48 protein-coding genes, 6 tRNA genes and 2 rRNA genes (2 of these 56 only partly in view) are annotated in these 57,671 nt (G+C 47.9%); 17 read left to right on the top strand and 39 right to left on the bottom strand.

Going from position 1 to position 57,671, the window contains the following annotated elements; translation table 11 throughout:
- The 25 genes from rplD to murB all read right to left on the bottom strand — a co-directional run.
- Positions 1–577 carry the 5' portion of a 50S ribosomal protein L4 gene (gene rplD, locus EK374_RS01500; RefSeq protein WP_008899119.1) on the bottom strand. The gene continues 29 nt to the left of window position 1, outside the view, so 577 of the gene's 606 nt are visible here — the first part of the coding sequence; it begins with the start codon at positions 575–577; the stop codon falls past the left edge of the window.
- Positions 578–596: 19 nt separating this feature from the next.
- Positions 597–1,235: a 50S ribosomal protein L3 gene (gene rplC, locus EK374_RS01495; RefSeq protein WP_053426059.1), complete on the bottom strand. Its 639-nt coding sequence runs from the start codon at positions 1,233–1,235 to the stop codon at positions 597–599.
- A gap of 29 nt (positions 1,236–1,264) precedes the next feature.
- A complete protein-coding gene (gene rpsJ / locus EK374_RS01490) occupies positions 1,265–1,576 on the bottom strand; it encodes a 30S ribosomal protein S10 (protein ID WP_008899121.1) in 312 nt (103 codons plus the stop codon).
- Between the two features lie 257 nt (positions 1,577–1,833).
- Positions 1,834–3,573, bottom strand: a complete 1,740-nt coding sequence (locus tag EK374_RS01485; protein ID WP_127019505.1) for an acyl-CoA dehydrogenase family protein — start codon at positions 3,571–3,573, stop codon at positions 1,834–1,836.
- Positions 3,574–3,744: 171 nt separating this feature from the next.
- On the bottom strand, positions 3,745–4,929 hold the full coding sequence (gene tuf / locus EK374_RS01480; RefSeq protein ID WP_127019503.1) for an elongation factor Tu: 1,185 nt from the start codon (positions 4,927–4,929) through the stop codon (positions 3,745–3,747).
- A 53-nt stretch (positions 4,930–4,982) separates the two neighbouring features.
- Positions 4,983–7,097 carry an elongation factor G gene (gene fusA, locus EK374_RS01475; RefSeq protein WP_127019501.1) on the bottom strand — a complete coding sequence of 705 codons (2,115 nt, stop codon included), beginning with the start codon at positions 7,095–7,097 and terminating at the stop codon, positions 4,983–4,985.
- 27 nt (positions 7,098–7,124) lie between these two features.
- Complete coding sequence (gene rpsG, locus EK374_RS01470; protein WP_046520306.1) at positions 7,125–7,595, bottom strand: 30S ribosomal protein S7; 471 nt, start codon at positions 7,593–7,595, stop codon at positions 7,125–7,127.
- Positions 7,596–7,677: 82 nt separating this feature from the next.
- The gene (rpsL, locus tag EK374_RS01465) at positions 7,678–8,055 is read right to left on the bottom strand and encodes a 30S ribosomal protein S12 (protein ID WP_053426129.1); all 378 of its coding nucleotides are present in this window, start codon (positions 8,053–8,055) and stop codon (positions 7,678–7,680) included.
- Between the two features lie 149 nt (positions 8,056–8,204).
- Positions 8,205–12,386, bottom strand: coding sequence for a DNA-directed RNA polymerase subunit beta' (gene rpoC / locus EK374_RS01460; protein WP_127019499.1), 4,182 nt, complete (start codon positions 12,384–12,386; stop codon positions 8,205–8,207).
- 79 nt (positions 12,387–12,465) lie between these two features.
- Positions 12,466–16,491: a DNA-directed RNA polymerase subunit beta gene (gene rpoB / locus EK374_RS01455; protein WP_127019497.1), complete on the bottom strand. Its 4,026-nt coding sequence runs from the start codon at positions 16,489–16,491 to the stop codon at positions 12,466–12,468.
- Positions 16,492–16,667: 176 nt separating this feature from the next.
- The gene (rplL, locus tag EK374_RS01450) at positions 16,668–17,033 is read right to left on the bottom strand and encodes a 50S ribosomal protein L7/L12 (protein ID WP_127019495.1); all 366 of its coding nucleotides are present in this window, start codon (positions 17,031–17,033) and stop codon (positions 16,668–16,670) included.
- A 75-nt stretch (positions 17,034–17,108) separates the two neighbouring features.
- On the bottom strand, positions 17,109–17,594 hold the full coding sequence (rplJ, locus tag EK374_RS01445; protein WP_127019493.1) for a 50S ribosomal protein L10: 486 nt from the start codon (positions 17,592–17,594) through the stop codon (positions 17,109–17,111).
- 309 nt (positions 17,595–17,903) lie between these two features.
- A complete protein-coding gene (gene rplA, locus EK374_RS01440; RefSeq protein ID WP_127019491.1) occupies positions 17,904–18,605 on the bottom strand; it encodes a 50S ribosomal protein L1 in 702 nt (233 codons plus the stop codon).
- A 3-nt stretch (positions 18,606–18,608) separates the two neighbouring features.
- Positions 18,609–19,037 (bottom strand): 50S ribosomal protein L11, encoded by a 429-nt coding sequence (gene rplK / locus EK374_RS01435; RefSeq protein WP_046520300.1) that lies wholly within the window; start codon positions 19,035–19,037, stop codon positions 18,609–18,611.
- Positions 19,038–19,160: 123 nt separating this feature from the next.
- Positions 19,161–19,688 (bottom strand): transcription termination/antitermination protein NusG, encoded by a 528-nt coding sequence (gene nusG, locus EK374_RS01430; protein ID WP_086003576.1) that lies wholly within the window; start codon positions 19,686–19,688, stop codon positions 19,161–19,163.
- Positions 19,689–19,703: 15 nt separating this feature from the next.
- Positions 19,704–20,078, bottom strand: coding sequence for a preprotein translocase subunit SecE (gene secE, locus EK374_RS01425; RefSeq protein ID WP_127019488.1), 375 nt, complete (start codon positions 20,076–20,078; stop codon positions 19,704–19,706).
- A gap of 81 nt (positions 20,079–20,159) precedes the next feature.
- Positions 20,160–20,236, bottom strand: a tRNA-Trp gene (locus EK374_RS01420).
- Between the two features lie 214 nt (positions 20,237–20,450).
- Positions 20,451–21,635 carry an elongation factor Tu gene (gene tuf / locus EK374_RS01415; protein ID WP_127019486.1) on the bottom strand — a complete coding sequence of 395 codons (1,185 nt, stop codon included), beginning with the start codon at positions 21,633–21,635 and terminating at the stop codon, positions 20,451–20,453.
- Positions 21,636–21,712: 77 nt separating this feature from the next.
- A tRNA-Thr gene (locus tag EK374_RS01410) sits at positions 21,713–21,788 on the bottom strand.
- A 13-nt stretch (positions 21,789–21,801) separates the two neighbouring features.
- Positions 21,802–21,876: transfer RNA gene (locus tag EK374_RS01405), tRNA-Gly, on the bottom strand.
- A 28-nt stretch (positions 21,877–21,904) separates the two neighbouring features.
- Positions 21,905–21,989 (bottom strand) — tRNA-Tyr (locus tag EK374_RS01400).
- Positions 21,990–21,999: 10 nt separating this feature from the next.
- Positions 22,000–22,075, bottom strand: a tRNA-Thr gene (locus EK374_RS01395).
- Positions 22,076–22,183: 108 nt separating this feature from the next.
- The gene (locus EK374_RS01390) at positions 22,184–22,879 is read right to left on the bottom strand and encodes a type III pantothenate kinase (RefSeq protein ID WP_127019484.1); all 696 of its coding nucleotides are present in this window, start codon (positions 22,877–22,879) and stop codon (positions 22,184–22,186) included.
- Positions 22,879–23,883, bottom strand: a complete 1,005-nt coding sequence (gene birA / locus EK374_RS01385) for a bifunctional biotin--[acetyl-CoA-carboxylase] ligase/biotin operon repressor BirA (RefSeq protein WP_127019482.1) — start codon at positions 23,881–23,883, stop codon at positions 22,879–22,881. The genes EK374_RS01390 and birA overlap by 1 nt, the downstream gene beginning before the upstream one ends.
- Positions 23,873–24,865, bottom strand: a complete 993-nt coding sequence (gene murB / locus EK374_RS01380; protein WP_127019480.1) for a UDP-N-acetylmuramate dehydrogenase — start codon at positions 24,863–24,865, stop codon at positions 23,873–23,875. Before murB ends, birA begins: the two co-directional genes overlap by 11 nt.
- A 148-nt stretch (positions 24,866–25,013) precedes the next feature.
- Between murB and EK374_RS01375 the strand changes: the two genes are divergently transcribed.
- From EK374_RS01375 to EK374_RS01365, 3 genes are all read left to right on the top strand, one after another.
- A complete protein-coding gene (locus EK374_RS01375; RefSeq protein ID WP_127019478.1) occupies positions 25,014–25,436 on the top strand; it encodes an acyl-CoA thioesterase in 423 nt (140 codons plus the stop codon).
- A gap of 3 nt (positions 25,437–25,439) precedes the next feature.
- The gene (locus tag EK374_RS01370; RefSeq protein ID WP_127019476.1) at positions 25,440–25,778 is read left to right on the top strand and encodes a tRNA-binding protein; all 339 of its coding nucleotides are present in this window, start codon (positions 25,440–25,442) and stop codon (positions 25,776–25,778) included.
- 71 nt (positions 25,779–25,849) lie between these two features.
- Complete coding sequence (locus EK374_RS01365; RefSeq protein WP_127019474.1) at positions 25,850–27,211, top strand: TonB family protein; 1,362 nt, start codon at positions 25,850–25,852, stop codon at positions 27,209–27,211.
- Here the strand turns inward: EK374_RS01365 and EK374_RS01360 are convergent.
- The 8 genes from EK374_RS01360 to cyaY all read right to left on the bottom strand — a co-directional run bounded on the left by EK374_RS01360 (position 27,200) and on the right by cyaY (position 33,754).
- Entirely contained in the window at positions 27,200–27,709 is a 510-nt protein-coding gene (locus EK374_RS01360; protein ID WP_127019472.1) for a DNA-deoxyinosine glycosylase, read from the bottom strand. The genes EK374_RS01365 and EK374_RS01360 overlap by 12 nt on opposite strands.
- Before the next feature lie 3 nt (positions 27,710–27,712).
- Complete coding sequence (locus tag EK374_RS01355) at positions 27,713–28,795, bottom strand: heme biosynthesis HemY N-terminal domain-containing protein (RefSeq protein ID WP_127019470.1); 1,083 nt, start codon at positions 28,793–28,795, stop codon at positions 27,713–27,715.
- Positions 28,792–29,925 carry a uroporphyrinogen-III C-methyltransferase gene (locus EK374_RS01350; RefSeq protein WP_127019469.1) on the bottom strand — a complete coding sequence of 378 codons (1,134 nt, stop codon included), beginning with the start codon at positions 29,923–29,925 and terminating at the stop codon, positions 28,792–28,794. Before EK374_RS01350 ends, EK374_RS01355 begins: the two co-directional genes overlap by 4 nt.
- Positions 29,918–30,688: a uroporphyrinogen-III synthase gene (locus EK374_RS01345; RefSeq protein ID WP_127019467.1), complete on the bottom strand. Its 771-nt coding sequence runs from the start codon at positions 30,686–30,688 to the stop codon at positions 29,918–29,920. Before EK374_RS01345 ends, EK374_RS01350 begins: the two co-directional genes overlap by 8 nt.
- Positions 30,689–30,693: 5 nt before the next feature.
- Positions 30,694–31,620 (bottom strand): hydroxymethylbilane synthase, encoded by a 927-nt coding sequence (gene hemC, locus EK374_RS01340; RefSeq protein WP_127019465.1) that lies wholly within the window; start codon positions 31,618–31,620, stop codon positions 30,694–30,696.
- Between the two features lie 313 nt (positions 31,621–31,933).
- Positions 31,934–32,704: a DUF2914 domain-containing protein gene (locus EK374_RS01335; RefSeq protein WP_127019463.1), complete on the bottom strand. Its 771-nt coding sequence runs from the start codon at positions 32,702–32,704 to the stop codon at positions 31,934–31,936.
- A gap of 16 nt (positions 32,705–32,720) precedes the next feature.
- A complete protein-coding gene (locus EK374_RS01330) occupies positions 32,721–33,392 on the bottom strand; it encodes an alpha/beta hydrolase (protein ID WP_127019461.1) in 672 nt (223 codons plus the stop codon).
- Between the two features lie 38 nt (positions 33,393–33,430).
- Complete coding sequence (gene cyaY / locus EK374_RS01325) at positions 33,431–33,754, bottom strand: iron donor protein CyaY (protein ID WP_127019459.1); 324 nt, start codon at positions 33,752–33,754, stop codon at positions 33,431–33,433.
- A 72-nt stretch (positions 33,755–33,826) separates the two neighbouring features.
- Between cyaY and lptM the strand changes: the two genes are divergently transcribed.
- From lptM to xerC, 5 genes are read left to right on the top strand one after another with little or no spacing between them, the layout of a single operon-like run.
- The gene (gene lptM, locus EK374_RS21115) at positions 33,827–33,994 is read left to right on the top strand and encodes an LPS translocon maturation chaperone LptM (RefSeq protein ID WP_145987571.1); all 168 of its coding nucleotides are present in this window, start codon (positions 33,827–33,829) and stop codon (positions 33,992–33,994) included.
- A complete protein-coding gene (lysA, locus tag EK374_RS01320) occupies positions 33,994–35,244 on the top strand; it encodes a diaminopimelate decarboxylase (protein ID WP_127019457.1) in 1,251 nt (416 codons plus the stop codon). The genes lptM and lysA overlap by 1 nt, the downstream gene beginning before the upstream one ends.
- Positions 35,245–36,114, top strand: coding sequence for a diaminopimelate epimerase (gene dapF, locus EK374_RS01315; protein ID WP_127019455.1), 870 nt, complete (start codon positions 35,245–35,247; stop codon positions 36,112–36,114).
- Entirely contained in the window at positions 36,111–36,776 is a 666-nt protein-coding gene (locus EK374_RS01310) for a DUF484 family protein (protein ID WP_127019453.1), read from the top strand. The genes dapF and EK374_RS01310 overlap by 4 nt, the downstream gene beginning before the upstream one ends.
- On the top strand, positions 36,777–37,691 hold the full coding sequence (xerC, locus tag EK374_RS01305; RefSeq protein ID WP_127019451.1) for a tyrosine recombinase XerC: 915 nt from the start codon (positions 36,777–36,779) through the stop codon (positions 37,689–37,691).
- Between the two features lie 22 nt (positions 37,692–37,713).
- Here xerC and EK374_RS01300 read toward each other — a convergent pair whose 3' ends face one another.
- A complete protein-coding gene (locus tag EK374_RS01300; protein ID WP_127019449.1) occupies positions 37,714–38,211 on the bottom strand; it encodes a DUF2059 domain-containing protein in 498 nt (165 codons plus the stop codon).
- Positions 38,212–38,687: 476 nt separating this feature from the next.
- On the opposite strand from EK374_RS01300, the gene EK374_RS01295 reads away from it, so the two are divergent.
- The 3 genes from EK374_RS01295 to EK374_RS01285 all read left to right on the top strand — a co-directional run bounded on the left by EK374_RS01295 (position 38,688) and on the right by EK374_RS01285 (position 40,858).
- A complete protein-coding gene (locus EK374_RS01295) occupies positions 38,688–39,107 on the top strand; it encodes an organic hydroperoxide resistance protein (protein ID WP_127019447.1) in 420 nt (139 codons plus the stop codon).
- A gap of 120 nt (positions 39,108–39,227) precedes the next feature.
- Positions 39,228–40,253: an alpha/beta hydrolase gene (locus EK374_RS01290; RefSeq protein WP_127019445.1), complete on the top strand. Its 1,026-nt coding sequence runs from the start codon at positions 39,228–39,230 to the stop codon at positions 40,251–40,253.
- 125 nt (positions 40,254–40,378) lie between these two features.
- Positions 40,379–40,858, top strand: coding sequence for a MarR family winged helix-turn-helix transcriptional regulator (locus EK374_RS01285; protein ID WP_127019443.1), 480 nt, complete (start codon positions 40,379–40,381; stop codon positions 40,856–40,858).
- A gap of 24 nt (positions 40,859–40,882) precedes the next feature.
- Here the strand turns inward: EK374_RS01285 and EK374_RS01280 are convergent, their stop codons facing one another.
- A complete protein-coding gene (locus EK374_RS01280) occupies positions 40,883–44,251 on the bottom strand; it encodes a M1 family aminopeptidase (RefSeq protein WP_127019441.1) in 3,369 nt (1,122 codons plus the stop codon).
- Positions 44,245–45,159: an ABC transporter ATP-binding protein gene (locus EK374_RS01275; RefSeq protein WP_127019439.1), complete on the bottom strand. Its 915-nt coding sequence runs from the start codon at positions 45,157–45,159 to the stop codon at positions 44,245–44,247. Before EK374_RS01275 ends, EK374_RS01280 begins: the two co-directional genes overlap by 7 nt.
- 409 nt (positions 45,160–45,568) lie before the next feature.
- Between EK374_RS01275 and EK374_RS01270 the strand changes: the two genes are divergently transcribed.
- The 6 genes from EK374_RS01270 (at position 45,569) to EK374_RS01245 (ending at position 53,945) form a co-directional block, all read left to right on the top strand.
- Positions 45,569–47,008 (top strand): sensor histidine kinase, encoded by a 1,440-nt coding sequence (locus tag EK374_RS01270; protein ID WP_164731792.1) that lies wholly within the window; start codon positions 45,569–45,571, stop codon positions 47,006–47,008.
- On the top strand, positions 47,002–47,676 hold the full coding sequence (locus tag EK374_RS01265; RefSeq protein WP_127019435.1) for a LytR/AlgR family response regulator transcription factor: 675 nt from the start codon (positions 47,002–47,004) through the stop codon (positions 47,674–47,676). Before EK374_RS01270 ends, EK374_RS01265 begins: the two co-directional genes overlap by 7 nt.
- Before the next feature lie 83 nt (positions 47,677–47,759).
- Positions 47,760–48,461: an HAD-IA family hydrolase gene (locus EK374_RS01260; RefSeq protein WP_127019433.1), complete on the top strand. Its 702-nt coding sequence runs from the start codon at positions 47,760–47,762 to the stop codon at positions 48,459–48,461.
- Positions 48,462–48,544: 83 nt separating this feature from the next.
- Positions 48,545–50,713, top strand: coding sequence for a DNA helicase II (uvrD, locus tag EK374_RS01255; RefSeq protein ID WP_127019431.1), 2,169 nt, complete (start codon positions 48,545–48,547; stop codon positions 50,711–50,713).
- Between the two features lie 3 nt (positions 50,714–50,716).
- The gene (locus tag EK374_RS01250) at positions 50,717–52,756 is read left to right on the top strand and encodes a GNAT family N-acetyltransferase (RefSeq protein ID WP_127019429.1); all 2,040 of its coding nucleotides are present in this window, start codon (positions 50,717–50,719) and stop codon (positions 52,754–52,756) included.
- 70 nt (positions 52,757–52,826) lie between these two features.
- On the top strand, positions 52,827–53,945 hold the full coding sequence (locus EK374_RS01245) for an ABC transporter substrate-binding protein (protein WP_127019427.1): 1,119 nt from the start codon (positions 52,827–52,829) through the stop codon (positions 53,943–53,945).
- A 422-nt stretch (positions 53,946–54,367) separates the two neighbouring features.
- Here EK374_RS01245 and rrf read toward each other — a convergent pair.
- The 3 genes from rrf to EK374_RS01230 all read right to left on the bottom strand — a co-directional run.
- Positions 54,368–54,482: ribosomal RNA gene (gene rrf, locus EK374_RS01240) — 5S ribosomal RNA — on the bottom strand.
- 76 nt (positions 54,483–54,558) lie between these two features.
- Positions 54,559–57,440: ribosomal RNA gene (locus EK374_RS01235) — 23S ribosomal RNA — on the bottom strand.
- A 195-nt stretch (positions 57,441–57,635) separates the two neighbouring features.
- Positions 57,636–57,671 (bottom strand) — tRNA-Ala (locus tag EK374_RS01230); it runs 40 nt beyond the window's last position.

Here is a 57,671-nt window from a genome sequence, read left to right as displayed (position 1 = left end):
CTGCAGCAGCAGTCATGACAACTTTGTCGAAGGCGATTAAGCTGACTGGGTCGATACCGTGAACATCACGTACGTCAACCTTGTACAGGTTGCGTGCTGATAAGAACAGGTTTTCGTCAACTTCGTCAGTCACGATTAAAACGTCTTTCAGTTCCATCGCTTTTAACTTAGCTGTTAGTTCTTTCGTTTTCGGAGTTTCAACAACAAAGTTTTCAACCACGATTAAACGTTCTTGACGAACTAATTCAGACAAAATGCTCATGATCGCGCCACGATACATCTTTCTGTTTACTTTCTGGCTGTGATCTTGTGGCTTAGCCGCAAACGTCACACCACCGCCACGCCATATTGGGCTACGGATTGTACCAGCACGGGCACGACCTGTACCCTTCTGGCGCCATGGCTTCTTACCGCCACCGCGTACTTCTGAACGTGTCAGTTGAGCACGTGTACCTTGACGAGCACCAGCTGCATAAGCAACTACTACCTGGTGTACCAATGCTTCGTTGAACTCACGTCCAAAGGTAGCTTCGGAAACTTCAAGAACGCCTTTAGCGTCTCTTAATGCTAATTCCATCACTCATCTCCTCCAGACGTTAGCCTTTGACCGCAGGTTTAACAATCACATCACCACCGATAGCACCAGGGACAGCGCCCTTCACTAACAGGATGTTGCGTGCTGCGTCTACACGTACAACTTCCAGAGACTGGACTGTTACACGCTCGGCACCCATGTGTCCGGCCATTTTTTTACCTTTGAATACTTTACCTGGTGATTGGTTTTGACCAATAGAACCTGGTACACGGTGAGATAAAGAGTTACCGTGCGTAGCATCCTGAGTACGGAAATTCCAGCGCTTAACAGTACCGGCAAAACCTTTACCTTTTGATGTGCCAACGACATCAACTTTTTTCGTCTCTGCGAAAACTTCAACAGTAATCTCGCTACCAACAGCGATGTCAGCACCTTCGTTGTCCTGCAGGCGGAATTCCCACAGACCACGACCAGCTTCGACACCAGCTTTTGCAAACTGACCAGCTTCTGGCTTGTTCAGGCGAGAAGCCTTAACAGTGCCAGCAGTCACTTGCAGTGCGCTATAGCCATGAACGTCTTGCGTTTTAATGGCAGTAACGCGGTTTGGTGTTGCTTCGATTACGGTTACTGGAATTGATACGCCATCTTCAGTGAAGATGCGGGTCATTCCCACTTTACGACCGATTAGACCGATAGCCATATCCTAAACCTCTCTAAAAACCTGTCTGATTAGCCCAGGCTGATTTGAACGTCAACGCCAGCAGGCAGATCTAAACGCATCAGAGCATCAACAGTCTTTTCTGTTGGTTCAACGATGTCGATTAAACGCTTGTGGGTACGGATTTCGTACTGGTCACGTGCATCTTTATTCACGTGAGGAGAAATCAATACAGTGAAACGTTCCTGGCGAGTCGGAAGTGGGATAGGACCACGAACCTGCGCGCCCGTACGCTTAGCTGTGTCAACGATTTCCATAGTTGACTGATCGATCAAACGGTGATCGAACGCTTTCAGACGGATGCGAATCCTTTGATTACTCATAAACCAAAGCCTCAAAGAGCAAAAAGAGCAAAATAAAACAGAAGCTTTCTGACCCATCGCTAGATGGAAGAATGCCCCTGCACCAATGTAACGTTTGCTCCCCAATCGGGAGCACTGTTGTCGTTAACCAATTCAATTGCTGGTTAACCGCCTGCCAAAGTTATGGCTGGCCGCGCATTATACTCAACTGATGGAGAAAGACAACCCCTGCTGATTAATTAAACAGCAGGGGTTTGTTTTATGATCAAAAGCTCGAGTCAAAACAGTCGTGGCTCTGCTGATGACAACTCAGCTGGGAACTGTTCGATAAGACTGAATAGACTCTCAACACGAGGTAACACTCTGGAGTAATAAAACTTAGCTTTTAATTGTTTCGACCGGATAAAGTCTTCGCCATGTTTACCGCTATCTAATGACGCTTCCATTTTGTCCCACATCAGGGCGTAAAGCAGATAACCTGTCAAATCCAGATAATCATTTGCCACCCAGGACAGGAGGTCGGCTTGCTGCTTAGATCGCTCTAACAGAACTGTAGTCGTGGACTTAAAACGCTCTGCGACTGGGACGATTTGGGCTGCCGCCGAGCCTGACAGCCCCTTGGTTAAGTCATCAATCAAATCGAATAATACTGCAGCTTGATCCGAAGCGACTTTACGCAACATAAAGTCTGCAGCTTGTATACCGTTGGTGCCTTCATATATCTGCGCAATACGTACGTCCCGGACTAACTGCTCCATGCCCCACTCACGGATATAACCATGGCCGCCAAATACTTGTTGCGCTGTGATACAGGCATCCAGCCCCCTATCCGTCATAAAGGCTTTAGTCACTGGCGTCAGCAAATTAGCTCGCGCCTGAGCCTTGGCATCCGCACCAAACTTGGCTTGATCCAATAAATGCCCAACATAAACACTGAAGGCCCTGCCCGCTTCATTAATACTGCTGATATTCATCAACATACGTTTAACATCAGGATGGCCAATAATAGGATCGGCCTTATTACCGTCTTTAGTTGTTGTTCGGCCTTGGAGGCGATCATTGGCGTAGGCGAGTGCATTCTGGTAGGCCCGCTCTGCCGCACCTAAACCCTGACTACCCATGGCCAGACGTTCGTAGTTCATCATGGTGAACATACAAGCCAGACCTTTATGTGGCTCACCAATCAGATAACCCTCGGCACCATCAAAGTTCATCACACAAGTGGCAGAACCGTGGATACCCATTTTGTGCTCAACTGAACTGCAGATCAGGCTATTGCGTTCTCCCAACTTACCATCTGCATCCACTTTGAACTTAGGCACTAAAAATAACGATATACCGCGGCTGCCCGCTGGCGCGTCTGGTAACTTAGCCAGTACCAAATGAATGATGTTGTCCGTCAAGTCATGCTCACCCGCCGTGATAAAGATTTTTTCACCACTGATACGGTAACTACCATCGCTAGTAGTTTCGGCTTTGCTACGCATAATACCTAAGTCAGAGCCAGCATGAGATTCTGTCAGGCACATGGTTCCGGACCATTCGCCGCTGTATAACTTTGGCAGATACAAAGCTTTGGTTGCTTCATCGGCATGTTGCAATAAGGCCACGCATGCACCCGATGTCAAACCTGGGTATAAAGAAAAGGCAATATCAGCACTACACATCATTTCGTCATACAAACCAGACAAACTTTTTGGCATACCCATGCCACCGTATTCAGGATCTCCTGACAAACCAGTCCAGCCGCCTTCACACAACAACTGATAGCATTCTTTATAATGAGATGGAGTCATTACTTCACCTGCAACACAAGATACGCCTTGCTCGTCTGCATCAGCGGCCAAAGGTGCGATTTTTTCCGCGGTGATTTTTGCAGCCTCTTCCAGAATGGCAGCTGCAGTATCGGCATCAATCAGTTCAGCTAACTCAGTTTGTTGTTGCCAGAACTGGTGAACTTTCCAGACATCAAATAGTTGAAAGGACATATCGGCCAGCGGCGCCTGGTAGTGACTCACAATAACTCTCCTTGAAAACCCCTAATGGTCAGATGAGTTAGTTCTAGCATGTTCAATCTGCAAATTCAAACAAACGTTTGAATTTATTGTTATAAAGCAAAGCAGTGGTTAAAGTAATTTTATTAAGGCAATAAAAAAGGCCCCGAAGGGCCTTTTTTCAAGTTCTGATGATTAAACCAGTACTTTAGATACTACACCAGCACCTACTGTGCGACCACCTTCACGGATCGCGAAGCGTAAACCTTCGTCCATCGCGATTGGGTTGATCAGTTCAACAACAAACTTCAGGTTGTCGCCTGGCATTACCATCTCTACGCCTTCTGGCAGTTCTACTGAACCAGTTACGTCTGTTGTACGGAAGTAGAACTGTGGACGGTAACCTTTGAAGAATGGAGTATGACGACCACCTTCTTCTTTTGATAATACGTACACTTCACCTTCGAACTTCGTGTGTGGCTTGATTGAACCTGGCTTCGCTAATACTTGACCACGTTCTACGTCTTCACGCTTAGTACCACGTAACAGTGCGCCGATGTTCTCGCCTGCACGACCTTCGTCTAACAGTTTACGGAACATTTCTACACCAGTACAAGTTGTTGTCACAGTGTCTTTCAGACCTACGATTTCTACTGCTTCACCAACTTTGATGATACCTTGCTCTACACGACCAGTTACTACTGTTCCGCGACCTGCAATTGAGAATACGTCTTCGATTGGCATGATGAATGGTTTGTCAATCGCACGTTGTGGTTCTGGGATGTAAGAATCTAAAGCTGCTGCCAGCTCAAGGATTTTTGGCTCCCACGTTGCATCGCCTTCCAGACCTTTTAAAGCTGAACCACGGATTACCGGCAGGTCATCACCTGGGAAATCGTAGTCTGACAGAAGTTCACGAACTTCCATCTCCACCAGCTCTAACAGCTCTTCGTCGTCTACCATGTCACATTTGTTCATGAATACTACGATGAAAGGTACGCCTACCTGACGAGATAACAGGATGTGCTCGCGTGTCTGTGGCATTGGGCCGTCAGTTGCAGCCACTACCAGGATTGCGCCGTCCATCTGTGCAGCACCAGTGATCATGTTTTTAACATAGTCAGCGTGGCCTGGGCAGTCTACGTGGGCGTAGTGGCGTGTTGGTGTATCGTATTCAACGTGAGAAGTGTTGATCGTGATACCACGAGCTTTCTCTTCTGGCGCTTTGTCGATTTGATCGAAAGCGAATGCCTGACCACCGTAGTGCTTAGCCAGTACGTTAGTGATAGCAGCAGTTAAAGTAGTTTTGCCGTGGTCAACGTGACCGATGGTGCCTACGTTAACGTGCGGTTTATTACGTTCGAATTTAGCCTTAGCCATTTTAATTACCTTCTGTTAAATAGATCCAACTTAAAGTGGACCAAATTAAGTGATTAATCGTTACTACCAGTACTGCTACGAGCTGCAATAATTGCTTCAGTCACGTTGTTTGGTGCTTCCATGTACTTCAATGGTTCCATTGAATAAGAAGCACGGCCCTGAGTCAATGAACGCATGCTGGTTGCATAACCAAACATCTCGGACAAAGGAACCTGAGCATCAACGATCTTGATACCACCAGGAGCATCTTCCATACCGTTGATGATACCGCGACGACGGTTTAAGTCACCTACGATGTCACCCATGAAGTCTTCCGGTGTTACCACTTCAACTTTCATGACGGGTTCAAGGATCACTGGCTTAGCTTGCAGTGCGCCTTTTCTGAAGCCCATAGAGGCGGCAATTTTGAACGCCATTTCGTTTGAGTCCACATCGTGGTATGAACCATCGAATACGGTAACCTTCACGTCAATGACCGGGTACCCAGCAAGGATACCGTTTTTCATCTGTTCGATAATGCCTTTGTCTATGGCAGGAATGTATTCTTTTGGAATCACACCGCCGACAACAGCGTTAACGAACTCATAGCCTTTGCCTTCTTCCTGAGGTTCGATTTTCAGCCAGCAATGACCGAATTGACCGCGACCACCAGATTGACGAACAAATTTACCTTCAACTTCAGTGCTGGCGCGAATAGTTTCGCGATAAGCGACCTGAGGTTTACCTACGTTTGCGTCCACTTTGAATTCGCGTTTCATACGATCCACGATAATTTCCAAGTGCAACTCACCCATACCAGAAATAATAGTCTGGCTGGTTTCTTCGTCGGTATGAACACGGAAAGATGGATCCTCTGCAGCAAGTTTGCTCAGAGCGATACCCATTTTCTCCTGGTCAGCTTTGGTTTTTGGTTCCACTGCAACAGAAATCACCGGCTCCGGGAATTCCATACGTTCCAGCGTAATGATGTGGTCAGGGTCACATAAAGTGTCACCTGTGGTCACATCTTTAAAACCTATACCGGCAGCAATATCACCAGCACGAACTTCTTTGATTTCCTGACGGTCATTGGCGTGCATCTGAACGATACGGCCAATACGCTCTTTCTTCTGCTTCACAGGGTTATACACACTGTCACCAGAGTTAATCACGCCAGAGTAACAACGGAAGAAAGTTAATGTGCCAACAAATGGGTCAGTTGCAATTTTAAACGCAAGTGCCGCAAATGGTGCATCATCATCAGCGTGGCGTACGCCTTCTGATTCATCTTCGTTAATACCTTTGATCGCTTTGACTTCTGTTGGTGATGGCAAGTATTCAATCACAGCGTCAAGCATAGCCTGAACACCTTTGTTTTTGAATGCAGAACCACAAAGCACAAGAACCACTTCGTTAGCAAGAGTACGTTGACGCAAGGCTGAACGAATTTCGTCTTCAGTCAGCTCTTCGCCTTCCAAATAACGCTCCATCAGCTCTTCATTGGCTTCAGCTGCTGCCTCTACCATGTTTGCACGCCACTCTTCACACTCAGCGAGCATATCCGCAGGAATGTCTTCGTACGTGAAGGTCATACCCTGGTCAGCTTCGTTCCAGTTGATTGCTTTCATTTTTAACAAGTCAACCACACCGCGAAAGTTCTCTTCAGAACCAATAGGTAACTGAATAGGCACTATGGTGTGATTCAGACGGTCACGGGCTTGTTTAACTACACGAATGAAGTTAGCGCCGGTACGGTCCATCTTGTTAACAAAGATCAGACGTGGAACTTCGTATTTATTTGCCTGACGCCATACTGTTTCGGTTTGAGGCTGCACGCCTGAAGAACCGCACAGTACAACAACAGCACCATCTAAGACACGCAGGGAACGTTCAACTTCAATAGTGAAGTCAACGTGCCCCGGTGTATCGATGATGTTTACACGATGCTGAGGGAACTGGCCCTGCATGCCACGCCAAAAGGTCGTGGTCGCAGCGGACGTGATAGTGATACCACGTTCCTGCTCCTGTTCCATCCAATCCATCGTGGCGGCGCCGTCATGAACTTCACCGATCTTGTGAGACAAGCCGGTATAGAACAAAACTCGTTCAGTTGTCGTGGTTTTACCCGCGTCAACGTGAGCACAAATACCGATATTTCGGTAAAGCTCAATTGGAGTTGTACGTGCCACAATCGAATCCTCTTAAAAAGGTCTGTCTTACCAGCGGAAATGCGCGAACGCTTTGTTCGCTTCAGCCATACGGTGAACGTCTTCACGTTTCTTAACAGCAGAACCTTTATTCTCAACGGCATCCAGCATTTCACCAGCTAAACGCTGTGCCATTGATTTCTCGCCACGTTTACGGGCAGCTTCAACCAACCAACGCATAGCTAAAGCGTTACGACGAACCTGACGAACTTCACATGGAACCTGGTAAGTAGAACCACCCACACGGCGTGATTTAACTTCTACAGTAGGACGAATGTTGTCTAATGCAACTTCGAACAGATCCAGTTCAGCTTTTTTAGATTTTGTCGCAGCGATGTCTAATGCGCCGTATACAATTGATTCAGCTGTAGATTTTTTACCGTCGATCATTACGACGTTTACGAACTTGGCAAGTAATTCACTTCCGAACTTAGGATCTGGAAGGATTTTACGTTGACCTATGACGCGTCTTCTTGGCATTCGAAACTCCGATTGCTTCAGGGGATTCCAAAACTTTTAATGAAAAAAGTTACTTAGTTTGGCCTTACTTAACGGAGTTAAGTTATTTATTCTTCGGCCGTTTAGCGCCGTATTTAGAACGGCCTTGCTTACGATCTTTAACGCCCGCACAGTCTAAAGTGCCGCGTACGGTGTGATAACGCACACCTGGAAGGTCTTTTACCCGGCCGCCACGGATCAGAACAACGCTGTGTTCCTGTAAGTTGTGGCCTTCACCGCCGATGTAAGAAGTAACTTCGAATCCGTTAGTTAAACGAACACGGCATACTTTACGTAATGCAGAGTTTGGCTTCTTAGGTGTGGTGGTGTATACGCGGGTACAAACACCACGCTTCTGTGGGCAAGCTTCAAGCGCCGGAACGGTGCTCTTAGCGACCACCAGGCTGCGCGGCTTACGCACTAGCTGGTTGATTGTTGCCATTAAATACTCCTGGTTAATAACTACCTATAAACGTGAAAATTCCGCACCCAAATTTGGGGCTGCGGAATTCTACTGGTCAACCTTTGACCTGTCAAGGAACAAAAAGGGGCGGTCATTTGCTGGCGACCACCCCAATCTGCGGCTTCGACTTAATCGTCGTTGCCAGACAAGTCCATATTCAGAGCGTCAGTCAGAGCCTGTTCAGCACTTTCTGCACTCATCGCCGGTTCAGCGACTTCGCCATTGGCGATACGTTGACGCTGACGGATACGGTTTTGGTGATACGCAAAACCAGTACCTGCCGGGATCAAACGACCGACAATAACGTTTTCTTTCAGGCCACGCAGCTCGTCGAACTTTCCGCCAACCGCAGCTTCTGTTAATACGCGCGTTGTTTCCTGGAACGACGCAGCAGAAATGAAAGAGTCCGTTGACAGTGATGCTTTGGTAATACCTAACAACGACCGTTCGTACTTCGCAGGGATCTTACCTGCAGCTTCCAGTTCAGCGTTTGCAATATTAACGCGTGACACTTCCGCCATTTCACCTTCTAAGAACTCACTGTCACCTGGGTGAATGATTAAACATTTACGCAGCATTTGACGAATGATGGTCTCGATGTGCTTGTCGTTAATTTTAACGCCTTGCAGACGGTATACATCCTGTACTTCGTTCACGATGTAACTGGCTACATGGTGGATACCACGTAAACGCAGGATATCGTGTGGTGACTCTGGACCTTCGGAGATCACTTCACCTTTTTCAATACGTTCACCTTCGAACACGTTCACCTGACGCCATTTCGGGATCATCTCTTCATGAGAATCACCTTGCTCTGGAGTGATGATCAAACGACGTTTGCCTTTGGTTTCTTTACCGAAGCTGATCACACCAGAGATTTCGGCCAGGATGGCTGGATCTTTTGGCTTACGGGCTTCGAACAAGTCAGCAACGCGTGGCAGACCACCCGTGATGTCGCGTGTTTTCGAGCTTTCTTGTGGAATACGGGCTAATACAGCACCTGCTTTTACATTCGAGCCATCAGCCACTTCAATAGTGGTGAAACTCGGTAAGCGGATTTCCTGTAAAGCACCATCGTCCATTTCTAAAATTAACTTAGGTTCTTTCGCATTGGCCTTGGACAGGTCTTTTACCACAGTACGGGTTAAACCAGTCAGGTCGTCCTGCTGAACTTCAGTGTTGGTATCATCTACATCGCTGTGAGATACCTTGGCACCACGTTCCACGATAATTGGGTGTGAGTGCGGATCCCAGCTTGCAACGATTTGGCCTGATGTGACCTTGGCGTTGTCATCTGTGGCTAACACAGAACCGTATGGCAGCTTGTAACGCTCTTTCTCACGACCTTGCTCGTCGAACACTGTGACTTCAGCTGAACGTGAAGTGATAACAATTTTGTTGTCACTGTTACGTACGAACTTGGCGTTGTGTAACTTCAGGATACCTGAGTTTTTCACTTGTACGCTGTTCTCAGCAGAAGACCGTGACGCAGCACCACCGATGTGGAATGTACGCATCGTTAACTGTGTACCTGGTTCACCGATGGACTGCGCAGCGATAACACCGACAGCTTCACCAGCGTTGATGATGTGGCCACGAGCCAAATCACGACCATAACACTTGGCACAAACACCAAAGTTAGTCTGACAGGTAATTACAGAACGAACATAAACTTCGTCTATTGAGTGTTTTTCAATCGCATCACACAGCTTCTCATCTAACATAGTGCCGTCTTCAACCAGCACTTCGCCAGTTGCAGGAACCACTACGTCACCGATCACTACACGACCTAATACGCGCTCACGCAGACCTTCTACAACGTCACCACCTTCGATCAATGGTTTCATCATGATGCCTTCTGTGGAACCACAGTCAGCTTCAGTCACCACTAAGTCTTGTGCAACGTCTACCAGACGACGAGTCAGGTAACCAGAGTTTGCTGTTTTTAACGCTGTATCCGCCAAACCTTTACGAGCACCGTGAGTAGAGATGAAGTACTGAAGTACGCTCAGACCTTCACGGAAGTTCGCAGTAATTGGCGTTTCGATGATTGAACCATCTGGTTTAGCCATCAGACCACGCATACCGGCTAACTGACGGATCTGAGCTGGAGAGCCCCGTGCGCCAGAGTCGGCCATCATATAAACAGAGTTAAATGACGGTTGAGTGACAGTATTGCCTTCGCGATCGACCACTGACTCTTTCGATAAGTTGTCCATCATCGCCTTAGATAAGGCTTCGTTGGCTGTTGACCAAATGTCGATGACTTTGTTGTACTTTTCACCGGCCGTTACTAAACCTTGTTGGAACTGGTCCTGGATCTCTGCCACTTCAGCTTCTGCAGCAGAAATGATATCAACCTTGGCTGCCGGGATGACCATATCGTCAATACCAACAGACACACCTGACAACATGGCGTAATGGAAACCTGTGTACATGATCTGATCCGCTAAAATAACGGTATTTTTCAGACCAATACGACGGTAAGAGCCGTTCAGTAAACGTGAAATCTGTTTCTTACCCATAGCCTGGTTGATTGAATCAAAGGCTAAGCCTTCCGGCATGATGGAGTAAAGAATGGCACGGCCTACTGTAGTGTCACGTACTGCAGTCACAGAAGTACGGCTGCCATCTTCGGCAATAGTTACTTCAGTGATACGTACTTTGACACGGGCGTGTAAGCTGGCAACACCGGCACGGAATGCTTTTTCGGCTTCCTTGGCATGTTTAAAGATCATGCCTTCGCCTTTGGCGTTGATCGCTTCACGCGTCATGTAATACAGACCCAATACAACGTCCTGAGAAGGAACTATGATTGGTTCACCGTTAGCTGGCGACAGAACGTTGTTCGTCGACATCATCAGCGCACGGGCTTCTAACTGAGCTTCAATGGTCAGAGGCACGTGAACAGCCATCTGGTCACCGTCGAAGTCGGCGTTATACGCAGCACACACCAATGGGTGTAACTGGATAGCCTTACCTTCGATCAGCACAGGTTCGAATGCCTGGATACCTAAACGGTGCAGTGTAGGTGCACGGTTTAACAGCACCGGATGTTCACGGATTACTTCGTCCAGAACGTCCCATACAGCACCTTCTTCACGTTCAACCATCTTTTTAGCCGCTTTAATAGTAGTGGCTAAACCGCGGGCTTCTAACTTACCGTAGATGAAAGGCTTGAATAACTCTAAAGCCATTTTCTTTGGTAAACCGCACTGATGCAGACGTAAAGTAGGACCTACTGTGATTACAGAACGGCCTGAGTAGTCAACACGCTTACCTAACAAGTTCTGACGGAAACGACCTTGTTTACCTTTGATCATGTCGGCCAGAGATTTCAGAGGACGCTTGTTCGAACCCGTGATAGCGCGACCGCGACGACCGTTGTCTAACAACGCATCCACAGCTTCCTGCAACATACGCTTTTCGTTACGTACGATGATATCAGGAGCTGACAGGTCCAGAAGACGCTTCAGACGGTTGTTACGGTTGATCACACGGCGGTATAAATCGTTCAGATCAGAGGTAGCAAAACGGCCACCGTCCAACGGAACTAAAGGACGCAGATCTGGCGGCAGTACTGGCAGTACTGTCATGATCATCCATTCTGGTTTGTTACCAGACGTGTGGAATGCTTCCATCAGTTTCAGACGTTTGCTGATTTTCTTACGCTTTGTCTCTGAGTTGATGGTTGGCAACTCTTCACGCATTTGCTTGATTTCTGTTGCCAGTTCAATGCCACGTAAAATGTCCAGAATTGCTTCTGCACCCATTTTGGCTTCGAACTCGTCACCGTGCTCTTCCAGCACGTCCAGGTATTCCTCTTCAGTCAGCATCTGACGACGCTCTAAAGAAGTCATGCCTGGTTCGGTCACAACATAAGATTCAAAATACAGTACACGTTCGATATCACGTAATGTCATATCTAACAGCAAACCGATACGGCTTGGCAGTGATTTCAGGAACCAGATGTGGGCTGTTGGGCTAGCCAGTTCAATGTGACCCATACGCTCACGACGTACTTTAGTCAGCGTGACTTCAACACCACATTTTTCACAGATCACACCACGGTGCTTTAAGCGTTTGTATTTACCACACAGACACTCGTAGTCTTTGACCGGGCCAAAAATCCGGGCACAAAACAAACCATCGCGCTCTGGCTTGAAGGTACGGTAGTTGATGGTTTCAGGCTTTTTCACTTCACCAAAAGACCATGAACGGATCATGTCTGGTGAAGAAAGGCCGATACGGATCACATCGAACTCTTCAGTTTTAGTTTGTTGTTTCAGAAACTTTAATAAGTCTTTCACCTTTGCTCTCCTGTAAGAGGTTAACCAGCAAGGGGCGGCGTACCGCCCCGGACAATTCGATTAGTTTTGCTAACCGGGGTTATTCCTCTTCCAATTCGATGTTGATACCGAGTGAACGGATCTCTTTCATCAATACGTTGAAAGATTCTGGCATGCCTGGTTCCATGCGGTGGTCGCCATCCACGATGTTTTTATACATCTTGGTACGGCCATTCACGTCATCAGACTTGACTGTTAACATCTCTTGCAGCGTGTATGCTGCGCCGTATGCTTCCAGAGCCCACACTTCCATCTCACCGAAACGCTGACCACCAAACTGAGCTTTACCGCCCAATGGTTGTTGAGTAACCAGACTGTACGAACCAGTAGAACGGGCGTGCATCTTGTCGTCTACCAAGTGGTTCAGTTTCAGCATGTACATGTAGCCCACAGTAACCTTACGTTCGAAGGTATTACCGGTACGACCATCGTACAATGTGATCTGACCGCTGGTCGGTAAGTCACCTAAAGTCAACAGCTCTTTGATTTCGCTTTCTTTAGCGCCATCAAACACCGGAGTAGCTACAGGTAGACCTTTACGCAGGTTTTCTGCTAAACGACGTACTTCATCATCTGTGAAGCTGGCGATATCGACGTCTTGACGTGACTCACCCAGTGCATAGACCTTTTTCAGGAATTCACGGATTTCCGCAACTTCTTTCTGGTCTTTGATCATGCCGTCAATCTTGTCACCTATACCACGAGCCGCTAAGCCCAAGTGAGTTTCAAGGATCTGACCTATGTTCATACGAGACGGTACACCCAGCGGGTTCAGTACGATATCAACCGGCTGACCTTTTTCGTCATACGGCATGTCTTCAACTGGAACAATGGTAGAAACCACACCCTTGTTACCGTGACGACCGGCCATCTTGTCACCAGGCTGGATACGACGTTTCACAGCTAAGTACACTTTAACGATCTTCAGAACGCCTGGAGCTAAATCATCACCCTGAACAATCTTGCGACGTTTGGCTTCGAATTTCTTATCGTATTCAACACGGATTTCTTCGTATTGAGCCGCTAATTGTTCCAGATCGTTTTGTTTATCTTCATCAGCCAGACTGTAGCCTAACAGAGCATCACCACGTAAGCCGTTCAGCTTAGCGCGGTCAACACCTGTGCTTTCAACCAGGTTGCGGGCACGTGAGAAGATACCTTCTTCAAGGATACGGAATTCTTCATTCAGGTCTTTCTTCGCCTGCTTGACTTCCATTTCTTCGATTTCACGAGCACGTTTGTCTTTTTCAACGCCATCACGAGTGAAGACCTGAACGTCGATCACTGTACCAGTGACAGAGTTAGGCACGCGTAATGAGCTGTCTTTTACGTCAGAAGCTTTTTCACCGAAGATAGCGCGTAACAGTTTTTCTTCCGGAGTCAGTTGGCTTTCACCTTTAGGCGTCACCTTACCTACCAGAATGTCGCCGCCTTTCACTTCAGCACCGATGTAAACGATACCGGCTTCGTCCAGCTTAGATAAAGCAGACTCACCTACGTTTGGAATATCGGCAGTGATTTCTTCAGGTCCTAACTTGGTATCACGAGCGATACAGCTCAGTTCCTGAATGTGAATAGTGGTTAAGCGATCTTCCTGCACTAAACGCTCGGATAACAAAATCGAGTCTTCGAAGTTGTAACCGTTCCACGGCATGAACGCCACGCGTAAGTTTTGACCTAAAGCCAGTTCACCTAAGTCCGTAGACGGACCATCGGCCAGTACATCACCACGTTCAATCGGCTCACCATGGTTTACACATGGACGCTGGTTGATACAGGTGTTCTGGTTCGAACGGGTGTATTTCGTCAGGTTGTAGATGTCGATACCGGCTTCACCGGCCACCATTTCTTCTTCGTGTACTTTAATTACGATACGGCTGGCGTCGACATAGTCAACAGTACCACCACGTTTCGCAACAACTGTTACACCAGAGTCTTTGGCAACAACACGTTCTACACCAGTACCTACTAACGGCTTATCAGCACGTAATGTAGGAACAGCCTGACGTTGCATGTTTGAACCCATTAATGCACGGTTGGCGTCATCGTGTTCCAGGAACGGGATCAGAGCAGCAGCAACAGATACGATCTGCTGTGGTGCAACGTCCATATACTGAACCTTGTCGGCCGGCATTAAGGTGAATTCGTTTTTGTAACGGCACGGTACTAAGTCTTCAACAAGACGGTTTTCTGCGCTTAACTCGGCGTTCGCCTGAGCGATAACAAAGTTACCTTCTTCAATCGCAGATAAGAAATCGACTTCATCAGTCACAATACCATCTTCAATACGACGGTAAGGTGTCTCAAGGAAACCGTATTCGTTAGTCTGGGCAAACATAGACAACGAGTTGATCAAACCGATGTTTGGACCTTCAGGCGTCTCGATTGGACATACACGACCGTAGTGCGTTGGGTGAACGTCACGTACTTCGAAACCAGCACGTTCACGGGTCAGACCGCCAGGGCCTAAGGCAGAGATACGACGTTTGTGCGTTACTTCTGACAATGGGTTGTTCTGGTCCATAAACTGAGACAGTTGGCTTGAACCGAAGAATTCTTTCACCGCAGCAGAAATAGGCTTGGCATTGATCAGATCCTGTGGCATCACAGCGTCCAGATCACCTAAAGACAGGCGCTCTTTCACTGCACGTTCCACACGGACTAAACCCACACGGAATTGGTTTTCAGCCATTTCACCGACAGAACGGATACGTCTGTTACCTAAGTGGTCGATATCGTCCACTTCGCCTTTACCGTTACGAATGTCGATTAAGACTTTCATCACGGCCAGAATGTCTTCTTTAGACAGCACGCCTACGCCAGTGCCTTCTTCGAAATCAACGCGACGGTTGAATTTCATACGGCCTACAGTGGACAGGTCATAACGGTCTTCAGAGAAGAACAGATTTTCAAATAATGTTTCAGCAGCTTCACGCGTTGGTGGCTCGCCTGGACGCATCATGCGGTAGATTTCTACCAATGCTTCCATACGGTTGCTGCTTGGATCGATCCGGATGGTTTCAGAAATATAAGAACCCTGGTCCAAATCGTTAATGTAAAGAGTTTCGAAAGTTTCGTAGCCCGCTTTTGCTAGTTTTGCTAACAGCTCCAGTGTGAGCTCTGCGTTCGCCTCGGCAATAATCTCTCCGGTTGAACGGTCAGCGTAATTTTTTGATAAAACGCGGCCTACTACATATTCATGAGGTACTTCCATCAGTGTCATGCCAGTTTTTTCTAACTGACGCACATGACGGGCAGTAATACGACGACCAGCTTCTACGATCACTTCGCCATCGTTGTCTTTGATATCAAAAGCAGCTGTTTCACCACGTAAGCGGTTTGCGACCACTTCCATCAACAGTTTGCCGTCTTTAATTTCAAAACGGGTGCTTTCGAAGAAAGTACTTAAAATATCTTCAGTACTTAAGTTCAGCGCACGTAACAAAATAGTGGCTGGCAATTTGCGGCGGCGATCGATACGCACGAACAGGTTATCTTTGGCATCAAACTCAAAGTCTAACCATGAACCACGGTAAGGGATCACGCGAGCATTATATAAAACCTTGCCTGAGGAGTGCGTCTTACCACGGTCGTGGTCAAAGAATACACCCGGGCTACGGTGCAGCTGAGAAACGATAACACGTTCAGTACCGTTGATCACAAAGGTACCGTTTTCAGTCATCAAAGGGATTTCGCCCATGTAGACTTCTTGTTCACGGATATCTTTGATTGTACCTGGTACTTCTTTATCAAATAAAACCATGCGCAGTTTGACACGCAGCGGAGCTGAGTAAGTCACACCACGAATTTGGCACTCTTTGACGTCAAAAACCGGCTCGCCAATGCGGTAGCTGACGTATTGCAGCTCTGCACTACCTGAGTAGCTTTTAATTGGGAACACAGAACGGAATGCAGCTTCTAAGCCGTATCCACCTTCTGGATCTGGTTCGATAAATTTGCTGAACGACTCAATTTGAATCGACAACAGATATGGCACATCCAACACTAATGGACGTTTGCCGAAGTCCTTACGGATACGTTTCTTTTCAGAATAAGAGTAAGTCATGGGGTTCCTCAGCTAGCTGATTTTTTACCCTACCTACCCTCTAGGGGCGGCTTGAATGTCGCCGACATGGCAACATTAGGGTGGGGAAAATCAATGTCCCACAGCGCAAAAAGGCCGGTGGTTATTTCACCACCAGCCTAGCCTGAAATCAGGCGTATAATCTAGAAAAATCTAGATTATTTAACTTCAACAGTAGCACCAGCTTCTTCTAACTCTTTCTTCAGAGCGTCAGCTTCGGCTTTAGAAACGCCTTCTTTAATTGCAGCTGGAGCAGCTTCAACTAAATCTTTAGCTTCTTTCAGACCTAAACCAGTCGCGCCGCGAACAGCTTTGATTACTGATACTTTGTTAGCGCCTGCAGCTGCCAGAATTACGTTGAATTCTGTTTGTTCTTCAACAACAGCAGCTGGACCAGCAGCAACTGCAACAGCAGCAGCAGCTGAAACGCCGAATTTTTCTTCCATAGCGCTAACTAATTCTACAACTTCCATTACAGACATTGCAGCGATAGCATCTAAGATTTGATCTTTAGTAACTGACATTGCTCAGATTCCTAAATTAAGGGGACGTATCCCGTATTAAACTTTAATTCCAAACAAAACGTAAAATTACGTTGTTTAGGCTTGTTTTTGGTCGCGAACTGCGGCGATGGTACGTACCAATTTGCCGGCTGCTGCTTCTTTCATAGTGCTCATTAAACGTGCGATAGCTTCGTTGTATGTTGGCAACGATGCTAAAACGTCAATGCTTACTGTGGCGCCATTGAAGGCTGCGCCTTTCAGCTCAAACTTAGCATTTTCTTTGGCGAAATCTTTGAAGATACGCGCTGCAGCACCTGGGTGCTCTTTAGAGAATGCGATCAGTGTTGGGCCAACGAACGCGTCGCTTAAACACTCGAATTCAGTGCCAGATACTGCACGGCGAACTAACGTGTTACGGACAACTTTCATCCATACGCCAGCATCACGAGCCTGCTTACGCAGTTCAGTGATTTTGCCTACAGTGACACCACGAGCGTCTGCAACTACCGCAGATAAAGCACCTATGGCAGCTTCCTGAACTTCAGCAACGATCGCTTTTTTGTCATCAAGCTTAATAGCCATTGGCTCTTAACTCCTGGTTCATCCAGACGGTATTGTCTGGTTGCCTACACAACGCTAATCAGTAAAATTTACTGGTTAACGCGCGATTTACGGTGAGAGCCAGATTGATAGGAATCTTTCTGGGGCTAACACCGTCTGCGTAGGTTGTTGATTTTAAGCCACGCTTTTTATAAAAAAGTTGTGGCACCTACGGTCTTGGACGGAAGCCGAATACTTTGTAAACAAAGTCCGGCTTCTACCCGAATTTTTGAGCGCGAGATTATAAAATAACCACGCACTCCTGTAAAGCAGCTATTTCAGAGGACTGAATTAGATCTTGGCGTCTAAAGAAGCCTGATCTAAAACGATACCTGCGCCGTGCGTAGTAGAAATGGTCACTTTCTTGATGAAAACGCCTTTTGCTACAGATGGCTTAGCACGCTTTAATGCAACTAACAGAGCCTCAACGTTCTCTTTCAGTTTGTCAGCGTCGAAGTTAACCTTACCAACTGTTGAATGGATGATACCATTCTTGTCGTTACGGTAACGAACCTGACCGGCTTTAGCGTTTTTCACTGCTTCAGCAACGTTTGGAGTTACTGTACCAGTTTTTGGGTTAGGCATTAAACCACGTGGGCCTAAGATCTGACCTAACATACCAACAACACGCATTGCGTCTGGAGAAGCGATAACAACGTCAAAGTTCATCTCGCCTTTTTTAACTTGTTCAGCTAAGTCTTCCATACCCACGATGTCAGCGCCTGCAGCTTTAGCAGCTTCAGCGTTTGCACCCTGAGTGAACACAGCAACACGTACAGTGCGGCCAGTACCGTGTGGTAACACAGTAGCACCACGAACGTTTTGATCTGACTTACGAGCGTCGATACCCAGGTTGATGGCAACATCAACTGATTCAACGAACTTGCCAGCTGTTAATTCTTTTAATAACGCAACTGCGTCATTGATCGCGTATTCACGAGTAGAATCTACTTTTGAACGGATTAATTTAGCGCGTTTTGATAATTTAGCCATTGATTAACCCTCTACCACTAAGCCCATAGAACGAGCAGTACCAGCAATAGTGCTGATGGCCGCTTCGTCGCTACCTGCAGTCAAATCAGCACGTTTGATCTTTACGATCTCTTCCAGCTGAGCCTGAGTCACTTTACCCACTTTCTGAGTATTAGGACGGCCTGAACCACCTTTTAAACCAGCAGCTTTCAATAATAAGAAAGAAGCAGGTGGAGTGCGGGTTTCAAATGTAAATGAGCGGTCGCTGTATACAGTGATCACTACTGGAATAGGCATGCCTTTTTCCAGTGACTCTGTACGGGCGTTGAAGCCTTTACAGAATTCCATGATGTTCACACCGTGTTGACCCAATGCTGGACCAACTGGTGGCGACGGGTTTGCCATACCAGCTTTAACTTGTAATTTTACAAGTGCCGTGACTTTCTTTGCCATGTTTCACCTCAATTTAGGGTCTCAGCCTCGTAAGTGCGAGGACACTTACTCAAACGGCTCCCCTGACGTTAAAAAAGGCCGCGATTATATTTTAATCAGCGGCCCGTTACAAACTATTTCTACTTAAGCTTTTTCTACCTGGCCAAATTCCAGTTCGACTGGAGTTGAACGACCGAAAATCAACACGGACACCTTCACGCGGCTTTTCTCGTAATCCACTTCTTCGACAACGCCGTTAAAGTCAGCAAATGGACCTTCAGTCACACGTACCACTTCACCCGCTTCGAACAGAGTCTTAGGTTTCGGCTTATCAGCGTTATCCTGCAGACGGTTCAGGATAGTATCAGCTTCTTTCTGGCTGATAGGTGCAGGGCGGTCTGAAGTACCACCGATAAAACCTAATACACGTGGCACGCTTTTGACTAAGTGCCATGCTTCTTCACACATTTCCATCTGCACTAATACGTAGCCAGGGAAAAATTTGCGTTCAGACTTACGTTTCTGGCCAGCGCGCATTTCAACAACTTCTTCAGTTGGAACCAGCACTTCGCCAAACTTGTCTTCCATTTGTTGGATCTTGATATGCTCACGCAATGAAGTCGCTACGCGCTGTTCAAAACCTGAAAAAGCCTGAACTACATACCAACGCATTTTTCCTGACATAACTTAGATCCTCAAACCTGTGGTAAATGATACAAGGCTTAATAATATTGAATCTAAGCCCCAAAGTGCTAATGCAACAATCAAGGTCGCAACCATTACAATGATAGTGGTTTGCATCGTTTCCTGACGGGTTGGCCATACGACTTTGCGAACTTCAGTTCTGGCTTCTTTAGCAAACTCAATAAATGCAGCGCCTTTGCTGGTCTTGGCTGCAATAAAAGCTGCCAGGCCGACTAAAACCACTATGCTTGCAGCTTTTTCAACTGCAGAAAACTCATATATATAGTTCGCTGCGACCATCAGGGTCAGCAGAACTAAGACGCCCAGCCATTTAACTAAATCTAAGCCGCCTTTTGGGGTTTCACTCGTTGCATTCATGCTTTAACTCACTTTCCCATGGCTTGTTGTTACAAGCTACTACTTCGACTAACGTGCAAAACACCTTAGCGCCTAAATAAGTGGCAGGGGCGGAGGGATTCGAACCCCCAACCATCGGTTTTGGAGACCGCTGTTCTACCAATTGGAACTACGCCCCTACAGAAAATTGTGCAGACCAACTAAGCAGTCCCACAAAAATAGCCGCTCATTATACTGTCTTAGACGACTAAAACAAGACAAGGATCCGACTTGAAACTATTAAATCAGGTTTAACTGTGTGGAACTCAAGCCTGTTGTTCTGAATTTTCCGGCTTAAGCGAACAAAGCTATATAAAAAAGGGCTCCTGTGGAGCCCTTTTCAAGTTCTGATGATTAAACCAGTACTTTAGATACTACACCAGCACCTACTGTGCGACCACCTTCACGGATCGCGAAGCGTAAACCTTCGTCCATCGCGATTGGGTTGATCAGTTCAACAACAAACTTCAGGTTGTCGCCTGGCATTACCATCTCTACGCCTTCTGGCAGTTCTACTGAACCAGTTACGTCTGTTGTACGGAAGTAGAACTGTGGACGGTAACCTTTGAAGAATGGAGTATGACGACCACCTTCTTCTTTTGATAATACGTACACTTCACCTTCGAACTTCGTGTGTGGCTTGATTGAACCTGGCTTCGCTAATACTTGACCACGTTCTACGTCTTCACGCTTAGTACCACGTAACAGTGCGCCGATGTTCTCGCCTGCACGACCTTCGTCTAACAGTTTACGGAACATTTCTACACCAGTACAAGTTGTTGCCACAGTGTCTTTCAGACCTACGATTTCTACTGCTTCACCAACTTTGATGATACCTTGCTCTACACGACCAGTTACTACTGTTCCGCGACCTGCAATTGAGAATACGTCTTCGATTGGCATGATGAATGGTTTGTCAATCGCACGTTGTGGTTCTGGGATGTAAGAATCTAAAGCTGCTGCCAGCTCAAGGATTTTTGGCTCCCACGTTGCATCGCCTTCCAGACCTTTTAAAGCTGAACCACGGATTACCGGCAGGTCATCACCTGGGAAATCGTAGTCTGACAGAAGTTCACGAACTTCCATCTCCACCAGCTCTAACAGCTCTTCGTCGTCTACCATGTCACATTTGTTCATGAATACTACGATGAAAGGTACGCCTACCTGACGAGATAACAGGATGTGCTCGCGTGTCTGTGGCATTGGGCCGTCAGTTGCAGCTACTACCAGGATTGCGCCGTCCATCTGTGCAGCACCAGTGATCATGTTTTTAACATAGTCAGCGTGGCCTGGGCAGTCTACGTGGGCGTAGTGGCGTGTTGGTGTATCGTATTCAACGTGAGAAGTGTTGATCGTGATACCACGAGCTTTCTCTTCTGGCGCTTTGTCGATTTGATCGAAAGCGAATGCCTGACCACCGTAGTGCTTAGCCAGTACGTTAGTGATAGCAGCAGTTAAAGTAGTTTTGCCGTGGTCAACGTGACCGATGGTGCCTACGTTAACGTGCGGTTTATTACGTTCGAATTTAGCCTTAGCCATAAATAGACCCTTTTTAGCAAACGGTGGTTGAATGAAATAAGTATTTTTTGATTGTAAAGCAAGAGAGGCTTTTAAGATGGTGCTGATACCCAGAATCGAACTGGGGACCTCATCCTTACCAAGGATGCGCTCTACCGCCTGAGCTATATCAGCAACTTGATCTGTTTGGAGCGGGCAGCGGGAATCGAACCCGCATCATCAGCTTGGAAGGCTGAGGTAATAGCCATTATACGATGCCCGCGGCCTACTCGTAGCTATTGTACTGAAAATGGTGGAGGGGGAAGGATTCGAACCTTCGAAGGCAGTGCCGGCAGATTTACAGTCTGATCCCTTTGGCCACTCGGGAACCCCTCCACTATACTAATGGTGCCGCTTATCCGAGTCGAACGGATGACCTACTGATTACAAGTCAGTTGCTCTACCAACTGAGCTAAAGCGGCACTACGTCAGTGGGTGCGAATTCTAGTGGAATGCCCCACCCCACGCAACAGGAAATAAAAAAAAACTTATAAATTCTGGCCTGAATGCTCAATAAGTACACAAAATGGTCAATTCGGCTGAATATAACGGGCTAATCCCTGAAAGATCAATTGAGGTTCGAGCCGAACAGGCAGATCGGTCAGGTATTTTTGCAGAAGCAGCGCATCACCACCCGTTAAAATAATCAGTTGGGTTGGCTTAATTGCCCATGCTTGACGAATAGCACCGACTAAAGCAGCAATAGCGCCTTGATATAAAGCTGTGGCGGTATCAGTTGCAGGTGATAACTGCTCTGTTTCCAGCTCTGCTGAAAATACTTTGGCTGTTTTGCTTAACACCGCTTCTTGCTGCAGTTTTTGCCCAGCCAAAATCCATCCGCCCTGATGCACACCCGCAGCGCTTAACCAATCAATGGTTAAGGCTGTACCTGCGTCAGCTATTAGCAGATCTGCATTCGTGCACAACTCTGCTGCCGCCACTAAAGCCAGCCAACGGTCGACGCCCAATAAATCTGGCTGCTGATAACTGTTGGTCACCCCAAATGCCTCAGCTTCACTGCGGATTTGGATAAAAGGAATTGCAGGCGGGATTTGATCACGTATTGCCAGTACCCGGCTGTCTGCTGCAACACTGGCGCAATACACAGCAGTGATTGACGACCACTGCTCTGCACTGATGTTTTCCAGCTGAATTTCCGTAAGCAAACCAACATCATGTAAACGGGCTTTGCTTCGGCTATTGCCTATATCCAGTAATAATTCCATCAAAGCGCCTTTCTTAAGCTAAGTTCACCGCCATAAAAGCTTTGCTTCTGGCCATTGATATCCAGCACCAGCCCCCCCTGTGCATCCACACCAACGCAAAAACCAGTGATGGTTTGACTGCCACTGGATAAAGTCACTTGCTCACCGGCAAATTGATCCAACAGATTAAATTCCTGCACATAGGGCGCAAAACCCTGCTGGCTAAACTGTTGTAATTCCAGCACCAACTGATGTTGCAACAAAGCCACCAATAAATTACGGTCTATCGGCTTCCCCAAAGCCGAAGTTAAATCAGCCCAGGGCTGGTCTACGGCTTTATCGGTGTGATCCGGCATCCGGATATTTAAGCCTAGCCCGATAACGACATCACACTGGGCATGAGTTTGCCCGGCCAGCTCCACTAAAATACCACCGAGTTTTTTATGCTCTATGTACAAGTCATTCGGCCACTTTAAGCGCACCGGCAGTTGCCACTGCTGTTGCAGCACTTTTGCGACGGCAAGGCCTACCACCAAACTTAAACCCATAGCGGCCTGAATACCTTGCTCCAGTTGCCAGTACATTGAAAAATACAAATTACAGCCAAAAGGCGAAAACCACTGTTTACCACGTCGGCCACGGCCAGCGGTCTGAGCTTCAGCCACCAGCACAGCGCCTTTTTCTGGTAGTACACCGTCTTTGAGTTTTTGCATCAACTGGCTGTTGGTGGAATCAGTAACGGACTGCACCCACACCGGAGCCTGCTGCTGTTGTAATTCTTTAATCAATGCCGCATCCAACAATTGCACAGGTTGCGCCAGCCGATAACCTTTGCCTTTAATTTTGTATAAATCCAGACCGTACTGCTGCAATTGTTCCAGATGTTTGGCGACAGCAGTGCGGCTTATACCTAACTGCTCCCCCAGCCACTGGCCAGAACATAAAGCGCCATCAGCCAGATAATGCACCAGTTGGCGTTGAACTATCAGGCTATGGGGTAGAGTTTTACGTAGTTCACTGGCCAATTAAACGCACCTCAGGTTCGAGCTGAACAGCAAACTGTGCTGCAACTTTTTGCTGTATCAGCGCAATCAGTTGCTGTAACTCTGCCGCAGTACCCTTGCCAAAATTCACCAGTACCAGCGCTTGTTTTTCGTAGCAGCCTACATCACCAATACGCTGACCTTTTAACCCCGTTTGTTCTATTAGCCAGCCAGCGGCGAGTTTGACCAAACCATCAGCTTGTGGATAAAACGGCATCGCGGGATAAGCCTTATAAATAGTTTCAAACACAGACTTGCTGACCACAGGGTTTTTAAAAAAGCTGCCACAGTTTGGCAATATTGCAGGATCTGGTAATTTGGATTGACGCACTGCAATCACGGCTTGTGCTACTTCAGCCACAGAGCTGTGTTGATTTAAATGCTCCAGCCCTTTGTAGCCTAATTTTGGCTGGCTAAGTTTTTTTAGCGTCAAGCCCACAGCCACTATCACACCCAAACCTGCAAGAGCCGTTTTAAAAATACTGTCACGGTAGCCAAAACCACAATCGCTTTTGCTTAACCGCTGAACGTCCCGGCTTTGCCAGTGAAAAAAATCGACATAATCACAGCAGTCGGCCAATTCAGCACCATAAGCACCGATATTTTGCACAGGAGCAGCTCCTACACTGCCTGGAATAAGGGATAAATTTTCTAATCCCCACCAGCCCTGAGCCACAGTCCAGCTAACCAATTGGTGCCAGTTATCTCCTGCTTCTACATGCAGTTGCACTTGATGCTCGTTTTCTGCCAACACAGTCCGGCTTTTGGCTAAATAACGTAAAACGGTCTGAGTTTGATTGCTCAGAAAAATACTGTTGCTGCCCTCACCCAACAATAAAGGAGTGACTGCGGGCTGATAAGCCATTAATTCAGCCAAAGAGTCCAGCTCAACCAGTTCGGCAAGTTGTGTAGCCAATGCAAAAGTGGAATAGGATTTAGCAGAGAGCTGCTGTAACAGACGCATAAAAGCACCAAATAACCAAAGTGCTCTTATTCTACTGGTTCCACAGCGGCAGGCCAAAAAAATCTCAGTCTGGTGCAGGAAAAACCTCATTAACCCCAGGCTAAAATTATGGCATTATGTCACCAAACAGGTCCAACCAGAGATTTTTATGCTACATCACACTTTTATCAAAGTCCGGGGTTATCACCTGGATGGCTACCAGCACGTTAATAACGCCCGTTATTTAGAATTTCTGGAGGAAGCCCGTTGGGGTTATCTGGAACAGCATGGTGATATAGAACATTTCGAACAGCTGGGTCTGGCCTGGGTGATCGTAAATATCAATATCAACTACAGAGCTCAGGCCACCATGGGCCAGCAGTTGCGTATTGATACCGAATTCAGCGCTATTAATACCAAAAGCTCCATCATTCATCAGAAAATCTGGCTGGAAGGTACGGATACCTTAGTGGCTGACGCCAATATCACTTTTGTCTGCCTGGATAAAAAAACCGGTCGCGCTGTGGTGATTGAAGGAGATTTAAAAGACCGCCTGCAACCCCGACTGGCGAACAACAACGCAGAGGAGTAAAGGATGGACTTTATCAACTGGGAACAATTTGATTTGGTTGAACTGCGGGTAGGCACCATTGTTGAAGTGGCTGATTTTCCTGAAGCCCGCAAACCTGCATACAAACTCAAAGTAGATTTCGGCGCTGACATCGGGCTGAAACAATCCAGTGCTCAAATCACGAACTTGTACAGCAAAGAGCAATTGTTAGGTAAGCAGGTTATTGGTGTAGTGAACTTCCCGACTAAACAAATAGGACCTTTTCGCTCTGAATGTCTGATCACAGGATTTTACCGACCAGATGGCGCTGTGGTTCTGGCAGTACCGGAGCAAACAGTGGCCAATGGCAGCAAAATGGCGTAACAAAATATTTACCTAATACCTGTTTACAGATAACATTCTGCAAGCTCGGATGGGATCATTAGGAACAACGGATGTTAAAACAACTTTTAGTCAGTTCAGCTTTGCTGACTTCATTTTTTACTCAGGCAGATGTTTACCTGGCTGGACACTACTACCACCAGGAAAATTATCAACAGGCTAAAGCAGAATTTGAACGCTTGCTCCCTTTAGGCAATGAGCTGGCGGCTTTTAACCTTGCCGTGATGGCAATGAAAGGCCAGGGTATGGAGCAGGATCTGCCGCTGGCTTACCGCTATTTTCTGATTGCAGCTGGCTTGGGTCACTCCGGTGCAGCCACAGGTTTAAATACGTTGGACGCACACCTTACGGCAGCGCAAAAACAACAGATTCAACAACAACTGGCCTTGCAGGAAAAGCAGTGGGTGCCCTCCTATGCCACTATGCTGGAGCAACGTAAATCGGCCTCAGTATTGGTTGATCACAGCACACTACCTGAAGTAATTGAAAGAGTTGAACCCAAATACCCAGTCACTGCTGCCCGCAAAGGTACTCAGGGTTTTGCATCTGTGCGCTTTCTAATCGATGAACAAGGTGAAGTGGTTTACGCCCAAACCCAGCATAGTTTTCCTGCCGGAGTTTTTGATGAAGTATCGGAGCAGGCAATACGACAATGGCGCTATCAACCTTCTCCTGACAAATCTATACGCAGAATAACTCTGGATTTTAAGCTGGCTGTCGGTGGGCAAGCACAATGGCGTAAGATACTCATGCACTCGCTGGTCAACGATTCATGGCCCGCAGCAAAAGCCGGAGTTGCCCATTCCCAATACAGTAATGCTATTTTGCTGAATTATTTGGATCAGGCAGCTATTGGCTCTGTAGACCTGACGCAGAGCACAGAAGAATTACCAAAGCTTTCAGATTTCAAATCAGAAAAAGCCAAAGCAGTTAAGATGCCAGCCTTTAACGGCAGCGCCATGCTCACTGTGGCCCCAGATAAAAAGCTTAAAAAACTGGCCATACTTTCCGGTGAGGTTCCTTTTGCAGAAGGCGATACCCTGAGTTTTATCAATAAGGCTGGTGATTACAAAATTGCCCCTTGGGATCTGAACTACAACACAGGAAAAGCCCCCCTGTATGCCAAAGATAAAATGTATCTCAGACAGATCCATCAGCGACCTAAAGAATGGACAGACGAATATTGGTTGGATCAGGCCGCTCGCAATGGCTTGCTTGAAGCCCAGCGTGCGCGGGCTCAGTTTGATCAAGGCTGGGCTCATTATCTGCAGAGACAAAACGATCCTGTGGCTTTAGGCTGGCAGGCTATTCAGTTGCTGACGGAAGATAAGACTGACGAAGCAAAAGCTGTTTTTAGCCAGGCAAAAACAGCTGGATTTGAAGCTACAGCAGAACTAGAAATCTTATTCCAGTAAGGCTTTTGCCCATAATGCCAGCTTCAGCTCTTTGCTTTGGCTGGCATGAGCCGGGCTACTGGAAGGCAGCTGAATATACTGAATATCATTGCGGTGTTTCACCTGTGGTAGCAAATGACGTTTAAACTCTTCTGCGGCTTTGGCGCCGTTAAAACAAATCTTTAGAATTTGTGGTTGCGCTTCAAGCAATTGCGGTATCGCATTACAAATCACAGTGCTTTTTTTAATGGCGCTATCCAGACTGCCAGCTCGCTCACAGTGTGCTATCACATCCCACAGCGCTACGCCTTGTTCGGTTAGCAACTGACAACGCTGCTGATACCCAAGCTCAACCGGAATAGCAAACAACTGCTGCATAAAAGGCCAGAATAAATTGCGTGGATGGGCGTAATAACGTTGCTCAAGCAGAGAGGCTGCGCCTGGCATACTACCTAGCAACAGAAGATGAGGCCTGACACCAATAACTGGAGCCAGGCCCGTTAATAACTCAGACGACATAAATTAAGTTTTTAAGCCCGGCTGATACTGCAAAGCTTTTTGCCAGGCCATTTCGGCCTGCATAGGCTCGCCGTCTTGCTCAGCACAATAGGCAAGAGTCGCATACAGTACTGCATCTTCTTTGTGATCACGTAACCAGTGCTGCAGCTGTTTACGCAGCAATACCACATGGCGCTTTAACGGAATTTGTTTCAGCACTGGCCATGCCAAAGGCAAGTCACTGTAAGCTAAGTGATCAACCAGCAGCTTTTCAGCCTGCTCTACCTGACCAGCTTTAACTTTGGCCCAAACCCGACCCAATACAGCAGCCATCGACTTACGTTCTTTCGACGGCAACGCCAGCCAATAATCACTGCTTTCGTCAAATACCCCCTGGGCCGCCAGATTACGGATAGCCTGCGGATACATCTGATAACGCTGTGCTTGCCACTGCGCTTTGGTAAACCACTTTTGCTCTATGGCTTTAAGCACAGTATGAAAGACTTCAATATTATGGCCGGCTGCTAAAAGCGCCTGAAAATACAGAGGAGCTAACAAAGGCGCATCTGCTGGTATCAGCATGTGAGGTTGTAATAACTCCAACGCTGCTTTGGCCTGATTCTGGCGCAGCAATAAATCTGCTTTGACATAACAACTCTGAGCTTGTGTTGCATCCAGCTGTTCGGCCAATTGCATAGCTTTAGTCGCATGCCCAGCCTGTAAAGCGGCGTAGCAGGCCATACTTTGGCGTAGCATAGTAAATTCAGGCATAGCGTCAGAGCGGTCAAAATACTGTTCGGCATCCTGAAAACGCCCTGCAGCCAAGGCCAAAGCCGCTTGTTCAAATGCTAAACGGGCTTTGCGCTGCTGACGGCCACGAAACGGATTGAGGGTCCAGTTACGAAACCCCAAAAACGGCCGTAAAATTCGTAACGTCAGCCATAACAAACTCAGGCTTAACAACAGAATGATGGCAAAACCCACCAACGTCATTTCGATTGTCCATGGACCCAGCACCAGCATCAAATAACCCGGATTCTGCGTCAGCCATGGCCCCAGCCACATGGCAGCTGCCAGCAGCAAAACCACTATCAGCAAACGGATCATGGCTTGCTCTCCACCATACTCTCTACCATGTTTTGTCGCATGACCTGATCAAGCACAGCGCTGGACTGCAAAGCTGCAGGCGCAGGAAAAGCCACAGGCAAAGCAGCCAGTTGGACTAATTGCTCTGATGCGGCTTTGACTTTTGGATCAACAGCAGCAAAATAACGCTGCAAAGTATCCATCGCCTGCTGTAATGCGGCCTGATACAACTCGCTCTGATACTTCATTGCCGCCAGTTCAGCCAGCAACAGCTGTTGCTGTAACGTATTGCGCAAACTCAGTTGCTCACCTGCAGATAACACAGCCAAGTCTTCCGGCTGAGTTGGACGCACATGCACCAACGAACTCCAGAATGAATCCCAGTGCTGAAGTAAAGTAGTTTGCCAGTCAGAACTGGTCGCAGCTACAGGCACAGCATCATCCAGCTCACGCTCGCTTTGACGCAGCGGTAATTCAGACACAGCTTTACGCAGGCTGGTTAAACCTAGTTGAATTTTGGCGACATCAGGCAAGGTGTTTTTTTGCAGTTCAGCTAAATCAGTCTGAATTGCCTGACGTAACGGCTGCATGCTGCTGTCCTGCAATACCGCCAGCTGCTGTTCAGCGCCTTGCAATAAACGTAAGGCGGCAGGCATATCCTGCTCTAACCAGATTTTTTGTCCGGCCAGTTGCAATAGCTGCTGAATTTGCCATAACTGCCAGGTCCGGCCATGACTCAACTGTTTTTTACTTTCCAGCTGCAGCTGCAGCAGAGCTTGTTGTTGCTGTTGATCCAAAGCGCCTTGTTGTTTTTGCTGATCAACAACTAATGCTAGTTGCTGCTGCAATTGATCGGTCAGTTGCTGATGCAGCTGTTTGCCTTGTTCAGTTTGTTGCTTTTGCTCGTGTTGCAATACCTGCTGTTGCTGCTGCAACGCAGTCCACTGCGGCCATAACCACCAAATCGCTGCGGCAATAGCAGCGACCAAAATCAGATTCAATACTAAAGAAAACCAGGCAACAGCACGGCCTGTTTTAGCTGATGGTAACGGAGTATTTTTAATCGGGTCTTTTTTAACAGGATCAGTTTTAGCCGAACCTTGGGAGAGTGGAGATTCAGAGGCGGTAACAGCCACCGGCGTATCAGTCATGACAAGTTCCTCTTAACTGGCAAATAGCCTCCAGTAACGCCTGATCATTGGCACTGGCTGACAAATAAATACGGGATCCGTCGATCCCAAGTTCTATAGCGGCTTCTTTCATCCGCGGGCTAACCATTATCCATAACTGTTGCTGTAACCAGCTATGTTGCTCTTTGGGCAATAATTCAAAAATAAGCTGCAAAATTTCGTTGCTGGTGACCACAATACATTGAATATGTTGCTGATGCCACTGGTCTGACAAGATTTGACCATCTAAGGGTAAAGGTACCCTACGATAACTTTGCACATAATGAATATGAGCGCCCCGCTGTAGTAAGCCTTTTTTAATCAGCTCGCGGCCCGCGTTCCCCCGCACTATCACAATATGTTTGCCTGCTACATCCTGCAGCTGCGGTAAAGCCAACAAGCCTTCACTGCGTTGATCCGCTGGCACCAGCACTTCGCGTCCACTGCATTTTTCCAGCACAGTGGCTGTCGTAGTTCCGACGGCCACTAAAGGCGCAGTGATGTTTTTGCAATCGTATTGCTGCTGCAGGCAGCTAACCGCACTAACGCTGACAAAAATAACCTGATCGGCCTGTTCCAGCATAGTGGCGGCTTTGGCTTTTAACGGCACCAATTGAGTGGTGATCAAAGGCTGATACAAATAGGGAATAGCCAGTTCATCTAAACTGGCCAGCAACTGATCAGCCTTACCCGCTGGTCTGGTGATCAGTACCGGGTTTAGTGGATCCAGCAGTGGAGTCGTCACGCCAATCAGGCCTGACTGTAGACCGCATCTAAAATGCGATCCGCGCCTAACGCCAGTAGTTGTTCAGCCAATTGAGTCCCTAACTGCTCAGCTTGAGTCGCTTCCCCTTTGATTTCTGAACGTAAAATTTCAGAACCATCCAGCTGTCCGACCAAACCTCGCAGCCAAAGTTCATTCTGCTGAAGTATGGCAAAAGCACCAATAGGCACCTGACAACCACCTTGCAGCTTGCGGTTCATCGCCCGTTCGGCCAGTACGCAAATGCGGGTTTCTTTATGTTCCAGCGGAGCTAATAGCTGTTGCACCACCAAATCATCACTACGGCATTCAATACCTACAGCGCCCTGACCATTGGCCGGTAAACTGGTGCCAACGTCTAAAAAGCTGGCAATGCGGGCTTCAAAACCCAAACGTATTAAACCAGCAGAAGCCAGAATAATGGCGTCAAACTCACCCGCGTCCAGCTTAGCAAGACGGGTGTTAACATTGCCACGTAAGTCTTTGATCTGTAAATCTGGTCGCATGGCTTTAATTTGACATTGGCGACGTAAACTGGAGGTTCCCACCACAGCCCCCTGCGGCAGATCGGCTAGTTGTTGGTAAGTGTTGGAAACAAAAGCATCCCGCGGATCTTCACGCTTGCAGATGGTATGCAGCATCAGGCCTTCGGGAAAATCGACAGGTACGTCTTTCATACTGTGCACTGCTATATCAGCACGGCCTTCCAGCATGGCGGTTTCCAGCTCTTTGACAAACAAACCTTTACCACCAATTTTGGCTAAAGGAGTATCCAGAATTTTATCGCCCTGAGTCGACATAGGCACCAGCTCCACCTGTAAACCCGGGTGGGAAGCTTCCAGTTCAGCTTTAACAAAATTGGCTTGCCATAAAGCTAAAGCACTTTTACGGGTGGCAATGCGGACAAGGTTCATAGGTACTCCTTAAAACAGCGAAAAACAGCAGCAGCGACATAATGAGAAAGGCTAGGCTGCCTGAAAATGCCGCTTAGTATATACCCAAAGTAAGCAAAGTGGCAGGCGAAGCCGCAGCAAGTAATCAGGGTATATACCCAAAGTAATTGGAGTTGTAGCGCGACGACAAGTGATTAAGACCCCAGGAGCATAGTTGTCCTATGTGTCTATGGATTGAGGCGGATGCACGCCAGAGAGCAAAGTTAATCCATCGAAATATATGACTGGGGCGCACGCAGGCAACTAAGCCGCAGCTTCAAGTACGAAGGGGATGCTATTGGTAATGAAAGTGATGGCTAAACAACAAATTTTGTTGTGGATCAAGGATTTCTACCCGCCATTCACCTATTTGACCCGCATCGAATTCTTTTCTGCTGTAGGTACGCCAGTAATCCAGTTTGACCGGCAGTTTAATCCGGGTCATCAGTTTGCCTTCGTAATACCACAGATGTTCTATGCTCTGACCATTTAAACCTTGAACCTCAGAATACAACGCCAACTGTGGAACTGCAGCTGCATCAATCTGTTCACCTAAGCTGCGGGCTTTGGCTGAAGGCGTTTCGTTGGTCAATAAGGCCAGTCTTAATACGCCAGTCTCTGCACTAAATAATGGTGCTCCTGTATCTGCCACAATTAAATCCGGTTCTGTCGTCAGAACAGGCGGCTCTGAAGCTGAATTTGCTGCAGCTGCAGGTTGCGCTGTTTCTTCTGTAGCTGCAGCAATTTCAGCCTGAGCAGGAGAAGGCTCTGGTTCAGAGTTTTGCGGCACAACTTCCAGCACCAGCTCAGGTGTGGTGCTTTCAATAGATTCAGTGGTGCTTACCACCGGAGCTGTTTCAGCCGCAGGGTTAAGTTCAGCGTCAGGCGACTCTATATGTAACCAGCCATACAACAGCAGGGCAGCAGCACAAAGCGTGAACACTGCACCGGCAATTCGACGCCAATGCCAGTGTTGCTCTGTTATAGGCGCAGGCAAGTCGCCGGAAGCTGCCGCAGCAGCGCCCAGACTGACCCGAACCACCAGTTTTTCCTGTGCTGTTGTCACTTTCACTGTTCCATTTTTAAAGGGCTGGTAATTGCTGCTGAATAAAACGACTGATATCGGCAATTTGTTGTGGGCACACGCTATGGCCCATACGGTACTCGGCCCAATTTACCGTAAAACCGGCAAATTTCAGTGCATTAAAAGCTGCCTGACCTGCGCTATAGGGCACCACTTCATCATGAGTGCCATGATTCACCAGCACAGCTGTGCTTTTGTTAACGCCTGTCATTTCTTCTTTCAACTTACCTGGCACAGCCATATAAGTAGAAAGCGCCATCACACCAGCCAGTTTATAAGGCAAACGAGGCAGCAAATGTAAGGCAATCACGCCACCCTGACTAAAACCAGCCAACAGAATACGATTGGCTGGGATACCCTGCTCAATCAGTTTATCCAATAAGGCGGTAATAGCAGTGGCTGATTCACGGACACCGGTTTCGTCCGCTCTGTCGTTTAAATCCCAGGTTTTAATATCGTACCAACCGCGCATCTGCATACCACCGTTGATAGTGATAGGACGCACAGGCGCATGAGGGAATAAAAACCGGATACCAGAACTTTTTGGTAAACGTAATTCTGGCACTATAGGGGCAAAACCATCACCCGAATCACCTAAACCATGTAACCAGACGACAGCGGCATCGGCCTGACCTGAGGGTTTTACATCGACAAAAGGAAGTAACGCCATTGTTTCTCTCTATTCCTTTATTCTGCCCGCTATCTCAATCAAGAGTTATCGGCAAGCTTTACGTTTTGACCAGACTGTTTGCTAAAGGCATCGGAAATTAATGCCCAAAACTCAGCACCTGTTCTGTTATCAATCCAGACACCGTCTTTTAATTCAAAATGGTGACCATTAAATTTAGTGGCGACCCACAGCTGATGCAGTGGAGGTTGCTTATTAATAATCACCTTACTGCCTTCAGGAAAACTAATACTTAACAAGCCACCGTGTGACTCATAATCTAAATCCAGGTCCAATGCTTCTATCGCATCTTCCACCGCAAGCAGTACCTGATCGGTCAGTTCGTCATATTCTACGTCATTCATCGGTTTCACCTGTTTGCTTTTGCTGTTAAGGATGCGATTATAGAGCGCAAAATAATTAATGAAATAAAAACCATGAATACAAAGCGACAAAGACTGGTGTGCATCCTGTTGCTCAGCCAATGGTTACTGGCCTGTGGCCAAAAAGGTCCTTTGACATTGCCTCAAACCCCACAACCTAATAAAGCGCCGGCAGAACAACCTGCGCCAGCCGATCAGCCAGTAGTTTCAAAGGAACAGTAGTGGATTACTTTAATTATCAGAATCAGAACTTATTTGCCGAAGGCGTTGCTCTTGCAGATATAGCTGCAGAATTTGGCACGCCAACTTATGTCTATTCCCGCGCGACCATAGAGCGCCATTACAAGGCTTTTGCTGAAGCTGCGCCCAGCCGTGACTTACTCGTTTGTTACGCCGTCAAAGCCAATAGCAATATAGCCCTGTTAAACCTTTTAGCCCGCCTTGGCAGTGGTTTTGACATAGTGTCTGAAGGTGAGTTACGCCGAGTTTTGCAAGCCGGTGGCGACGCTAAAAAAGTAGTTTTTTCTGGTGTAGGTAAGTCGGTCACTGAAATTGAGTTTGCGCTGCAAACCGGCATTAAGTGTTTTAATGTCGAATCTATTCCCGAGCTGGAACGTATTCAGCAAGTGGCCAGCCGCCTGAATATCATTGCGCCTATTTCTATTCGGGTAAACCCGGACATAGACGCCAAAACCCATCCTTATATTTCTACCGGCTTAAAAGCCAATAAGTTTGGTATCGACATTAACGACGCGCTCGCCATGTATCAGCAAGCTGATGCCGCTTCGCATTTAAAAGTCTGTGGTGTGGACTGTCACATTGGCTCACAACTGACCGAAACCCAGCCGTTTTTAGATGCTTTGGATAAGTTACTGGCATTGATCGATAAATTAGCTGCAGTGGGTATCCACTTAAGCCATATCGATATAGGCGGTGGATTAGGTGTGCCTTACGATGGCGAAACTCCGCCCCATCCTGCTGAATACGCCGCTAAAGTGGTAGAAAAACTGGCGGCATATCCACAGCTGTCACTGATTTTTGAACCGGGCCGCGCCATTATGGCCAACGCCGGTGTACTGCTGACCAAAGTGGAATATTTAAAGCCGGGTCAGGAAAAGCATTTCGCTATTGTTGATGCGGCTATGAATGACTTAATTCGCCCGGCACTTTACAGTGCATGGCAATCTATTATTGCTGTGCAGCAAAAACCTGAAATTCCAGCTGTGACTTACGATGTAGTAGGTCCGGTCTGTGAAACCGGTGATTTCCTTGGTAAAGACCGCGCTTTAGCAGTAGAACCAGGTGATTTACTGGTGGTGCGCTCAGCAGGCGCTTATGGTTTTACCATGAGTTCCAACTACAACAGCAGACCCAGAGCCGCAGAAGTGCTGGTAGACGGTAACCGCAGCTATTTAGTCCGCCAGCGTGAACAATGGCAGGACCTGTGGCGCGGTGAACAGTTGGTACCCTGAATGATCCCAGACAATAAATTTAAAGATCGGAACAACCAAAGCTTAGTGCATTTCTCAAAAATGCACGGTTTGGGCAATGACTTTATGGTGATAGACGCCGTCAGCCAGAATGTGTTCTTAACCAAAGAACAAATTAAAAAGCTGGCCGACCGCAACTTTGGTGTGGGTTTTGACCAGTTGCTGATGGTGGAACCCCCTTACGATCCGGATTTGGATTTTCACTACCGTATCTTTAATGCCGACGGTTCTGAAGTAGAACAATGCGGCAATGGTGCACGCTGTTTTGCTAAGTTTGTCCGGCATAAAGGTCTTACCAATAAATACAAAATTTCGGTTAGCACCAAGTCTGGCAAAATCACTTTATATATAGAGCAAGATGGTCAGGTTACGGTCAATATGGGCGTGCCGCAGTTTGATCCGGCTAAAGTGCCTTTTAAAGCACAGAAGCAAGAGCTGAACTATATTTTGCACAGTGAAGACGCCACTACTTTATGTGGTGTGGTGTCTATGGGTAATCCGCATGCAGTGATACTGGTCGATGATATTCAGACGGCTCCAGTGCATCAGTGGGGGCCTGTGTTTGAAAATCACGAACGTTTCCCTGAACGCGCCAATATAGGTTTTATGCAGGTGCTGTCGCCTTCTCATGTCAAATTAAGAGTATGGGAACGGGGCGCAGGTGAAACTCTGGCTTGCGGCACAGGTGCTTGTGCTGCTGCAGTGATTGGTCAGATGCAGAAAAAATTACAAACCCAGGTAAGGGTAGATTTACCAGGCGGCTCTTTACAGATCCGCTGGCAAGGGCCTGGCCAACCCGTCAAAATGACAGGGCCAGCCGAACATGTTTTTGATGGACAATTATTCTTATGAGCGACCTTCCTCTCGATACAGCACTGGTAAACCCTGAACTGGCTGAAGCCAGCCTGATTGTGGATTATCTCTATGATCATCCTGAATTTTTTCTTGAACATCCGGAGCTGGTAAGCCGCTTGCGTTTACCACACCAACAGCGCGGTGTGGTGTCTTTAGTAGAACGTCAGCTGGAATTACAGCGCGAAAAAATCCGCTCTTTAGAAGACGATATCACACGCCTGATGGGCATAGCCCGCCAGAATGAACAGATTTTTTATGCACTGAACGATCTGCACTTAAAGTTATTAAAAGCTGCCAATCAGACTGCGTTGTTAGAAGCACTTCAGGCTTTTACCGCCCAAATGCCACATGTGCAAAGTTGTGTCTTGGTCGATTTGCAGCAGAAAACTGATCAGGTCGCACAGTTACAGCTGATCTTGCAGCGCCGTTTAAGTGGCAAAACTTACTATTTTGGCCGGATGAACCGCGACGAAATGTCAGCGCTGTTTGAACCTCATATTCACTCCGTCTCCTTGCAGCTGTTAAAGCTATCGGAAGACCAACAGTTCCTGCTGGCCTTTGGCAGTGACTCAGACGAGCATTTCCAGCCAGGCATGGATACCTTATTTCTGGACCATCTGGCGAAGCTGGTATTGGCCGTTTTACCAGCCGCTATTTAAATGGCATTACCTGCTGAACTGGATCATTGGCAAGCCGACTTGTCGGCTTTCCTGGCTTACTTAAAGCATGAACGGGGTTACAGCGACAAAACGCTTAGCAGCTACCAATTGCAGCTTTCTGCTATGGCTAGTCAGCTGGCAGAACAAGCAAATCATTGGGTCGAGCTGACAGAAACCCAGCTGCAATTGCATATCTCGTCGTGCCGCAAAAGCTTAAAAGCCCGCAGCTTAGCGCTTCGGGTAGCTTCGTTACGCAGCTTTTACCGTTATCTGGTGCAACAAGGCAAACTCAAAGAAAACCCTGCCGCCTATTTACAGGTGCCCAAGTTTGACAAGCCTTTGCCCAAAAACCTCGATGTCGACCAGGTCAATCACCTGCTGGATTTTGACACCAGCGAAGATGCCCTCGCCTGTCGCGACAAAGCTATTCTGGAGTTGTTTTACTCCTCAGGTTTACGGCTGGACGAACTGGTCAGCGCCAATCTGCAGGATATTGATTGGTCCGAAGCTTTAATACGGGTGCGCGGCAAAGGTAATAAACAACGGATTCTGCCGATAGGCCGTATGGCTGTCGCAGCCATTAAAGACTGGCTGAAAGTACGAAGTGCTTACGTCGGCTCGGAGCCAGAGGCCCTGTTCTTAAGCAAACAAAAAAACCGCATCAGCAACAGGCAAGTACAACAACGCGTCAAACTCTGGTCTGAACGTCAGGGTTTAGCGCAGCATTTACACCCGCATATGCTACGCCACTCTTTCGCCACTCATATGCTCGAATCCAGCTCAGACCTGCGCGCTGTACAGGAACTATTGGGCCACGCCAACCTCAATACTACTCAGGTTTACACCCACCTGGATTTCCAGCAGCTCGCTAAAGTCTATGACAGTGCGCATCCAAGGGCCAAGAAGAAGGGGTGATGACCCCTTGATAAGGCAAAAATCAGTTAGCCTGTTGTCGGGCCATCCTTTCTTTACTTTGTTTTTCCGACAGTTGCTTAAGTTTCGGCATTAACAGCATGGACTGCTCCTGCATCACGGCCATGCTGGCTTGCATCAGCTCAGGCTGACGTTTTATCATCTTCTGACCAGCGTCTGACTGGTAAAAGGCGATAATTCCCTGCAATTCCTCTTCGGTAAAGACACTGGAATAGATAGCGATCATGGGCTGCTCTAACTGTTGCCAGGATAGTTCAGTTCGGATCAATTGATTTAATTCCTGCAGGTGCTTGCGAACTAAAGGATCGTCTTTTGCAGCATCTCCCTGAGAGCGGACCATTTGCTCGCTCATCTGATCCAACTGCGCATGAGCATAATCCAGTGTGGCTGCGGCATCCGTGACTTTCAGAAATAGTGCTACGGTTTCGGGCTTGGCTGGTTCAGCCAGACTGACAAAACTACATAACAATACACTGGCGCAGCTTAATAACTTTAAGTTCATCGATGATCTCCTTGATTGATGAATTACAGATAGTGCACCACTAATTATCTTTTTTGCAACAACAATTACGCAGTGTCACGATGCTTAAATTAGCTAAATAACAAAAGCACCAGCTCTTTGCAGCAACTAAATCCAGTTCCTCTGGTGAAGATATAAATAAAAAACACATAAAATCATAACCTTAATTAAATTCTCGAAAATAATTAAAAATTAAACTTGCGAAATAACAGTTATCGCAATAATATAATCACAAGTCGGGTCGAACAGCTGGTTCAACAGCAATAAAACGACCGGATACAGAACCTAGTAAAGAATGTAGAAAAGAGCGTAGAAGAGTTTTAAAAGAGTACAGATTAGGTCCCTAAGGACTGGCAGTAACAGCAGTAAAATCGGGTGAGTTCACCCATTTTTTTAAATCACACAGTTATCGCGATAACACATATCGCAAACAAACAAACTTAACAGAGGAATACATCATGCAAGTACTTTACAAAGCAACAGCCACTTCAACTTCAGGTCGTGACGGTCGTTCAGTCTCTTCAGACGGCGTATTGGATGTGAAATTAAGCACACCTAAAGAATTAGGTGGCGCTGGTGGTGCAGCCACTAACCCTGAGCAGTTATTTGCCGCTGGTTACTCAGCTTGTTTCTTAGGTGCCATTAAATATGTCGCATCACAGCAAAAAGTGCTGATTGGTAACGATGCAAAAATTACAGCTGAAGTGGGTATTGGTCAAATCCCAGGTGGTTTTGGTCTGGATATCGAACTGCAAATCAGTCTGCCAGGTGTAAGCTTGGAAGTAGCACAGGACTTAGTGACTAAAGCTCACCAGGTATGTCCTTACTCCAACGCAACACGCGGCAATATTGATGTGCGTTTAGTGATTGTTAGCTAACAGCACAACACTCACCCCAAGAAACTGAATTTTTTTAATCATAAAAGTATCGCGATAACAGTTAGATGGATAAGCATCCTGTTATCGCCTCCCAATAACCGCTGCGGCGAGGAGATTAACATGAACACATTTCGTAAAATTGTAGGTTTAACAGTCATTGCTTTAGGTATCAATAGTGCATTTGCCGCTGGTGGTCCTGCTCTTGATTTACAGGTAGAACAACAAACTCAGGGCTTTTTAAATGCGCTGGCTCAGGGCGGTGGTAAACCTTTAGAACAATTGTCGCCTAAAGATGCCCGCGCTGTATTAACTGGTGCTCAGGCCGGTGCCAAATTACCAGCCGCTGATGTCAGTGAAAAAACCATTACGATTGATGGCAAACCATTAAAACTGGTGGTGGTTCGTCCTGCAGGCAGCAAAGGTGTATTACCCGCCTTTATGTTCTTCCACGGTGGTGGCTGGGTCTTGGGTGATTTCCCAACCCACGAGCGTTTAATCCGTGACTTAGTCAGCCGCTCTGGTGCCGCTGCTGTGTATGTGGATTACACACCATCACCGGAAGCCAAATACCCAACAGCTATTAACCAGGCTTATGCCGCCACCAAATGGGTAGCAGAGCATGGTAAAGAGCTGAATATTGACAGTTCACGTTTAGCGGTAGCTGGCAACAGTGTCGGCGGCAATATGGCAGCAGTAGTGGCGTTAAAAGCCAAAGAAGCAGGCACACCAGCACTTAAATTCCAGTTGCTATTATGGCCTGTGACAGATGCAAACTTTGAAAATACCTCGTACAACCAGTTTGCCGATGGCTACTTCCTGACCAAAAACATGATGCAGTGGTTCTGGGATAATTACACCACTAACCCATCAGAGCGTAACGAGATTTATGCCTCACCACTGCGTGCCAGCATAGAGCAGTTAAAAGGTTTACCACCAGCACTGATTCAAACCGCCGCATTAGATGTACTGCGTGACGAAGGTGAAGCTTATGCCAACAAACTGGATGCGGCTGGTGTGACTGTGACTTCAGTACGCTACAACGGCATGATCCACGACTTTGGTTTGCTGAATGTGCTCTCCGATGTACCAGGCACACAAGCCGCGATGGACCAGGCTGGTCAGGCACTGAAAAAGCACCTGAACTGATAGCCAGCTGAAATAGACCCAAAGCCTCCTGCAGGAGGCTTTTTTTATCAAGACAAAACCCGGTTCCACAAGGAAGTACAGGTAGTTTTCTTTTAAACCGAACAGACTTTCATGCGGAGTGTTTTATGACTTTTTTATCCAACAACAAAGAGCGAATCCCCGAAGAGGCTTTATTGCATCTGGATCAACAACTTTGTTTTGCCCTTTATTCCACTTCGTTGGCGATGACCAAAGTCTATAAGCCGTTGCTGGAACAATTGGGCCTGACTTACCCTCAGTATTTAGTCATGCTGATTTTGTGGCAAAGCGACGCGCTGGAATTGCAGCAAATTGGCGAACAACTGCAAATCGCATCCGGAGCTCTCACTCCGGTGCTGAAACGTATGGAAAAAATGGGTTTGCTGCAACGCAGTCGTCATCCGCAAAACGAGCGTGCGCTGCAAATACGTTTAACTCAGTCTGGCTGGGCTATGCGTGCCACAGCGGCCGAAAAAGTCCAAGTAAACCGCCATATCAGTTTAAAGTCCGGTATGGCAGACACTGAAATTCAGGCGCTCAAACAAGAGTTGGTTCAGCTACGACAGCAACTGAACTCAGCTCTTTAATGCCGATACCTTCAGGCTTGGTGATTAGAACAGCCCTTCGACCTTTTCGCTCAGCAACAACTGGTCGATCAAGGCATGTTGTTCCTCTGGGCTTGCCAGTTTTAACTGACGAACAAAATCCATTGAGCTGGCCGGAGTGTTCGGGTAACTATGTTTCAGCCAGAGCTGACGTAAAGCAGCTGTGATGCGCTTATCTCCCAGTTCAGACCTGAGCCTGGCAAACACTAAAGTGGCGCGGGAATATTGATCAAAAGACTCTTCAGCGTCAATCAGACTGTCTTGTTCAGCCCTGCTGCCTGCTCTTGCCCGGCGGTAGCGCTGCTGCTCGAACTCAAGCAATGCCTGCATAGCGTCGACACCAAAGTGCTGTTCAAGCAACACCAGTTCGGCATATTTGGCCAAAGATTCCACCAGAAAAGCGCCGTCGCCTGGCACACCATTCCCAATACCATGACCAAACCACTGATGTGCCACTTCGTGCACAGCACGCCTGTACACCTGACTAAAACCAGCGTCGGGTGCAGCAAATGCCCGCAGGCCAACCCGATGATTAATCAGTACCAGTTGTGGTAACGCGTAGCCGGTTGGACCAATATCCGGCATTATCACCAGTCGTAGCGCATCACCGGGATATGCCCCTATCTGCGTGCTGAACCATTGCAACGTTTGTTGCATCGCCTGCATGGTGAGATCAGTGGCAGCGTTGTAGTGTGGACTGTAAATTTCCAGACTGATATCGTTCTGCAGACCCAGCTGTGGTTGCCATGGAACCGCTATCACAGCAGGTAAATTGCGCACAGCTTCTGTGGTTTGATAGTGAAAATAATGGCGATCTCGTTCTTGCCACTGCCGTTGCAATTTGCCAGCTGCAATGCCCTGGTAACCTTGCGGCACCGAAATGATGGTTTCAAGCTGCACCCAATCATAGCGAGCGTTGGCTGGGGTGGCTTCGGCTGCCAGTACTGACGGCTGAACTTGTGTTGCAGGCAATGGCTCTAAGCCAAATTCAGCCCTTACTGTAGTGTTGCGCAGCCGCAACTCAGGTACAAAACCAGGCTGGGGTAGCAAGTGTAATAACCGAACATAACTGAATTCCGACCGTAACATTTGATGCATAGGTGCAGGGGCTATTGCATGCTGACTCAGCTGCAATCGCACTTTGAGCTGGACTGTCGCGCCTGGCGCCAGCGCTTGGTCGAACTGATACACTGGTTGGCTATGAACGACATCCTGTGCAACTAATTGTGCACCATCGAGGTGAATGTCACTCAGCGCTTGCTGATCGGCCAGACTATCGGGCAGCGTTAATAACAGTTGCTTGATGGGAGTTGGGTGCGGATTGGTCAGTGTTAATTTGGCTTGGATCTGTGCCTGCTGCTGCAGCGGATGGAGGTCGACCTGCAACAGCACTTTGCTGACCACCGGCTGTGGTTGCGGCTGCCAGTGCTGATACTGCTGCTCATAAGCTGCGCGTTTTGCCTGACGTTGTTGTGTCGTTTCCAGCGCGCCTGCCTGCTGTAAGTGTTGGTGAATATGCAGCCCCTGAGCCAGCCATAATAGTACCAGCCCAAGCGCAGCCAAAACGTTTGGCTGGCTCAGCCGTAGCTTTAAAACGCTGTGGCCGGTGCCACGATGATATCTCTGTAATGCCAGCAACCATAGCGTTAGCGCAAGTAAAGCCCAGAAGGTCAGATAAGGCCAGAAACCACCGTCGCTAAAATTGCCGCTGGCAGTGGCACCACCGACAGATCCCTGATACCCCCACAGCGCATCCGGCATATCCAGTCGTGTTTGGCCGACCCGCCACAGCGGATGTGATAATTCGAGCAGATCCGGCAATGGTGATAAACCAAACAGCAGTAGGATAACCACCACAGCATTCGCGCGCAGCGGTGATTGCATTAGCGCATGGCAAGCTAACAGCAGCATGCCCCAGCTCAGCAATGGCATTAGCCTAAACCAAGCCTGTTGCAGGTGTTCGTCAGGCTGTAATGGGATTTGCGCCAGCACTTGTGCCAGAGCCACTGCGCTAAAACTCAGTGCAACCAGCAGCAATGTCAGTAACCACAGGACCGCCAGTTGGCTGCAAAGCTGCACCATGCCCGAGACTGGCGTAGCAGCAATCAGACTGTCACAGTGCAGCCGCCGGTTCAGCCAGCTCAGTTGACTGGCCCATAAAGCGACCATCAGCAGGCCAAATCTCGGCAATACATCCCAATTGATCCTGTTCAGCGCATCGCGACTGTCCGGCAGAAAACGGCTCAGAGTTTCGGCATACCCCAAGCCAGTAAACACTTCACTGAAAACCAAACTGGTCAATAATAACAGCGCCAGCACTGTACTACGCTGTCGCAGCAACTGGATCCACTGTAGCCGAAGCAGGCTGACAAACACAGGCCAGATGACGAATGTTGCCGGGGAGCTTGAGCTAAACAAGTCGGCATTCGTGGCTGATGTCCTGATTTGTGATTGATGTGAATTAAAGTGACAGGCCGGAATTGAGGTTGGTAAATAAGCGGCGGTCTTAAATTGCGGTTGCCGGGGTTCGGTCGCCAGCGCCCGCCAAAACAACAAGACGCTCAGGCTCAAAATGATCAGCCGGTTCAGCAGCACCATAGGAGCCGGTTGCAGCAACTCATCGCTTTGCAGCTGCGCCAGCCATGGTGTCAGCGCATAAGGGTCCAAATACAACATCAGCTGCGACAATAAGGGTGATAGGTGCTGGTTGTTGGCCATCACAGGTGATCCTGTGGCCGCGGCCAGCAAAGGGTAACTTAGCCAACAGACGGCAGTTAATAAGTACAGCAGCGCAATTTGTTGCGTCTTGCGGCTACACCAGAGTTGCAACGCAACCAATAACAGCAATGCTGGCAGTTGTTGCAGCAAAAACAGCTGCATCGAAATCCAGCCCAGACTGCCAACAGTGACGGTAACGGCTTGTCGATCGATACCAAACCAAACAGCAGTTGCGGCCAGGAGCAGCAGTAGAACCTGTACCGCCAGAACCAACAGCAGCAACCCACCTGCCCTGCTGACACACCATTGGCGATGATTCAACGGCGTCACGTCAGTCAGTTCCTGCATGCCAAATTGGCGGTCCCGTAAAAAAGCCAGTGGCGCCAAAGCGCCAATCAGCAAGGGTTGCAACATCATCAGTAATTTGGTGTGGGTAAATAGCAACTCTTTATGGGGCTGTGCAGTTTGCAGACCGTTGCCAACAGTCGCCAAAACGGCAAAGGCGACAGAGAGCAACAGCGCCAGCCAAAATAGCGGCTGTACCCGGTAAAACCGCCATTCGTTTGCCAGCAGCGACAGTTGCCACCGCGTAAATAACGAGCTGTTTAATGCAGAGTTATTGAGTAAGGGAGTTACAGAAGATGAGCGTTTTAACATGAGCTCAGCTCCTGCGGTTTATTTGCAGCAAGGACCGCCGGCAATTGTCCTGCAAAACTGGCCAGTGTCAGGAAATAACAATCCTGCAGCGATGCGGTCGCTGCGTAAAAGCCATCACCCGGACACTCAGCAGCATACAGCCGCAGTTGCGGCACGCCGCGCAAGTAGCTGCGTTGCAATAGTTGTACTTTCGGTGGCAGCGGCGGCAGTTCGCCGCTATAGAGCCAAATGTGACCTTGTAGCGGGGTGATCAATGCGCTGGTGTCACCCTGCACTACAAAGCGCCCCTGCAGCATGATCGCCACTTGCTGGCACAACTGCTCAATATCGTCGACAATATGGCTCGACAACAGCACCAGCCGATCGCGGCTGATTTCGGCCAGCAAATTATGTAATTGCTGCCGCTCCAGCGGATCCAGTCCGGCACTTGGTTCGTCCAGGATTAACAGCTTAGGATCGCCAAGCAGCGCCTGGGCAATACCAAACCGTTGCCGCATGCCACCGGAAAAATGCGCCACAGCTTTATGTGCAACTTCAGTTAAGTTGGTTTGTGCCAGCAGCAACTCAATTTGCTGTTGCCGGCTGCGCCGATCGGTCAGCCCTTTGAGTACGGCGATATGTTCCAGCAAAGCATGGCAGGACAAATGCGGATAGACCCCAAACTCCTGCGGCAAATATCCCAGTTGGCAGCGTAACTGTTGTGGCTGTTGTAAAACATCTACCCCATTAAAACTGATCTGACCGCTGTCCGGCTGTTGTAAGGTGGCAATGGTCCGCAGCAAACTGGATTTACCAGCTCCATTGGGCCCAAGTAAACCAAAAATGCCACAACTGGCGCTAAGATCCAGTCCGCGCAGCGCGGCAGTACCGTCTGGATAAGTTTTATTGAGTTGGTGGATTTGCAGCATAGGGGTCCTTGCCTGTGGCATTTTGTTGAAGTCAGCAATAACGACCAAAGTAAGCGGCGGCTGCACTGTGCTTCAAGCAGCAAATGACCAAACTGCCAGTCAGCATGACCAAAGTTGGTGTTACTGGTAATTTGCCTTGTTAAAGCCTTATTACCGAGCATTGCTGCGCTGAAATCGTCGCTCACAGCAAAACCCGCAGCAGCTGTTGCAGTTTCATCAGCTCAAACTTAGGTTTTGTCCGCAGACAGATGACAATCCGCCGGAACACAGGCAGCATAAGCACATTGTTATTCCAGAGCATTCCAACTTGGCCATGAAGTTGCCCGCAGCGTTTACATTTAAAGCCGCGTTGACACTAAAAGCTGCGCTTAAACCAGAAATTGTGTTTGCGCTCATGCCGGTGTTACTGGTGTGGTTGTGGGCTTCGTTGCAGCCTCAGATGAAGTTGTATGATGCCAACTGGTCGTTATTCTGGCCGCAGGCCGGTTTGCTGTTGCTGCAATGCATGCCGTTATTGTTGGCGCAGGCACTGCTTAGCTGGTTACATAATCAGGTGACGCCATCCAGGCTTACGAACAGTTTTGTGTTGTTGTTTTGGGGCGTTGGCATGCTGGTATATCCGGCTGTTGCCCTGCTGGCGGGTAATGCGAAACCGCAAGGCCTGAGTCACTTGTTGCTCGCGCCGGGGCTGAGCCTGTTGTACTGGCTGCACTTTTGGTATCAACGCAGGCTGCAACAGGGTAGCCACTCGCGCTGGCAATGGTTGTTTTCGTTGGATGCGGTGTTGTTAATGCTGTTGTTGGCCTGGACCATAGGCTGGGCTTTTTTGCTGGTATCGCACCAGCCCGGCTTTGCACAGCAACCGGTCCCAATCCGGTTCGACTGGCAAAGACTGCTACAAAATCCTGGATTATTCCTGAGTTATTTATGCCAATTTAGTGTGTTAGCAGCAACAATGTGGGCGAGCTATTGGCTGAATCGCTATTGGCTTATTCGTTGTATCCTGGCGCAGTATGGTTTATTGCCTTTTGTGTTGATTAGCCTGACGCTGATATTACTGTGTTATCCGCTATTGGCAATGTTGCTTTTACAGTTGCCAATGAATGCAGTGGAGGTGCCGGCAGTTCCAGCGGGTGGACCCAACCCTTTTGACTGGTACAACTTTTTCTTCATGTTTATGCAGTGGTTATTAACCACACCTTTGATCCTGGCCTTTGACCGGCAACAGCAGGAAAAAAATCTGGCGCAAGTTCAGCACAGACAAGTGCAGACTGAGCTCTTATTGTTGCAACAACAGATTAATCCGCATTTTCTATTTAATACCTTAAACAACCTGTATGCGCTTTGCCTGGTGCAGTCTGAACAAGCTCCTACGCTGATACTGCGGCTGGCCAATTTATTAAGATACGTGGTGTATCAGGGCAGCCAGCCATTGGTGACCTTGCAGCAAGAGATTAACTATCTGCAGGATTATCTGGCCTTACAACAATTGCGGGTCAGCAATAAAACAGGACTTAGTCTCAGCCTGCCAGAGCATGCCGCCCACTATTTACTGCCGCCTTTGCTGTTGATTATGCTGGTAGAAAACGCCTATAAACATGGCGTGGAAAGCACAGCAGAATCCAGCAAAGTGAAAATCCAACTGCAACTCCAAGGCAACAGACTGATATTTATCTGCGAAAATACAGTGCCATCGCAGCAGAATGCTGGACCAGCAGGTATTGGTCTGGAAAATCTGCGCCGTCGTTTGCAGCTATGTTATGGCAATAATTACACTTTAAGCAGTGCCGCCACAGCTTTTGGCTGGTGTGCTGAGCTGACCATAAAGCTGGAACAGAATCCATGTTGAAACTCTTAGTTGTAGATGACGAACCACTGGCTCATCAGGTGATCAGTTATCACTGCAAGGCTTACGCAGATATCACCATTATCGGCTCTTGTTATAGTGCGGCCGAAGCATTGGCGGTATTGGCTAGACAACAAGTGGATCTGCTGATACTGGATATTCAGATGCCGGTATTAACCGGCTTGGATATGCTGAAAGTGATGCAAAACAAACCACAAGTGATTATCAGCAGTGCCTACCCCCAGTATGCGTTGGATGGCTTTGAACTGGATGTGGCCGATTACCTGCTCAAGCCCATCAGTGCAGAACGTTTTGCTACAGCACTACAGAAAGTCAGACGCCGGCTGATTTTGGAGCCGGAAAAACCTGCGTCAATCCTACTGAAAGTGGAGCGTGAGCTGCGCAAATTTAAGCTAGCAGAAGTGTGCTGTTTTGAGGCATATGGCAATTATGTCAAAGTCTGGCAAGGTCAGCAGATGGTGTTAGTAAACGCCACTTTAAAACAAATTTATCAGCAAGTGGCATCGGCCGATTTTACTCAGGTGCAGAAGTCTTTTCTGGTGAATAAACAGCATGTAATTGGCCTCGACAGTACATCAATCCGCTTGAGTAATCAGATGCAGATTAAAATTGGCCCGGCTTTTAAAGATCAGCTGAACAACATTCTTTGAGGTCAAACAACAAATCCTTTTTTGCTACTCCCCGGCGTAAAAGCAGTACACTGCAACTTATAGCGGACAAAACGAACTCAATTATGCGTGTTTATAAAGCCCTTTTGCCTTTTAAAGCTATCTCTTTTGACTTGGACGATACGTTGTATAACAACGGCCCTGTGATTGAACAGGCTGAATTGGCTATGCAGCAAAAATTACTTCTATTGGCACCGAAGCTTGGGCTGATTGACCCTGAATTCTGGTGGCAAAAACGCAAAGAACTAGCACAGCTTGACCCGGAAGTTCGCCACGATGTCAGCCGCTGGCGCTTGTTGTCTGTTGAGCAAGGGTTAACAGAGCTTGGAGTTGGTCGCTGTGAAGCAGGTGAAATTGCAGAACTGGCTTTTGGTGCTTTTTATACCGCCCGCAGTAACTTAATAGTGCCGGACTCCAGCCACCAGTTGCTCAAAGCCTTAGCAGAACGTTATCCGCTGGTGGCTATTACCAATGGCAACGCCGATTTAACACTGCTGCGCATTAGTCAGTATTTTCAACAGGCTTATCACGCTGGCCCCAGCGGTAAAATGAAGCCCTACCCCGATATGTTTCATAAAGCCTGCCAGCAACTGGCTATTGAGCCCCATGAACTGCTGCATATAGGCGATAACAGCAAAGCCGATGTACGGGGTGCACTGAATGCAGGCTGTCAGGCGGTGTGGCTCAAGCATGAGGCTCATTTTCACACTGCCGTATTACCTCATCTGGAAATTGATTCGTTAGAGCAGCTGCAAGTTTTGCTTTAGGCCGCAATGCACTCTTCAAAGCTGGGGTGACAAGGCAGAAGGGTATATAATGGCGCAAATTTTGTGAAAGGTACTTACTGCTAATGGATGTCTCTTCTTTACTGGATGGCTTAAACGATAAACAACGTGATGCGGTAGCCGCTCCTCCTCAGCATATGCTGGTGTTAGCCGGTGCCGGCTCGGGCAAAACCCGGGTACTGGTGCATCGCTTAGCCTGGCTAATGCAGGTGGAACGGGTTGCGCCCTATAGTTTATTGGCTGTGACTTTTACCAATAAAGCCTCACAGGAAATGCGTAACCGTATCGAACAGACCATAGGTGTCAGTTTAAATAATCTGTGGATGGGTACCTTCCACGGCTTGTCGCACCGCATGTTGCGTGCTCACTATCTGGAAGCGGGTTTACCTCAGGGTTTTCAGATCATCGACTCAGACGATCAATACCGTTTAGTGCGCCGGGTACTAAAAGCGCTGAATTTAGACGAAAAGCACTGGCCACCTAAACAAATTCAGTGGTTTATCAACGCCCGCAAAGATGAAGGTCAGCGCCCTGGCACTATGGACGCACATGGCGATTTCAGCCTGCAAACCATGATCAAAATTTACGCCGCCTATCAGGAAATGTGCGATCGCTCGGGTTTAGTAGACTTTGCCGAAATTTTACTGCGCAGCTTCGAGCTGATTAAACAGCAACCACAAATTCGCGGCCATTATCAGCAACGTTTCCGTCATATTCTGGTCGACGAGTTTCAGGATACCAACTCTATCCAGTATGAATGGCTGCGATTACTGGCAGGTACCGAAAGTAAAGTGATGATAGTAGGTGACGATGACCAGTCCATCTATGGCTGGCGCGGCGCTAAAGTGGAAAACATTCAGCAGTTTTTAAAAGACTATCCTGAACCTGTCACTATCCGCCTTGAGCAAAACTATCGTTCCACCGGCACTATTTTAAAAGCCGCCAACTGTGTGATTTCGCATAACAGCGACCGTTTGGGTAAAGACCTGTGGACGGACGGTGAACAAGGCGAAGCTATTTCGCTCTACACAGCGTTTAACGAGCTGGACGAAGCCCGTTTTATTGTCGGCCGTATTCGGGAGTGGAAACGTGAAGGCGGCAAGCTAATTGAAGCTGCAGTACTGTATCGCAACAACGCCCAATCGCGGGTGTTGGAAGAAGCTTTAATTCAGGATGGCATTAACTACCGTATTTACGGCGGTTTACGATTCTACGAGCGTCAGGAAATTAAAGATGCGCTGGCTTATCTGCGTCTGATTAATAACAGACAAGATGACGCCGCGCTGGAACGAATCATCAATACCCCAGTGCGTGGTATTGGCGATACCACTATGGATAAAGTGCGGGAAAATGCCCGTTCTTTGCAAATTACCTTGTGGCAAAGCCTGCAACAGATGCTTGCCAATAAACAACTGACTGGCCGTGCAGCCAATGCCATCAGCACCTTTGTGCAGATGATTGATCAGCTCGAAGCCGACAGCAAAGATTTAAGTCTGGATGAGCAAGCCGATCATGTGATTCAAATGTCGGGTCTGATGGCAATGTACAAAGCCGAAAAAGGTGAAAAAGCTCAGACCAGGGTGGAAAACTTAAACGAATTGGTCAACGCCTGCGCCAACGCCACTTATGTCAACACAGAAGATATGACGCCACTGTCCGCCTTTTTATCTCAGGCGGCTTTGGAGGCTGGTGAATATCAGGCTGAAGAACATTCAGACGCAGTGCAACTGATGACCTTACACAGCGCCAAAGGTTTAGAATTCCCGCTGGTGTTTATCTGTGGTCTGGAAGAAGGCATGTTCCCCAGCCAACAAAGTGGTGACGACAGCGAACGTTTAGAAGAAGAACGACGGTTATGTTATGTCGGTATGACGCGGGCTATGCAGAAGTTGTATTTAACTCATGCAGAAAGCCGCCGTTTATATGGTCAGGAACAGTACAACAGACCATCCCGCTTTATCCGTGAAATTCCGGCCGACTGTTTAGAAGAAATCCGCCTGACCACTAATGTCAGCAAGCCGACTCAAATGAACCGTTTTGGTAGCGCCGCCAGCCACAGCGCCTTTGAAAATACCGGTTTTAAACTGGGCCAACGGGTATTACACGATAAGTTCGGTGAAGGTACAGTGCTCAATTATGAAGGCACAGGGCCACAGTCGCGTATTCAGGTGAGCTTTGACGAGCTGGGCAGTAAATGGCTGGTGACAGCTTATGCCAGATTAGAACCTGTTTAAGCCATGACACACCTGCTGCAGATCATCCATCAGCAACGACATGCTTATCAAAAGCTTCGCTGGCGTTTACCGATCTGGTTAGCAGGTTCAGAGCTTTATACACAGCAGCAACTTAGTGCTTTAGAGCCGGAAGCTGTTAGTTATTGGTTAGGCCAGCAAGCCCCTGCTGGTTTTACGCTGTTGTCAGCAAAACAAAAGCAGCAATGGCTGGGCACCGAATGTGATGTGCTGGTGGTGGATGCTCGCTATGCAGTCGACTGGGATTTGGTAGCGGCCAGCAGTGGTTGTTTAAAAGCGGGTGGACTTTGGTTATTTGTTACCAACGAACCGGATCTATGGCGACAACAGCCTAACCCCGCCGCCAAAAGAGTATTACCTTATCCGTTGGATTCGACAGCTTATACAGGGTTATTTAAAGATTTCTGGTTAGAGCAATTGTCAGAACAGCGCTGGGTGAAGCTGATCGAAGGCAACTCTGCTGTAATTCCTTTCTTACCCGAAGTGATGGCCTCACCACAAGCACAACTGCCTTATCGCACAGCGGAACAAGAGCAAGCAGTGGCCGCTATTCATAAAGTAATAACAGGTCACAGACGTCGCCCTTTGGTACTGACGGCTCACCGTGGTCGTGGCAAATCCAGTGCTTTGGGGTTAGCTGCAGCTCAATTAGCGCAACAAGGAAAAACCGATATTTTGCTGACAGGCCCTTCGCCTGTTGCTGTGCAAACCGCATTTTATATCGCTGCTGATCTTTTAAGTTTGTCGTATCAGCCAGGCCAAAATCAGCTGCTAAACGGTACCATTCGTTTTGTACCTGTTGATGCCTTACTGGCGGAAAAGCAGCAGAACACCGTGATTCTGGTCGATGAAGCTGCCGCTGTTCCAACCCCTCAATTACAGCAACTGACTGATCTGTATAGCCGTTTAGTTTTCGCTACTACAGAACATGGCTACGAAGGTACAGGCCGTGGTTTTCAGTTACGCTTTCAAAGTTATTTACAGCAACATTGCCCTGGTTTTCAGAAACTTCATTTGCATCAGCCCATACGCTATCAGGCGAATGATCCGCTTGAACAGCTGATTTTTAAAGGTTTTTTACTGGAGCAAACAGACGCTGTAATTACACCACCGCTGCAACCAAAGGCTTTTAGCTATCCGCTCAAAGATTTACTGCTACAACCTCAAAAACTACAACAAATCTTTAGTTTACTCAGCCTGGCACATTATCAAACCGATGTGATGGACCTCTGGGCTTTGTTGGATAACCCGACACTGAAGTTGTATACACTGGAGCAAGATCAGCAGGTGATCGGCTGTGCTTTAATCAGTTTTGAAGGTGAGCTGAATGCAGAACTTGCTAGTGCAGTAGCGCATGGCAAACGCAGAGTACAAGGGCATTTATTAGCTCAAAGCCTAGCTTTTCATTGCCTGCAGCCGCAGCTGGCAGAGCAAAAAATGGCCAGAATTCAGCGTATTGTGGTGCATCCGTTAGTGCAAAGTCAGGGAATCGGCAGTCAGTTATTAAGCTTTGTATTGCAGGATTTACTGGAACAGCAGTATCTGATTGGCACTAGTTTTGGCGCTACTTTAGCTTTAGCCAAGTTCTGGCAAAAGGCTGGTTTTAGCCCGGTAAAGCTCAGTCATCAAAATGAACAGGCCAGCAATGAAGCCTCAGTGTTGATGCTGTATGGCAAGCAGTTCAGGGCTTTACAGCGCCAGTTTTCCAAACAGTTGTATTGGCAGCTCGCTGATAAACAACGCACCCTGGATCCGGCTTTGGCTTTATTGTGGGCAGAGCCTCCTTCTGTAGAACTCACACCACAGCAAGTCACTGAACTGCAGTTATTCCAGGCAGAATTGCGTCCTTTTGAGCTGATAGAAACCCATCTGTTGTGTTGGTTTAATTTGCATTATGCCAAAGTGGACTATCAAACAGCACTGTTGTTAGTACAACGGCTTTGGCAAAAGCATAACTGGCAACAGATTCCCGTGCCTACAGCGAAACAAAAGCTGCCAGAGCTTTGTAAACTGCTGCATTTATGAGCCAGAACAAGGTTTCCTTCGACATTTTCTACTAAACTCACAGCGACTAAAGCTGTAAGAGTACTAATTTATGCCACGACTAAGCTTGTCATCTATACGATCAATGCTGCTGTTAGTCTGCGCTTCTACCGCATCTGCACAAGCTGAAACTATTCAATTAGGAATGTCGGTGCCGCTAACTGGAAATGCCAGCGGTATAGGCCAAAGCTATAAAAACGGCGTTGAGCTGGCGATTAAGCAGTTTAATAAAGAAGGAGGTGTTCAGGGTGCCAAAGTGCAGCTACTTGTGAAAGACGACCAGTATGAGCCTGAACTAACAGTGCTGAATACCAGACAATTTATAATAGAAAACAATGTACTGGCCTTATTTGCTTACGTTGGTACTCCAACATCCTCCGCCATCTTACCTTTGCTGAAGCATTACCAAATTCCGTATCTCACCCCATTTACCGGCGCCTCTTTATTTCGTCAGCCAGAATACAGTTTTATCTATCATTTACGATCTGGTTATGACGAAGAGACTCAAAGTCAGGTGGAATACCTGCTGCAAAAACCTGACACCAGAGTAGGCTTGTTACTGCAAGCTGACGAATTTGGCGCCTCTGTGGAAGAAGGATACTTAAAAGCGTTGCAGTTAAAAGGGATATCGCCTGTAGTCACTGCGCGTTTTCAACGTAATAGTACAGAAATTGAAGCTGGAGTATCGGAATTGATAAAAGCCGATGTTGAGTTGGTGTTGATGGTCGGCACCTATAAACCTTTGGCCGAAGCCATTAATTTTGGTCGCAGCAAAGGTTACAAACCTCAATATGCCACAGTATCTTTCGCTGGTTTACAGCAGCTCAGTGCCTTGTTGGATAAAGATGACAAGGTCATGGCCACTATGGTGGTACCGAAACCTACTGACACAAAGTGGCTTTTAGTGCGGGAATATCAAAGATTGATGATTCAGCAGGGAACAGATCCTTTGTCTGACGTCGGATTAGAGGGTTTTACAGCAGCTACTTTAGTGGGTCAGGCACTGAAATTATGCCCTTTACCTGTTCAGCGTCTGTGTTTGTTGGAAAAGTTGCGGCAACAAACATCGGTTTATGATTTTCCTTTGCAGTTTGATCTGAATAAACAGCAGGCTTCACAGCGAGTATTCAGGGTAAAAGTGACAGACCGTGGGGTTGAGGATGTTAGGTAGGGGTGCAATTACCAAAGGTATTGCAGAATATTTGAGCTAGATTGGTTCTGGATTTGAGCGGTGAGGCGACAGCGGGGCCTCTTGTCCGGCCATTGCTCGACCCATCCAGGGCCTCGTCGCTTCGCGACCCGCTGAAGCGGTCCCAAACTGCTCCCGGCAGTTTGGTCGCAGAGCTCAATGCGTGAAACAGGCGTGACGCAAAGCAGTTTGCGTCCCATTTTTCCCTGTTTCACCCTGGCGGTGAACTACGCTGCTCACCCCGTCCGTGGGGTTCGTCCCTGCGGGACCCGCCGTTGGCGGTCCAAAAACGTTCCGGACGTTTTTGTCGCATGGGGAATGCCCTGCTCGAATGGCCCACCACCGATTTCGAAGTAAATAAAAAAACCCCTCGCTTTCGCGAAGGGCTTTTCCATTTATTGGGAGCCTGGCGGTGAACTACTCTCGCATGGCATCTGCCACACTACCATCGTCGCGGCTGCGTTTCACTTCTGAGTTCGGAATGGAGTCAGGTGGTTCCACAGCGCTATTGCCACCAGGCAAAAACTGTTTTTATGTCTTTAACAAGCAAACCGATAGAATTCTTTATCACACCAACAAACACCTTGGGCGTTGTATGGTTAAGCCTCTCGGGCAATTAGTATGAGTTAGCTTAACACATCACTGCGCTTCCACACCTCACCTATCAACGTTGTGGTCTCCAACGACCCTTATGTGTACTCAAGGTACAAGGGATGACTCATCTTTTGGCCGGCTTCCCGCTTAGATGCTTTCAGCGGTTATCCGTTCCGAACATAGCTACCGGGCAGTGCCATTGGCATGACAACCCGAACACCAGCGGTTCGTTCATTCCGGTCCTCTCGTACTAGGAACAACTCCAATCAATCATCCAACGCCCACGGCAGATAGGGACCGAACTGTCTCACGACGTTCTAAACCCAGCTCGCGTACCACTTTAAATGGCGAACAGCCATACCCTTGGGACCGACTTCAGCCCCAGGATGTGATGAGCCGACATCGAGGTGCCAAACACCGCCGTCGATATGAACTCTTGGGCGGTATCAGCCTGTTATCCCCGGAGTACCTTTTATCCGTTGAGCGATGGCCCTTCCATACAGAACCACCGGATCACTAAGACCTACTTTCGTACCTGCTCGACGTGTCTGTCTCGCAGTTAAGCTGGCTTCTGCCTTTGCACTAACCGTACGATGTCCGACCGTACTTAGCCAACCTTCGTGCTCCTCCGTTACTCTTTAGGAGGAGACCGCCCCAGTCAAACTACCCACCAGACACTGTCCGCAATCCCGATCAGGGACCCACGTTAGAACATCAAACATACAAGGGTGGTATTTCAAGGACGGCTCCATCAGAACTGGCGTTCCAACTTCAAAGCCTCCCACCTATCCTACACATGTAGGGTCAATGTTCAGTGCCAAGCTATAGTAAAGGTTCACGGGGTCTTTCCGTCTAGCCGCGGGTATACGGCATCTTCACCGCAATTTCAATTTCACTGAGTCTCTGGTGGAGACAGCCTGGCCATCATTACACCATTCGTGCAGGTCGGAACTTACCCGACAAGGAATTTCGCTACCTTAGGACCGTTATAGTTACGGCCGCCGTTTACCGGGGCTTCGATCAAGAGCTTCGCTTGCGCTAACCCCATCAATTAACCTTCCGGCACCGGGCAGGTGTCACACCCTATACGTCCTCTTACGAGTTTGCAGAGTGCTGTGTTTTTAATAAACAGTTGCAGCCAGCTGGTCACTGCGACTCTCATATGCTTACGGAGCAAGTCCTTCACACACAAGAGCGTACCTTCTCCCGAAGTTACGGTACTATTTTGCCTAGTTCCTTCACCAGAGTTCTCTCAAGCGCCTTGGTATGCTCTACCTGACCACCTGTGTCGGTTTCGAGTACGGTCGACAATACCTGAAGCTTAGAGGCTTTTCCTGGAAGCGTAGCGTCAACAGCTTCACCACCTTAGTGGCTCGTCTCGTGTCTCAGAATATAGGGAACCGGATTTGCCTAATCCCCCTTCCTACGCACTTTCACATGGACTACCAACGCCATGCCTGCCTAGCTTTCTCCGTCCCCCCATCGCAGTATTGTCGGTACGGGAATATTAACCCGTTTCCCATCGACTACGGCTTTCGCCCTCGCCTTAGGGGCCGACTTACCCTACCCTGATTAGCATGGGATAGGAACCCTTGGTCTTCCGGCGGGGAAGTTTTTCACTCCCCTTATCGTTACTTATGTCAGCATTCGCACTTCTGATACCTCCAGCAACCCTCACGAGTCACCTTCAACGGCTTACAGAACGCTCCTCTACCACTTGCACATAGTGCAAGTCCACAGCTTCGGTGCATGGTTTAGCCCCGTTACATCTTCCGCGCAGACCGACTCGACTAGTGAGCTATTACGCTTTCTTTAAAGGGTGGCTGCTTCTAAGCCAACCTCCTAGCTGTCTATGCCTTTCCACATCGTTTTCCACTTAACCATGACTTTGGGACCTTAGCTGGTGGTCTGGGTTGTTTCCCTTTTCACGGCGGACGTTAGCACCCGTCGTGTGTCTCCCGAGTAGTACTCATTGGTATTCGGAGTTTGCAAAGGGTTGGTAAGTCGGGATGACCCCCTAGCCTTAACAGTGCTCTACCCCAATGGTATTCGCTCGAGGCGCTACCTAAATAGCTTTCGAGGAGAACCAGATATCTCCGAGCTTGATTAGCCTTTCACTCCGATCCACAAGTCATCCCCAAATTTTTCAACATTTGTGGGTTCGGTCCTCCAGTTAGTGTTACCCAACCTTCAACCTGCTCATGGATAGATCGCCCGGTTTCGGGTCTACACCCTGCAACTATTCGCCCAGTTAAGACTCGGTTTCCCTACGGCTCCCCTATTCGGTTAACCTCGCTACAGAATGTAAGTCGCTGACCCATTATACAAAAGGTACGCAGTCACCCAACAAGTGGGCTCCCACTGCTTGTACGTACACGGTTTCAGGTTCTATTTCACTCCCCTAACAGGGGTTCTTTTCGCCTTTCCCTCACGGTACTGGTTCACTATCGGTCAGTCAGGAGTATTTAGCCTTGGAGGATGGTCCCCCCATGTTCAAACAGGATACCACGTGTCCCGTCCTACTCGTTTTCATTGATAAAGCCTTTTCGTGTACGGGGCTATCACCCTGTATCGCCGCACTTTCCAGAGCCTTCCACTAACGCTTTACCAACTTAAGGGCTAGCCCCCGTTCGCTCGCCGCTACTAAGGGGATCTCGGTTGATTTCTTTTCCTCGGGGTACTTAGATGTTTCAGTTCTCCCGGTTCGCCTCGTATGACTATGTATTCATCATACGATACCTGATAAATCAGGTGGGTTTCCCCATTCGGACATCTGTGAGTCTAACGTCTCTTACCGACTTCTCACAGCTTTTCGCAGGTTAGCACGTCCTTCATCGCCTCTGACTGCCAAGGCATCCACCGTGTACGCTTAGTCACTTAACCATACAACCCCAAAATGTCTGAAGTTATAGGTGTGATAAGGTTCACAAATAAATTGTTTTACCTTGTTTCTTTCTATCAGCTTGCCAATTTGTTAAAGAGCACTTCGAGCATAAAGCTCAAAAAGAACAATTCTTTCAAAGAATGGTTGTTTTTAAGTTTTCAAACAGTATTTACTTTCAGAATCTTCTTAAGTAATGGTGGAGTTAAGCGGGATCGAACCGCTGACCTCCT

Source organism: Rheinheimera mangrovi (genome assembly GCF_003990335.1).
GTDB lineage: Bacteria > Pseudomonadota > Gammaproteobacteria > Enterobacterales > Alteromonadaceae > Pararheinheimera > Pararheinheimera mangrovi.
The sequence above is the reverse complement of the archived record's forward strand: the minus strand, read 5'-3'. Positions and strand labels throughout refer to the sequence as shown.

What these genes read in the sequence shown, in the direction of transcription:
- murB (WP_127019480.1), bottom strand. Translation starts at nt 24,865, where the DNA reads ATGCGTCTGTTACAGCAGCTCTCTGCTAAATCCTATTCCACTTTTGCA.
- EK374_RS01245 (WP_127019427.1), top strand. Translation starts at nt 52,827, where the DNA reads ATGCCACGACTAAGCTTGTCATCTATACGATCAATGCTGCTGTTAGTC.
- EK374_RS01265 (WP_127019435.1), top strand. Translation starts at nt 47,002, where the DNA reads ATGTTGAAACTCTTAGTTGTAGATGACGAACCACTGGCTCATCAGGTG.
- EK374_RS01330 (WP_127019461.1), bottom strand. Translation starts at nt 33,392, where the DNA reads ATGGCGTTACTTCCTTTTGTCGATGTAAAACCCTCAGGTCAGGCCGAT.
- rplJ (WP_127019493.1), bottom strand. Translation starts at nt 17,594, where the DNA reads ATGGCTATTAAGCTTGATGACAAAAAAGCGATCGTTGCTGAAGTTCAG.
- EK374_RS01370 (WP_127019476.1), top strand. Translation starts at nt 25,440, where the DNA reads ATGGACTTTATCAACTGGGAACAATTTGATTTGGTTGAACTGCGGGTA.
- EK374_RS01350 (WP_127019469.1), bottom strand. Translation starts at nt 29,925, where the DNA reads ATGACTGATACGCCGGTGGCTGTTACCGCCTCTGAATCTCCACTCTCC.
- rpsJ (WP_008899121.1), bottom strand. Translation starts at nt 1,576, where the DNA reads ATGAGTAATCAAAGGATTCGCATCCGTCTGAAAGCGTTCGATCACCGT.
- rpoB (WP_127019497.1), bottom strand. Translation starts at nt 16,491, where the DNA reads ATGACTTACTCTTATTCTGAAAAGAAACGTATCCGTAAGGACTTCGGC.
- EK374_RS01355 (WP_127019470.1), bottom strand. Translation starts at nt 28,795, where the DNA reads ATGATCCGTTTGCTGATAGTGGTTTTGCTGCTGGCAGCTGCCATGTGG.
- uvrD (WP_127019431.1), top strand. Translation starts at nt 48,545, where the DNA reads ATGGATGTCTCTTCTTTACTGGATGGCTTAAACGATAAACAACGTGAT.
- EK374_RS01390 (WP_127019484.1), bottom strand. Translation starts at nt 22,879, where the DNA reads ATGGAATTATTACTGGATATAGGCAATAGCCGAAGCAAAGCCCGTTTA.
- rplC (WP_053426059.1), bottom strand. Translation starts at nt 1,235, where the DNA reads ATGGCTATCGGTCTAATCGGTCGTAAAGTGGGAATGACCCGCATCTTC.
- tuf (WP_127019486.1), bottom strand. Translation starts at nt 21,635, where the DNA reads ATGGCTAAGGCTAAATTCGAACGTAATAAACCGCACGTTAACGTAGGC.
- EK374_RS01375 (WP_127019478.1), top strand. Translation starts at nt 25,014, where the DNA reads ATGCTACATCACACTTTTATCAAAGTCCGGGGTTATCACCTGGATGGC.
- EK374_RS01290 (WP_127019445.1), top strand. Translation starts at nt 39,228, where the DNA reads ATGAACACATTTCGTAAAATTGTAGGTTTAACAGTCATTGCTTTAGGT.
- EK374_RS01285 (WP_127019443.1), top strand. Translation starts at nt 40,379, where the DNA reads ATGACTTTTTTATCCAACAACAAAGAGCGAATCCCCGAAGAGGCTTTA.
- EK374_RS01300 (WP_127019449.1), bottom strand. Translation starts at nt 38,211, where the DNA reads ATGAACTTAAAGTTATTAAGCTGCGCCAGTGTATTGTTATGTAGTTTT.
- EK374_RS01260 (WP_127019433.1), top strand. Translation starts at nt 47,760, where the DNA reads ATGCGTGTTTATAAAGCCCTTTTGCCTTTTAAAGCTATCTCTTTTGAC.
- rpsG (WP_046520306.1), bottom strand. Translation starts at nt 7,595, where the DNA reads ATGCCAAGAAGACGCGTCATAGGTCAACGTAAAATCCTTCCAGATCCT.
- rplA (WP_127019491.1), bottom strand. Translation starts at nt 18,605, where the DNA reads ATGGCTAAATTATCAAAACGCGCTAAATTAATCCGTTCAAAAGTAGAT.
- EK374_RS01250 (WP_127019429.1), top strand. Translation starts at nt 50,717, where the DNA reads ATGACACACCTGCTGCAGATCATCCATCAGCAACGACATGCTTATCAA.
- lptM (WP_145987571.1), top strand. Translation starts at nt 33,827, where the DNA reads ATGAATACAAAGCGACAAAGACTGGTGTGCATCCTGTTGCTCAGCCAA.
- EK374_RS01365 (WP_127019474.1), top strand. Translation starts at nt 25,850, where the DNA reads ATGTTAAAACAACTTTTAGTCAGTTCAGCTTTGCTGACTTCATTTTTT.
- tuf (WP_127019503.1), bottom strand. Translation starts at nt 4,929, where the DNA reads ATGGCTAAGGCTAAATTCGAACGTAATAAACCGCACGTTAACGTAGGC.
- nusG (WP_086003576.1), bottom strand. Translation starts at nt 19,688, where the DNA reads ATGCGTTGGTATGTAGTTCAGGCTTTTTCAGGTTTTGAACAGCGCGTA.
- hemC (WP_127019465.1), bottom strand. Translation starts at nt 31,620, where the DNA reads ATGAACCTTGTCCGCATTGCCACCCGTAAAAGTGCTTTAGCTTTATGG.
- EK374_RS01295 (WP_127019447.1), top strand. Translation starts at nt 38,688, where the DNA reads ATGCAAGTACTTTACAAAGCAACAGCCACTTCAACTTCAGGTCGTGAC.
- dapF (WP_127019455.1), top strand. Translation starts at nt 35,245, where the DNA reads ATGATCCCAGACAATAAATTTAAAGATCGGAACAACCAAAGCTTAGTG.
- EK374_RS01360 (WP_127019472.1), bottom strand. Translation starts at nt 27,709, where the DNA reads ATGTCGTCTGAGTTATTAACGGGCCTGGCTCCAGTTATTGGTGTCAGG.
- EK374_RS01275 (WP_127019439.1), bottom strand. Translation starts at nt 45,159, where the DNA reads ATGCTGCAAATCCACCAACTCAATAAAACTTATCCAGACGGTACTGCC.
- rpsL (WP_053426129.1), bottom strand. Translation starts at nt 8,055, where the DNA reads ATGGCAACAATCAACCAGCTAGTGCGTAAGCCGCGCAGCCTGGTGGTC.
- EK374_RS01280 (WP_127019441.1), bottom strand. Translation starts at nt 44,251, where the DNA reads ATGTTAAAACGCTCATCTTCTGTAACTCCCTTACTCAATAACTCTGCA.
- secE (WP_127019488.1), bottom strand. Translation starts at nt 20,078, where the DNA reads ATGAATGCAACGAGTGAAACCCCAAAAGGCGGCTTAGATTTAGTTAAA.
- rplL (WP_127019495.1), bottom strand. Translation starts at nt 17,033, where the DNA reads ATGTCAGTTACTAAAGATCAAATCTTAGATGCTATCGCTGCAATGTCT.
- rplK (WP_046520300.1), bottom strand. Translation starts at nt 19,037, where the DNA reads ATGGCAAAGAAAGTCACGGCACTTGTAAAATTACAAGTTAAAGCTGGT.
- cyaY (WP_127019459.1), bottom strand. Translation starts at nt 33,754, where the DNA reads ATGAATGACGTAGAATATGACGAACTGACCGATCAGGTACTGCTTGCG.
- xerC (WP_127019451.1), top strand. Translation starts at nt 36,777, where the DNA reads ATGGCATTACCTGCTGAACTGGATCATTGGCAAGCCGACTTGTCGGCT.
- EK374_RS01310 (WP_127019453.1), top strand. Translation starts at nt 36,111, where the DNA reads ATGAGCGACCTTCCTCTCGATACAGCACTGGTAAACCCTGAACTGGCT.